The sequence below is a fragment of the Natronococcus sp. A-GB1 genome (assembly GCF_029688845.1).
Lineage (GTDB): Archaea > Halobacteriota > Halobacteria > Halobacteriales > Natrialbaceae > Natronococcus.
Map to the genome: position 1 here is coordinate 1 of NZ_JARUKW010000022.1, position 55,964 is coordinate 55,964.

Consider the following 55,964-nt stretch of genomic DNA (forward strand, 5'->3'; position numbering starts at 1 on the left):
TTTAGGGTCGCCGCCATCAGTCGTCACCTCGCTGTCGCTCGGCGGTCGCCTGCTCGTCCTCGGATTCGAGGACCTCGCGGGCGTCCTCGCCGGTGGTGTTGTAGGCGGTCGCCCAGCGGTAGGCCTTGTCGGTCGTCCCCCCGAAGGCGACGTCCTCGCTGTCGATCTCGCCGACCTCGTCCTTAGGGACGACCCAGAGGCTGTTGGTCGGCTTGCGTCGGCCGTGCTGGATGGCGGCGAACTGCTTTGCCATCTCGCGGTCGGGTGCGTGGACGTTCCCACAGTGGGTGTGGTACCCACCGGTTTTCTCCTGTCGGAACACTTCCCAGATCATGGTCAGTCGGCCGCCTGCGGCGCGTGGCCGCCGGCGGCTGTGGCGTCGTCCTCGATCGTGTCGCGAACCCACTGGACGGCCTCCTGGGCCTGCTTCCGGCCGTTGATCTGGCCGAGGCCGGGTTCGTAGTCGTTTTTCGCGATCGTGAAGAACTCCTCCCAGTCGAGGTCGCCCTCCTCGACCGCGTAGGTGCCGTCGTCGCGCTCGCGAATGCGGGGTTCGTCGGGGATCTCGAGGCCGTATCTCCGGGCCTTCGGAATATACTGGTCGAGGAAGGCGTCCCGAAGTTCGTCGTTGGACTTCTGTTTGAGCCCTACCGAGGCGGCGAAGTCGTGGTGGGTGCTCTTGTCGTCGGTCGGCCCGAAGAACTGGATGATGCGGGGCCACCACTCCTCGAAGGCCTCCTGGGTCCGTTGCTGTTCGGCGCGCGAGCCGCTCATGAGTTCGCGAAGGATGTCCTCGCCGTGTTTGACGTGAAAGCCCTCCTCGAAGCAAACCTTGTCCATCGCGTGGGCGTAGGGCTCCCAGCTGGTTCGGCGCAGCGTCGCCTGTCGGCGCATCGCCGCCCCGTCGACGAAGAAGGCGATCATCGGCGTCTCGACCCAGTCGTCCATCTCGTAGTGGAAGCAGTTGAGGAACTTGCCGTCCCCGTTCGCGAGGTCGTCTAGCATCTCCTCGCGGGTCTTGATCCCGAGCGACTCGGCAGCGCGGTACAGCAACTGGCCGTGGCCGATCTCGTCCTGGACCTTCGCCGAGAACGCCAGCTTCCGGTCGATACTGGGCGCCTGCCGGATGAACGGCCGCTCAAGGTAGGCGCCCATGATCTCGCTGTTGGCGTGGAACTCGATCATCCGCGTCGCGGCCTCCCGGTACTCCCGTGGCAGGTCGTCCGCGGAGCTGAACTCCCGGGGCCCCGCGCGTTGTTTGACTGTGTCCAGGTCCATGATTTCATTATAAACTACGACAGTTGCGTCCTTAGCAGTTGACCGCCACATAACGGGAGTTTAAATACTATCGCGTGCGAACTACGACTACACATCTCATGATCGACGAGTGTCTCGTCGTGGAGTTTACGGTCCGCAACGACGACTGCCCGCTCGCGGAAGCGACGCGAGACGTCGGGGTCGAAATCGACGCCCGACCGCCACAGCGACGCAGCGACGGGAACGACCTGCTGCAGTTCAGCGCGCCGACGAGTGACCGACTCACGCGGGTCCTCGAGGAGGACGACCGGATTTCCTATCTCCACGCCTCGCGAACCGACGGTCGCTCGCGGTACCGGTGTCTGTCGAAACACCCGTGTGTCGTCCACCGACTGATCGACAGCGGGCTCATCGTCGAGACGCTGCGGTACCGCGACGGCGCGGCCCGGATCGCCGGGGCGGTCGTGGGTCGCGACGTCCTCAAGGGCGTGATGGAGGCAGCCGGCGAGACCGTGGGCGTCAAACTCGAACGCGTCTATCCCCTCGAGTCGGAGGCCAGGGAATCTCCCAGCCGGCGCTGGAACCTCACGCCCGCCCAGGAGGAGTGTCTCCGGGCGGCCCTCGAGCTGGGGTACTTCGAGATCCCCCGCGGAGCCAGTTCCGAGGCGGTCGCCGACGAGCTCGGGATCAGCAAGTCGGCGTTTCTCGAGCGGCTCCGTCGCGCCGAGGCGGCGCTGTTCCAGCAGATGTTCCGCTAGATCCTTTTCGTTGCGAGTCGCTGTAGCACGATATGACGGAAGAGGTTCGACGACGCGTACTGTCAGGCGCTGGGTATCCGACTCCGCTCGCTGGAACCGGGGAACACACGAACAACCCTCGAGATCACCGAGGACCTCACGAACTTCCACGGGAGCCCCCACGGCGGAGCGATCTACTCTCTCGCCGACGCGGCCTTCGCCGCGGCGTACGAGGCCCTCGTCACCGACGGAGACGACGAGCGAGTCACGAGTTTTGCGGGCGCGTCTACGAGCGCTGACCCGAGCGAGCCCGGAACGGCCGCGATCAGGCCGTCACGCCCAGATACTTGTCGAGGATCTCCTCGTTGGCCTCGAGCTCCGCGGACGTCCCCTCGTAGACGATCTCCCCCTGGTCGATGAGGTAGTTTCGGTCGGCGAGTTCGAGACAGACGTGAACGTTCTGTTCGACCAGCAGGATCGTGATCCCCCGTTCGTTGAGCTCTTCGACGATATCCATCACGTCCTGGACGATGTAGGGTGCCAGTCCCTCTGTCGGCTCGTCGAGTAAGATGAGGTCAGCGCCGCCGACCAGCGCGCGCGCGATCGCGAGCATCTGCTGTTCGCCACCCGAGAGCGACGAACCGGGGTTCGACGCGCGCTCTTTCAGGTTCTCGAACATCTCGAGCACCTCGCCGATCGAAAACGAGTCGACGTCCGGCGCGCCACCGTAGTCGGCGAGCTCGAGGTTCTCCTTGACGGTGAGCTCCGGAAAGATCTGCCGTTCCTCCGGAACGAACGCCAGTCCCTGCTGGACCGTTTCCGTCGCGTCGAGGTCGGCGATATCGGTTCCGCGGTAGGTGATGGTTCCGCTCGTCGGGGAGATGATACCGACGATCGAGCGCAGGGTCGTTGTCTTGCCGGCGCCGTTGCGGCCGACCAGTGAGACGATCTCGCCTTCCTGGACCGACAGCGACAGCTCCCGAAGCACCTTCGTCTCCCCGTACCCCGCCTCGACGTTCTCGACGTCGAGTAATGGCTCGGCGCTCATTCTGTCATCCCTCCGAGGTAGGCGTCCTGTACGTCGCGGTTCTCGGCGATCTCCTCTGGTGTTCCTTCTGCGAGGATTTCGCCTCTGTTCAACACGGTGATGCGGTCTGAGAGTTCCATAACGAGTTCGATGTCGTGTTCGATCAGCAGCAGCGTCTGGTCGACCAGAACCTCCTCGATCAGGTCGATCGTCTCCCGGGTTTCCTCGACGCTCATCCCGGCTGTCGGCTCGTCGAACAGGACCAGGTCCGGATCCGTCGCGAGCACGACACCGATCTCGAGACGCCGTCGGTCGCCGTACGCGAGCGCGTCCGCCTCCTCCTCGGCGACGTGTGTGAGGTCGATGCGCTCGAGGATGCGCCCGGTCTCCGCGTTGATCTCCTCGTAGCGATTCGTCGGTTTGAAGAACGATTCGAGCAGGTTGTACTCGCTACGGCGGTCGGCCTGGGCCGCGAGTCTGATGTTCTCGCGGACGGAGAGTCCGCCGAAGACGTTGGAGATCTGGAACGACCGGCCGATCCCGCGGGCGACGCGCTCGGGTGGGGAACGGTCAGTAATCTCCTCGCCGTCGAAGTAAACGGTCCCTTCGGTAACGGACAACGCTCCGGAGATGAGGTTGAACAGCGTCGTTTTGCCGGCGCCGTTCGGCCCGATGACGCTGCGGAACTCGCCGCGTTCGACCGTCATCGAGACGTCGTCGATCGCCGCGAACGCACCGAACGTCTTGGTCAGCCCGTCGAGTTCCAGTATCGTTTCGCCGTCGGTCCGCCGATCGTGGGGTCGAGTTTCTGCGGCCATCAGTCATCACCCTCCGTGCCCGCGTCCTCGGGCAACTGTCCGGGATCCGCCGCAGGACCCGGCCCGCCGGGTAGGTACGGCGCGAGCAGCGTCGGCACCGAGACCAGCCCACGCGGGAGGAAGATCACGAACAGGACGAAGATCGTCCCCAGTACCAGCCGCCATCGACCAGTGTAGTGGGTTAACAATTGCTCCAGCCCGAAGAACGCGCCGGCACCGATAATCGGGCCGTAGAGCGTCCCCATCCCGCCGAGGATGACCATCACGATTACCTCCCCGGATTTCAGCCACTCCGCTGCCGAGGGAGAGACGAACGCGTTGTTGAGTGCGAAGAGTCCCCCCGCGAGGCCCGCGAACGCGCCGCTGACGACGAACGCGCGGCGCTTGTAGACGACCGTGTTGTAGCCGAGGAACGTCGCCCGTTCCTCGTTTTCCCGGATCGATTTCAGCACCGAGCCGAACGGCGACTGAAGCATCCGCCGGGTGACGAAGTACGAGGCGACGAGCGCGCCAAGCACGACGTAGTAGAACAGCGAGTGGCCGGTCAACACGACCGGACCGACGAAGAACGCGATGTCGTCGAGCGACGCGCCGAGCCCTGCGATGCCGTAGTAGTAGTCGTGGCCGATCAGCCCGATCCCCTCGGAGCCACCGGTGATCTCGAGGCGATAGAGCAAGTTGTAGTAGAGCTCGGCGAACGCCAGCGTGATCATCGCGAAGTAGACGCCGGCGACGCGGATCGAGAGGAAGCCGACGATCCACGCGATCGCCGCCGAGAGGGCGATCGCCATCGCGAGCGCGACGAACACGGAACTCGTCACGTGGATCAGCCCGAGCACGACCGCGTACGCGCCGAGGCCGAGGAACAGCGCGTGTCCGAGCGACACCAGCCCGGTGTAGCCCATTACGAAGTCAAGCGAGAGCGCGAACAGCGCCCACACGAGGACTCGGGAGCCGAACGTGACCCAGAACTGGTTGCCGAGCAACCCGGCGACGATCGGCACCAGCGCGAGGACGCCGACCATCACGAGCCCGAGTTTGAGCCGGGTGCCCCGCTCGAGCAGACCCCCGGCTCGACCGGCGAGCAGCCGTTCGCTGCCACCCTCTTCGGCGAGTTCGGTGCCGAACAGGCCGTGAGGTCGGATCAGGAGGATAGCGATCATCAGCACGAAGATCACCATCCCCTCGAGCCAGGGGACCCACGGCCGCAGGATCGACTCCTGGAGGATTCCCACGAGGAGCCCGCCGACGACCGCGCCCTTGAAGCTCCCGAGGCCGCCGAGGACAACGATGACGAACGCCGGGATGATGATCGACATCCCGAGTTCGGGGTTCGCCTGTCGGTTGCCGGCGAGGATGATTCCCGCGAACGCCGCGAGCCCGGCGCCGACACCGAAGACCAGCGAGTAGTAGCGATCGATCTCGATCCCGAGGTTCCGGACCATCTGGCGGTCCTGTGAGCCCGCCCGGATGATCAGCCCGTACTTGGTGTACTCGAGCAGCGCCCAGACGGCAAACGCCATCAGGGTGCCGCTGACGATCATGAAAACGTTGTAGGAACTGACGCCGAGCCCAAACGCACCGATCGTTCCGGTGAGAACCTCCGGTCGGGGAAGCCTGAACGATCCCGTCCCCCAGATGAGGTAGACGAGGTCGTTGATCACCAACACGAGACCGAACGTCAAGAGGATGTGATAGAGCGGGTTCCGACCGTACAGCGGCTGGACGGTGTAGCGCTCGAGCGCGACACCGATGATCCCGACCAGAAACGGCGCGATCACGAGCGCGGCGACGAACGCAGTGCTGCCGATACCGGTCTGAATGGTGATCGCGACCGCCAGGTACGCGCCCAGGACGGCCAGTTCGCCGTGGGCGAAGTTGATGACGTTCATCACGCCGAAGATGACCGACAGGCCGGCGGCAAGCAGCACGTACACGAGCCCGAGGGTGATCCCGTCTAACAGTTGTTGAATGGCTGTTCCTAGCATAACTTCGGTCGGCGAGTCGTTCCGTGCATTGTCGAAATACCTCTCCGCGATCCCTATCGTTCACAGCCGGTTTCTTCACAGGCCGGAATCGCCTCCTCACCGTCGATCTCCATCAGAATCTCGACGTCCGGCAGATCGTCACCCTCGACGAGTTCGCCCATCCAGACCGGGTTCACGGCCTGGCCGTCGCACTCGCGGAACTCGTTCGATCCGAAGATCGTCTCCTGTTCGAGCCCGCCGAGGGCGTCGGCGACCTCGGTCGGATCGTCCGATCCGGCTTCCTGGATTCCCCGTACCATCATCCGAATCGAGTCGTAGCCGACCCGCGAGAAGTTGTCCGGCAGTTCGTCGTACTCGGCCTCGTAGGCCTCGACGAACTCGTGGTTGTCTCCCATCTCGAGGTCGGGATAGTATCGCACGCCGCTGAACACGCCGGTCGCTGCGTCGCCCGCACCCGCTCGAACCGGAGTAAACGAAGCGGTGGTCGTGACGATGGGTATCTCGTCGGGGAGACCCCGGTCAGCGGCCTGCGAGAGGAAAGTCGTGAGATCCTCGCCGGTACTCCCGATGACGACCGCGTCGGCCTCGTCCGCCGCGCCCTCGATCTGGGTGATGTAGGCCTCGAAGTCGCCCGCACCGAATTCGGCTCGGGTTTCGCCGACCTCCTCGTAGTCGTCGCTCAACTCGGCCATTCGGCTCGAGAACTCCTCTTTGACGGACTCGCCGTAGGCGTAGTCCGCCAGGTGGTAGAAGATCTGGTCTCCCTGTTCCTCGTAGGTCCACTGGGCCATCGCCTCGGCGATCTGGGCGGTACTGGTCTCGAAGCGGAACACGTACTCGTTGCACCGTTCGCCCGTGATCGCGACGTCCGCCGCCCCCGGCGTGTACAGCACCTCGTTGTCGAGTGCGAAATCGTTCATCGATAGCGCCACGTCGCTCGAGATACAGCCGGTAAGGAACTGCGCCCCCTGTGACTGAACCGCCTCGCTGGCCTCCGAGAGCGCATCCTCGGGGTCGGACTGGGTGTCGTACGTCTCGTACTCGATCTCGAAATCGAACTCGTCACTCTCGTTTATCTCTTCGATCGCAAGCTCGGTCCCCTGCGTTCGTTCCTCTCCAAGATCCGCGAACGGACCGGTAAACGGTTCGAGTACGCCAAGTTCGATCGTGTCGAACTCTTCTTCACCGTTCGCTGCCTCTTCGGGATCCCCAACACAGCCCGCCAGACCGGTCACCCCAACGACGCTCCCCGCGGTGACGGCTCGGAGAACCTGCCGCCTACTCCCATGGTATCTGTCATCTCGACCCATACGATCAGTTGAATACAGTAGGTCATAAGTACCGACCACTATTTGTAGGGGTTTTATATTATAGATATCTCGGTCGGTGGGAGGGAAGGGACGAAATCGCCAGCTCTGAACGATATACCACTGTTTTATTGAAACAACTCTATTTGTTAAGAAACCAATCATCGCCGGGGAGGGGGAGACATTACCGATTAGGGGGTGCGTCGCGGCCCCTCGTCCGTGACCCGTAGAAATTATGATGATCGAATGCGATTCGTTCGAGTATGTATCGCGTACTGGTCGCGCTTGATACCGACGAGCACCGCGCACTCGCACAGGCATCTACGATCGAATCGCTCCCGGCAGCGACCGAGGAGGTGTCGGCAACCCTCGTTCACGTCTTTCAGGAGAACCCCGAGGGGGAATCGATTCCACAACTCAAGGGCGTTCGCAACGCTGCCGACACGTTCGACGAGAGTGGCGTCGACTACGAGTACTACGAGACGAGCGGCGACCCGGCGTCCGAGATTATCGCAGCTGCCGACGAACTGGACGTGGATCTGATCTGTCTGTCGGGCCGAAAACGAACGCCGACGGGGAAGGTCCTCTTCGGCAGTGTCACCCAGTCAGTCATCCTCGGTACCGACCGTCCGGTCGTCACCGTCAGCCCGGAGCAGTAACTACAGGCCAAAGCGGAATTTAAATGGTCCATATGTACGGGGGAGGAGTGAGGCGTCTGTGGCAACGGGTAACACATGAACGCCGATGACACCCGATACCTGCAGCGCGTGGGACCCCGGGAACTGCGAGGGAACCGCCGAGTGTCCGCCGCGGTGTCCGCGGTTCGTCGATAAGCGCGGAGAACCGGTTCTGGTCGAACCGTACACCCCGTCGCGCTTCGAGGACCTAGTGTCGATGTACGAGGGGTATCCCGACGCACATCGCTCGATGGGCCTGCCGCCGGTCGGCCGCGACCGGATCGAGGACTGGCTCGAGCGGCTGCTTGAGCGAGGATTCGCGATCGTCGCGGTCCACGACGGGAAGGTAGTCGGTCATGCGACCTACGCCCCACGCTCGAGCGTCGAGCCCCAGTTCATCGTCTTCGTCGATCCCGCCTACCACGACCGGGGGATCGGGAGCGAGTGTTGCCGACACGTGATCGCGTACGCCGCCGACGCCGGCCACGAGGCGCTCGTTTTGGATGTCGACGCGGAAAACGAGCGTGCGTGCCACGTCTACCGACGGATGGGGTTCGAGGCGGTTGCACAAGATGGGGGTGAGATCCGGATGCGCCTCCCGTTCGACGAACCGATCATCGAGACGGTTCGACTCCCGCCGGCGGAACGACCTGTGAGCGCGTAGTACTCGTCACCTGGTACCGAATCGGACTTGACGCTCATCCACGCTAGTAGGATTATTTCGATCAATGACACGCTCTCGCTCGAGATCGAGGTCACCGACGTCAAGGACGCCGGCAGCCGTGACGACGCCGGACTGGTCGCCCTCGACACCGAGACGACCAACCAGGAGGGTACCGTGGTCTTTCAGGGCGACATGAAGTTCCTCATCAAAACCAGGGGGTGAGGGCGGTCGACTCGGGCGGTCATCACGATGGAGTGACTGTCCTGGGGAACGTTTCCGACGATTCGTGAGTATAAAGTATGATAGTATACACCCATAGTGTGAGAAATCTTTTCCTTGGGTGCGGTAACCCGATTGACTCCGAACCGTTGCGCAGGTCGTCTCTACTGCCCGCTAGCTGTCTCAGCGACTATTCGTTCTAAGAACTCTGACCATGCCTCAGATGTGCTATAGAGCGTCGCCAGCCACTCAAACGCTAGGTCACCACTGAATCGATAATCTCTCCTTAAGTACTATATTTGATATAATTATAAATGTGATATTATGTGCGCTCATTCTCGAGTGTGTGTTCAATTCTGTATCGATTCGTTCCCGTGGACACCGGCCGCCGAACACCTTCGTTCGACATCGAGAGGACTGCTCGAGACCGAACATTTACCTCCACCGTCAGTGTGGGTAGGCGTAATGTCACTGCTCGTTCCGTTCGACGGTTCGGTGCTCGCGAGAAAGGCGCTCGAGCGCGCTTCGACGTTCGGAGACCTCCTCGAGGAAGACGTGGTCGCCCTGACGGTCGTTCCCGACGACGAGGAGTACGCCCGGGACCGGGGCTGGATCGGAGAGGGTGAGCCGTTCGATCCCGAGGCGATCGGTTCGGGAATGCAGCGACGCGTCGCGGACATCGCACCGGAGGCGACGTTCCGCGTCGAGCGCGTCAGCTCCGACGAACCGACCGCGACGGCGACGACGAACGTCGTCCGGGAGATCAAACGGATCGCCGCCGAAATCGGCGCCAGCGTCGTCTTCATCGGCTCGGAGAACGCAGGATCGGTGATCTCTCCGCAGTCGAGCGTCGGGAGTCCCGTCGCGAACGACCACCGGTACGACGTCTACGTCGTCCGCCACTCCGAGTCCGAGGTCGGCGACGTCGAGGACGTCGACTCCGTGCGGTCGTAGCGCTCGTGCCGACCGCCTCGAGCCGCGAGCGGGATCCGCTCGAGGACGCCGATCGGAGGAACGTTTATTCGACTGAGCGACCTCGGGTCAACTAAGACATGGTCGACCGTAACGGGTGGGACGCCGACGCGTCGGTGCCGGCGGGACCATCCCACGACCCGCCCGCGTCGTTCGTCGAGCAGGCGAACGTGACCGAGGAGGCCGTCTACGAGGCGTTCGAGACGGAGTGGCCCGACTGCTGGGAGCGAGCAGCCGATCTGCTCTCCTGGGAGCGGGAGTACGACACCGTCCTCGAGGCCGACGACGCCCCCTTCTACGAGTGGTTCTCGGGCGGGAAGCTCAACGCTTCCTACAACTGTCTGGATCGCCACCTCGAGGCCGGACGGAAGACCCACGCGGCGATCCGGTGGGAGGGAAAGCGCGGCGAGCGCGAGACCTACACTTACCAGGATCTGGCGACCGCGGTCAACGAGTTCGCAGCGGCGCTACTTGATCTCGGAGTCGAAGAGGACGACATCGTCACGCTGTACCTGCCGATGATCCCCGAGTTGCCGATCGCGATGCTTGCCTGCGCGCGGATCGGCGCACCCCACTCGGTGGTCTTTGCGGGATTGTCTGCCGACGCGCTCGCGACCCGGATGGACGCCGCCGACAGCGAGTTCCTGGTGACCTGTGACGGCTACTACCGCCGCGGGGACGCGTTCAATCAGAAGAGCAAGGCCGACAACGCCCTGATTACCCTCGAGCAAGACGTCGAGACCGTCGTCGTCGACCGCCTCGGTGACGACCTCCCCCACGTGCTCAGCGAGCGGGAGTACGACTACGAGGCGCTGGTCACCGACAACCGCGGCGAAACCGTCGAGCCGGTCAGGCGGGACGCCGAGGACATGCTGTTCCTGATGTACACCTCCGGCACGACGGGCGAACCCAAGGGCGTCGTCCACACGACGGGCGGCTACCTCGCCCACGTCGCCTGGACCTCGCGGGCGGTGCTCGACGTCAAACCCGAGGACACCTACTGGTGTGCGGCCGACATCGGCTGGATCACGGGCCACTCCTACATCGTCTACGGCCCCCTCGCGCTGGGAACGACGACGATCATGTACGAGGGCACCCCTGACTACCCCGACCGGGATCGCCTCTGGGAGATCGTCGATCGGAACGCGGTCGACATCTTCTACACCGCGCCGACCGCGATCCGGGCGTTCATGAAGTGGGGCGAGGAGTACCCTGCGAAACACGATCTGTCCTCGCTGCGCCTGCTGGGAACGGTCGGCGAGGCGATCAGCGCCCGTCCGTGGAACTGGTACCGGGACCACATCGGCGGCGGCGAGACGCCGATCGTCGACACCTGGTGGCAGACCGAGACCGGTGCGATCACCGTCTCGACGCTACCCGGCGTCGACGAGATGAAACCCGGCTCGGCCGGCCCCTCCCTACCGGGGATCGACGCGCGCGTCGTCGACGCCGAGGGCGACCGCGTCGATCCCGGCGAGACAGGCTACCTCATTATCGCCCGTCCGTGGCCCGGGATGGCCCGCACCCTGTACGACGGCGACGAGCGGTACCGCTCCGAGTACTGGAGCCAGTTCGCCGAGCCCGAGAACGATCGGTGGTGGTACTTCAGCGGCGACGCGGCAACGGTCGACGAGGACGGCTACATCACCGTCATGGGTCGAGTCGACGACGTCATCAACGTCGCCGGACGGCGGCTAAGCACGATGGAGATCGAGGGGGCGATCACCGGCGTCGACGGGGTCGTCGAGGCCGCGGTCGTCGGCCGCTCGAGCGAGGCCGACGGAACGGCGGTCTGTGCCTACGTCAGCACGGAGGCCGACTGCGATCCCGACGGCGACCTCCGCGGGCGGATCGTCGAGAGTATCGAGTCCTCGATCGGCCCGATCGCGAAACCCGAATCGGTCGTCTTCACGCCCGAACTCCCCAAGACCCGTTCGGGGAAGATTATGCGCCGCCTGCTCGAGGACGTCGCGAACGGCAACCAGCTGGGCGATACGAGCGCGCTCCGCAATCCCGAGATCGTCGGAGAGATCCAGACCGAGGTCCAGACCGAGTAGTGGGCTACGCGAACACAACGATTGCGAAACTGGTCTCATCTCCATCTACCTGCTATATCAGCGAGCAACCAGGTCTACTTGAACGATGCCGATACAGTTATTTTCGCGGAATCAAAATACCCGAAGCGTGAGTCTCGAGGAGCCCGGGCCCGCCGCCGTCTCTCGCGAGCAGTACGAGTCACTTCTCGCCGCCGCCGAGACCTACCGCGAGGCGTTGGTCGTCCGCTGTTGCGGGGAGGTGGGTCTCCGTCCGGCCGAACTGACGCGGGTGACGATCGACGCCATCGATCAGGTGCGGACCGATCCCCCCCGGTATCTGCTCCGCCTCCCCGAGTCACGAGTCGCATATCTGCCAACCGGGGTCGAGCGGGAGCTACGACGGTACGCGCGGAGCAACGGGCTTTCGAGCGACGACCCGGTGTTCTCGGTCTCGACGCGGCGGCTGCAGATGCTCGTAACCGAGGTCGCAGCGCGGGCGAGCGAGCGGTTCGACGAGTCTGCGCTCGAGGACGTTTCGACGGACGGTCTCCGGCGGTACTTCCTCGAGACCGCGCTGACCGACCACGGAATCAACCCGTTGGTGGTCAAACGGGTCGGTGGCTGGGGGAGCTTCGAGGCCCTCGAATCCTACCTGCCGAGCCCGACCGACGCGGAGATCGTCGACGAGTTCGCCGCGGTCGAAACGGGCTCGACCGACCGCACCGGGAACAGAGCTTCGGTAAGCGACGGCAGCGTCGTTCGATCGCTATTCGCGGCGAGCGAACGCTGCGCGCTGGTCCGCCTCGACGCCGACGGCTACGTCGATCGGTGGAACCGGAGCGCGGAGTCGGTCTTTGGCTACCGCGCGGGCGAGATCGTCGGCACCCACGTCTCGACGCTGTACGCCGAGGAGGCAGTCGAGCGGGGTCGGCCCGACCAGACGCTGACCCGGGCCCTCGAGGAGTCGGGCTACGAGGCCGAGGGCTGGCGCGTCCGCAGGGACGGAAGCCGGTTTCGTGCGACCGAGATCGTCACGCCGCTGCGCGACGATCGACACCGGCTTCAGGGGTTCGCGCTGCTGGTTTACGACGTCTCCGAGTACCACGACCGCCTCGAGGAGGTTCGCTCGGATCGCGAGACGCTCGAGCAGGTGTACGACGTCGCTACCCGCCACCGGGCGCTGACGGACGCGTTGCTCGAGGCGACGAGCCACGAGGCGGTCGAAACCGTCACCTGTCAGGCCCTTACCGAGGGACGCACCTACGACGTCGCCTGGATCGATCGGACGACCCACTCGGACCGCCACGGAAACTGGCGAACGGCCAGCGGTCTCGAGGCCGAGCGTGTCGATCGGCTCGTTCCCGAGGACTGGAGCGAGCCGCATCCCTCGGTCCCGGATCGAGAGCCCCGCCCCCGCGGTGACGGAGCGGATTCCGGAACCGGGCTCTCGGGGAGCGACGAGCCGGCCGTCGGCATCGCGGAGACGGCCGACGCGCGGTCGGTTTCGGTCGTGACGAACGTCGAGGCGACGCTCGGGGACGACGCCGGAGGCTTCGAGGGCCGCGTCGCGGCCGTTCCGCTGTGGTACGGTGACACGGTGTACGGACGACTATCGGTCGCGACCGAACGGCCGGAAGCGTTCGGCGAGGCCGAACGGGCGTGGCTCGAGACGATCGGCCGCCAGGTCGGGTACGCGATCGCCGCGATCCGCCGGCGAAACCTCCTGCTGTCGGATCGCGTAGTCGAACTCGAGTTCGTCTGCCGGGACGAGGGCTCGTTCTTCGTCGAGACGACGCGGCGGCTCGACTGTCGGTTCCAGCTGGACTCGCTGGTCCCGCTCTCGGACTCGACGCAGCTGTACTACGTCCGCCTCGAGGGCGCGTCGCCGACCGAGGTCTTCGAGCGCGCCGAGGCCGATCCGGGGATCAGCGACTGCCGACTTATCGAGACCTACGAGAATGCTTGCCGGCTCGAGTTCGTGGTCGAGGGCTCCTCGCCGACGCTGACGTTGACCGAGTACGGCGTCACCGTCTGTGAGGCGCGCTTCGAGGGGGGCGCCGCGACGATCACGGCCGAGTGTGCGGCCGACGCCGACATCCGGACGATCGTCGCCGGGCTGCGGTCTGCGTTTCCCGACTCCGAACTGGCCGGAAAACGCGAGACCGAACGGCCGGTTCAGACCGGCCGGGAGTTCCGGGAGGGGTTGGAGAAGCGACTCACCGACCGACAGGAGGCCGCGCTCCGGGCCGCCTACTCCGGGGGATACTACGACTGGCCCCGCGAGAGCACCGCCGAGGAGATCGCCGACGCGATGGGCGTCTCCTCGCCGACGCTGCACAGCCACCTCCGGAAGGGCCAACACGAACTGTTGCGGACGTTCTTCGACGACCCGTCGGGCGAGGAGTAGTCGGATCGACGAACGACGAACGGACTCACGGCATGAACCTAGGTCCTTAGCGTCGGCCGCCGTTCGTCGCCCACCCGTCGACGGCGCGCCTCGGTGTTCGTCGTCGCGCGACCGAACCGGATCGATGACGGTCACGATTTCCGGTCGATATCGGCCCGACTGGTTAGCCGGCTGTCACTGGTTTCCCCGGAATTCGGGGCTCGTTTTGTACAACTAGAGGCGGGCTTTACTATGGCTGTTGTGTACTGAGTGGTTGTACCATGTCACAGGACGACGTCAGTCTGGAGGCGCGGCTCGAGGAGCAGGATACCTTCGAGCCGCCCGAATCGTTCGTCGAACAGGCGAACGTAACGGACGAGGGGATCTACGAGGAGTTCGAGGAGAACTGGCCGGAGTGTTGGGAGGGGGCAGCAGACCTGCTCTCCTGGGAGCAGGAGTACGACACCGTTCTCGACGAGGGTGACGCACCGTTCTACGAGTGGTTCGGCGGCGGTAAACTCAACGCCTCCTACAACTGCATCGACCGGCACGTCGAGTCGGGTGACGGCGATCGAACCGCCGTCGAGTGGGAGGGCGAACTGGGCGAGACCCGTTCGTACAGCTACGAGGAACTCTTAGAGGAGGTTCAGGCTGTCGCCGCGACGTTCCGCGACCTCGGCGTCGAGGAGGACGATGTCGTCACGCTGTACATGCCGATGATTCCGGAGCTGACGGTCGCGATGCTTGCCTGTGCACGGATCGGCGCGCCCCACTCGGTCGTCTTCGCCGGCTTCTCCGCCGACGCGCTCGCGACGCGGATGAACTCCGCGGCCAGCGAGTACCTCGTCACGGCCGACGGCTACTACCGCCGGGGCGACGCACTCGATCACATCTCGAAGACGAATGAGGGCCTCGAGGACGTCGACCACGAGACGACGACCGTCGTCGTCGACCGTCTCGGCGACGACCTGGACCACTCGCTCGAGGACGACCAACACGACTACGAGGAACTCGTCGACGAGAACCGCGGCGAGACCGTCGAGCCCGTTACACGGGACGCCGAGGACATGCTGTTCCTGATGTACACCTCGGGGACGACGGGCCAGCCCAAGGGGGTCAAACACACGACCGCGGGCTACCTGGCGTACACGGCCTGGACCTCCCAGGCGGTGCTCGATCTGGAGCCCGGCGACACCTACTGGTGTTCGGCGGACATCGGCTGGATCACGGGTCACTCCTACATCGTCTACGGCCCCCTCGCGCTGGGGACGACGACGGTGATGTACGAGGGAACCCCAGATTACCCGGAGAAGGACCGGTTCTGGGAGATCGTCGAGAAGAACGAGGTCGACGTCTTCTACACGGCACCGACGGCCATTCGAGCGTTCATGAAGTGGGGCAAGGAGTACCCGGAGAAACACGATCTCTCCTCGCTGCGCCTGCTGGGAACGGTCGGCGAGCCGATCAACCCGCGGGCCTGGAAGTGGTACTACACGCACATCGGCAACGAGGAGTGTCCGATCGTCGACACCTGGTGGCAGACCGAAACCGGCGGCCACATGATCACCACGCTGCCGGGCGTCAACGACATGAAACCCGGTTCCGCCGGTCCGGGACTCCCCGGCGTCGACACGCGAATCGTCGACGCACAGGGTGACGAAGTCAGTGCCGGCGAGGCCGGCTATCTCACGGTTCAGAAGCCCTGGCCCGGTATGCTCCGGACACTGTACCGGAACGACGATCGGTTCATCGAGGAGTACTGGGAGGAGTACTCCGACCCCGATGCCGACGAGTGGGTCTACTTCCCCGAGGACGGGGCGAAGATCGACGAGGACGACTACATCACCGTTCTCGGTCGGGTCGACGACGTGATCAACGTCTCCGGCCACCGGCTGGGGACGATGGAGATCGAGAGCGCGATCGTCGGCGTTGAGGGCGTCGCCGAGGCCGCGGTCGTCGGCGGCGACCACGACGTGAAAGGCGAGGCCGTCTACGCCTACGTCATCACGGAAGACGGGTACGAGGGCGACGACGAACTCTCCGAGCAGATCGTCGAGGGCGTCGTCGACGCCATCGGCCCGATCGCGAAACCCGAATCGGTCGTCTTCACGCCCGAACTCCCGAAGACCCGCTCGGGCAAGATCATGCGCCGCCTGCTCGAGGACATCGCGAGCGGCAACGAACTCGGTAACACGTCGACGCTTCGCAACCCCGAGGTCGTCGACGAGATTGCGGAGCAGGTGCAGGACTAAGCGTCCTGTCTTCATTTCGAAACCACTCACCAACCACGACACAACACATGAACGCGTTAATATGACAGAGAATACCACCCAAGACACGGACGACGCCGTCGAAACCGACGGCGGGGTCAAGACCGAGGCGTACCTCGATAAGGAGATAAACATCTTCAAACCAGCGACACCGTTCATGCGGGATCACCTGAAGGTGATCTGGATCTCGTTTGCCGCGTGGGTCCTGGTCGTCTTCGGACCGACGACCGCCACCGTCCTCGCGCCAGATCTGATGACCGAAACGACGATCCTCAACGGGTTCCCGCTGCACTTCTTCCTGGCAGCGATCTTCACGCCGCTTGCCGCGCTGTTGCTGTCGGTCGGCTACGCGATGCAACGCGACCGGCTCGACACCAAGTACGGCATCTCCCACGAGACCGAAGAGGAGACCGACTCCGGCACCGTCGCTGCCGACGGAGGTAACGAATGATCGAGGCTATCGATCTGATCGTCCTCCAGGAGACGGCGCTGGACGTCGGTGAGTTCAAGCTGATTCCGGCACTGACAGTCGTCGTGATGCTGGCGTTGTTCCTCGGCGTCGGCTACTTCTTCCGCGTCGCAGCGGTCGACGAACTGTGGGTCGCCGGTCGTTCGATCGGTTCGATCGAGAACGGGATGGCGATCGGCGCGAACTGGATGAGCGCCGCCTCGTACCTGGGTGTCGCCGCGCTGATCGCGACGCTCGGGTACTTCGGGCTCGCGTACGTCGTCGGCTGGACGACGGGCTACTTCATCCTGCTCATCTTCATGGCCGCACAGTTCCGCCGGTTCGGAAAGTACACGGCGCCCGACTTCGTCGGCGACCGGTTCTACTCCGAGTGGGCCCGGGGCATCGCGGCGTTCACGACGCTGATGATCGCCTTCACCTACGCGATCGGACAGGCAAGCGGGATGGGGCTGATGGCCCAGTACATCTTCGGCGTCTCCTACGAGGTGGGCGTTATCCTGCTGATGGGTGTCACCATCGGCTACGTCGCCCTCTCGGGTATGCTGGGGACGACGAAGAACATGGCCATCCAGTACGTCATCCTCATCATCGCGTTTACGCTGGGACTGTACGCGACCGGCTGGACGGAAGGCTGGTCGCTGGCCATACCGTACCTGGAGGCCGGTCCGCAGGTCGCCGAGGCGGCGAGCCTCGAGGCACAGTTCGTCGAGCCGTTCGCGAACGTGGGCTACTACGGCTGGATCGCGCTCGCGTTCAGTCTGATTGTCGGTACCTGTGGGCTTCCCCACGTCCTCGTGCGGTTCTACACGGTCGACAACGAGCGGACCGCCCGCTGGTCGACCGTCTGGGGCCTGTTCTTCATCTGCCTGCTGTACTGGGGCACCGCGACCTACGCCGCGTTCGGCGGCCTGCTGTACGACCGTGAGGTGACCGAGGGCGGCGGCTTCACCGGTATGGCCGGTCAAGAGGCCGACGCGCTGGTCGTGTTGACGACACAGCTCGCAGGATTGCCGGAGTGGCTCGTCGGGCTCGTCGCTGCGGGTGCGGTCGCAGCCGCACTCGCGACGACCGCCGGACTGTTCATCTCGGCGTCGTCGGCGGCCGCACACGACATCTACACGAACCTCTACAAGGAGGGTGCGACCCAGCGCGAACAGCTGATCGTCGGCCGTTCGACGATCCTGGGGATCGGTATCCTCACGGTGATCATCGGTCTCAATCCGCCGGCGCTGATCGGCGAACTCGTCGCGATGTCGTTCGCGATCGCCGGCACCGTCTTCTTCCCGGTGTTCTTCCTCGGACTCTGGTGGGAGAACACGACCAGGGAGGGGGCGCTCGCCGGCATGCTCACGGGCATCGCCATCTCGTTCGGTGCAATCCTGAACGACACCGCGATTCCGATGTACACGGGCGTCGAGGACGCGGTGATCCCCGCACTCGCCGTCTGGCTGCCGGGGACCTCCTCGGCACTGATCGGCGTGCCTGTCGTTTTCACGATCATCATCCTGGTCTCGCTCGTCACCGACGAACCGCCACAGCACGTCAAGCGTCTCGTCAGGCAGTGCCACAGTCCCGAGCCGATGAGTCAGATGGAATCGGCCGAAGACGCCGCCGCTGACGGCGGCACCCCCGCAGACGACTAACCATGTACGACACGATACTCGTCCCAACCGACGGAAGCGACACCGCCGAATACGCAGTCGAACACGCGATCGACCTCGCCGAAACGTACGGCGCCGACGTTCACGCACTGTACGTCGTCGATACGAGCGCGATCGACGTCGGCCTCGGCACCGAGCAGGTCGATCGCATCCGGCAGGGCCAGTTCGGCGATATGCCGGAACTCGAGCAGCGAGCCAACGAGGCGACGGGCGTCGTCGCGGCGAAAGCCGATGCCCACGACATCGACATCACGGAAGCGGTCGTCGCCGGACAGCCACACAAACAGATCAGTAACTACGCGGCGAACAACGACGTCGACCTGATCGTCATGGGCTCGGCCGGTCGCAGCGGCGTCCGGCGAGCCCTGCTCGGTAGCGTCGCCGAACGGACGCTGCGCTCGACGAAGATTCCGGTGTTGGTCGTCGACAGGGAGAACTGACCCGCCGGCGGCTCCGCCACGTTCCGTTTTCCGCTCTCATACGGTTTACTGTAAGTCATTACCGGCGTAACCGCGACCCGTGCGGCGGTTGCGCCGGTACATCGTTACAGCAATCCGTATCACTGTTCGTTCGACGCCATCTCGAGACTCGTCACGAACCCGAAGTACGCGACGATCCCCGCGAGCATGAACATGTAGTAGGCCCAGGTCGGCCCCTCGAGGACCCGGAAGATGATCTCGACCATCGTCACCCAGCTGACGGCGAAGACCAGGTCGACGAAGATCCCCCACCGCTGTTCGCGCGCGTTCTCGAGCCACTCGCCGAAGTTCGTCATCGGGTAGACGGTTCCGTCGGCGCGTCGAAAAGCCTGCCGCTGTCCAACCGGCTCCCGCTGACGAAGCGAAACCCCCTAACCCCGGCCGGGACTGAACCCCGGTATGAACGAGACAGCCGAGGTCGCCGTCCTCCGGCTCGGCCATCGCCCCGGCCGGGACGAACGGATGACGACCCACGTCGGGCTGACGGCGCGCGCGCTCGGGGCCGACCGCATCTGGATCCCCGACAACGCCGGCCAGTCCCTCGAGACCGTCGACGATATCACCGACCGGTTCGGCGGACCCTTCGAGGCCGAACTGACCGATTCGCCACAGGCGCTGATCCGGAACTGGGAGGGTCGGGTCGTCCACCTCACGATGTACGGCGAGCGGATCCAGGACGTCGAGAGCGAGATCCGCTCGGCCCGAGAGGACGACCGGGAGCCGCTGCTGGTCGTCGTCGGCTCCGAGAAGGTCCCGTTCGACGTCTACGAGGCCGCCGACTGGAACGTCGGCGTCACCAACCAGCCCCACTCCGAGGTGGCGGGTCTGGCCGTCTTTCTCGACCGCCTGTTCGAGGGCCGCGAACTCGAGCGCGAGTGGGTCGATGCCGACCGCGAGGTGATCCCGATGGAGACGGGCAAGCGCGTCGAGTCGCTCGAGGACTAGAGCAGTCCCGATCCCCAGAGAATCGTCAGTACGGAGCCGACAATTCCGAGTAGTCCGGCGATACGTCCCTTCCGAGCGTCGTCCATACGACCGGCATCGCTACCGGAACGGCACATGTTTTCTCCGAGACGTACCGGAATATAATCCACTGTGGCACGGCCACGGAACAACACCGCCGCTCGAGGAGGTCGCCTGGACTCGCAGGGGAGCGGACGCAGTAATTCTGCGCTTAAAGCGCGCCGTACCACGCCTCCGAGCTGCGGATGATCTCAACGGGGGACGGCCGGCCGGAACAGGCGAAGGGGACGAAGCAGCCGAGCACCGACCAGCCGTACTACCGCACCGACACCGGTCTCGGACTCGTCGAGGGCGTACCCCGTGCCGACCCGCTCGATCGGCCCCGACTCGCCGACGGTCTCGAGGACGCGCTCGAAGTCATCGTCGGGTAACCCCGTTCGGTCCTGCAGTTCCGCGCGCGACAGCGGGCGGTCGGCCTCGCGAAGCTCCCGGAGAATCGCCCAGCCGTGGGCCGAGACGAGGTAGTATTCCGCTTCCGAAATATCCTCGTCGGGTTCGCTCGAGCGGTCAATCCCGAGACGGAGGTCGTACAGCGAGTCGAGACAGAGCCACGCGGCGACGGCGGCGAGGACGGCGAGGACGACGGAGCCGTCGTCGATGGCGAGAAACGCGAACACGACTCCGCCGACCGCGCCGAGGACGGCTCCGGCGGCGGCGTCGGGGTACCCGCGTACGGTGCAGACGGCCCTGAGCGCGGCGAGGGCGACGAGTCCCGCCGGGATCGCGACCACCGAACCGGTCGAGAGATCCCCCAGAACCGCGAAAACGGCGACCACGGCCGTCACTCCGGCGGTCCCCATCGGATCGAGTTCGTCGCCCAGCGCCGCTCGAAACGACGTCATCGTTCGGTCGAACGTCATATCAACCCATATACCTTTGTAATTCTCGAGCCGAGCCCGTCGGCTCGGCACGTCGTCGCTCAAAAGACTTAATGGCCACATCGCGCTACGTGTAGGCAATGGCTTTTGAGGACCTGCTCGAGGATCCGGTCATCCAGAAGTACTTGCACGAGCTGGTCGGTCCCACGGGGATGCCCGTCGCGGCGGCACCGCCGGACGGGGAAGTGACCGACGAGGAGCTCGCCGAGGAGCTGGATCTCGAGTTGAACGACGTGCGGCGCGCGCTGTTTATTCTCTACGAGAACGACCTCGCCAGCTATCGCCGGCTGCGCGACGAGGACTCGGGCTGGCTGACCTACCTCTGGACGTTCGAGTACGACAACATCCCCGAGAACTTGGAGGAGGAGATGTACCGGCTCCACGACGCCCTGGAGGATCGACGGGAGTACGAGCGCAATCACGAGTTCTACCTCTGTGAGATCTGCTCGATCCGCTTCGAGTTCGGCGAGGCGATGGATTTCGGCTTCGAGTGTCCCGAGTGTGGCTCGCCGGTGGAATCGATGGACAACAACCGCCTGGTCGACGCGATGGACGACCGCCTCGACGAGCTCGAGGACGAACTGAACATCGACGCGGACGCCTGATGGTCGTACTCGCAACCAAACTCTACGTGGAAGGCGACGCCCGCGAACGCTCGCTGGACTCGTTGCGGTCGCTGATCGGCAACGAGATCGGCGAACTCGACGTCGCGTTCGACCTCTCGATCCGAGAGGACGACTTTCCGGAGGTCACCGTCGAAGGCGAGGACGCCGTCGTCGCCGAGAACGTTCTCCGCGAGGAGTTCGGCGAGATCGCCCCCGAACTCGAGCCCGGTGAGACCTACGTCGGCACGCTCGACTCCTGGAGCGAGGAGGGGTTCGTCCTCGACGCCGGCCAACCGGTCGAGATCCCGGCCGACGAGCTCGGGCTCGGCCCCGGCTCGCCGACCCAGATTCGTGAGCGCTACGGCCTCGTCCAGCATCTGCCGATGCGGTTCGTCTACGGTGGCGACGAGGAACCGTCTCGACTCACGTCGGACGAACAGGACCGCCTCTACGACTGGACCCGCGGCGACGGCCGACTCAACGTCAACAGCGCCACGCGAGCCGAGGTCCGGGCGACGCTCAACCGCGCGGGCCACGCCCAGGACTACGTCACCGTCGAGCGCCTCGGCCTGCTCGAGCAGAGCGTGATCTGTACTGAGGGCACCGATCCCCCGGGCCTGCTCGCGAGCGTCGGCGAGTACCTCCCCGCGGAGCTGCGATGTGTCGTTCCCTAGCATGAATCGGCGGCTCGCTCTCGCGGTGATCGCGGTCGCGCTGCTGGCGACGACGGCCGGCTGTTCGGCGATCTTCGGCGGCATCTCCGACGAGGACCTCGACCGCGAGCAGGAGTACGACGACCTGCAGGACAGCGACGCCGACGTCGCCATCGACATCGAGGGCGGCACCGTCCTCACCAGCGGCGAGTTCCGCGCGGTGTACGACCTCAACGAGACCGAGGAGCTCTCGCTGTACCGCTCGAGCCTCTACACCGAGGACGCACTCGACATCCACAGCGTCCGCTACTGGTACCCCAACGGGACAGAGGTAACGGGCTCGGACCTCGAGATCGATCAGGGCCGCTCGAGCACCGAGGTCGAGGTGCCGGACGGGAACGGCACGCTTGCCTTCTCGGGTAGCGCCGGCAGCCGGACGTTCCAGCTCCCGGCCTACGTCCACGGCTCCTACGAGGTGACGCTCTCCGAGGGGTACCGAACCTCGAACTTCCTGTTCGGCGACGTGAGCCCGGGTGGCTACGAACGCGAGGTCGTTGACGACCGCGAGCGGCTGGTCTGGGACGAGGTCGACAGCACGATCTCGCTGCGGTACTACCTCACCCGAGACATTCCGCTGTTCGCCGGCCTCGTCGGGACCGTCGTCCTGCTGGGCGGTGGGGCGATGGCCTACTACTACCGGAAGGTCCAGAAGCTGAAAGAACAGCGCGAGGAGATGGGACTGGACGTCGAGATCGACGACGACTCGGACGACGGGCCGCCGCCCGGCATGAAATAACCCGCCCTGTCCCCCGCCGAGACCGCTTCTTTCGGCCGAACTCAGGTTTCGAGCGAGACGGTCGTGACGGTCAGTCGCACCTGATCGGGATCGCAGTCCGTCCACTCGTTCTCCAGTTGTTCCCAGGTCTCCTCGTGATCGGTCTCGGCGGCCGTTACGGTGACGCTGTCCTCGACGTCGACCGTCCGACTCGAGCGCTCGACGACCCGTGCGGTCACCGCGACCTGTCCGCCGGTGTGGACCGATCGCCCGTCCGTCTCGAGTTGGACGAGCGAGACGGTTGCCCGCTCCTCGCGACAGGTCGCCGTCGGTTGGCGACGAAGCTGACCCCCCGCCTCGTCGCTCCGAACCACGGCACCGCCATCGTACGCAACCGTCTCCGAACCCGACCGGTACGAGAGCGTTCCGAGTTCGATCGGTCCCTCGTCAGCAACCGGTTCGCCATCAACGGTGACCTCGAGTTCGGTTCCTCCCTCGTCGACGACGAGCGTCCCGCCGTCGACCGGCAACGCGGCTTTTCGACGCTCGAGCCCGTCGTAGCGGGCGAGTTCGTCGAGATCAGTTGCGAGGTAAGTCACCCCCCGTTCGGCCGTTCGAAGCTCCTCGGCCTCCCGCTGATCGTCGAGCAACCCGAACCCCGCGACCGAGAGGATCGCGACCGATCCGAGCACGATCCCGAAAACGAGCACGAACGAGAGCACTGCCGAAATCCCCCGCTCATCCGTGGGGTCGTTCCGCGCCGTTCGCTCCCGGCTCATTGGTCCTCCACCTCGAGCGTGACTCGCTCGTCCTCGACGACGATCTCGATCGGTCCGCCCGAAACGGTGTTCGACTCGAGGGTGGCTGTGGCCGAAACCGGGACGGTGGCGGTCGCGTCGACGGTGTGTGCGGAGAGCCGGAGACAGCCCGTGTCGCTCGCAGCTCCGGGACAGTTGCTTCGGGCTTCGACGGCGTAGCCGGTTCTCGCGACCGTTCGTGGCGCGTCGGCACGGGCGACCGCTTCGGCGCCTCCGCCAGCAGCGAGGCGATCTGTGGCTTCGATCTCACCGGCCAGCTCCTGTCCCACCGTCTCGAGGGAACGCTCGGCGGCCCGTTCTGTTTCGGTTTCGAGAACGGCCCCGGAGCCAGCCAGTAGGACCGCGAGCAGCGCAGCCGAGATTCCGAGCGCGAGGACGTGCGTGACGGCCATCGTAACGCCCCGGTCCGCGGTTCCGTCGTCGATCACGGCTCGTCCCCCGGACAGCCCGCTTCGATCGTCGATGTCCGCTCGGTGCGGTGGTCAGCGGAGTCGGCCGTCACGCGGACGGTCGCGTTCTCGAGTTCATCCGTGTCGTCGGCACGGTCAAGCCCGACGCCCTCGAGTTTGACGTCGACCACCGTCGCACTCGAGTGGGCGCGGGCGTCCCCGTACCGGTCGGCGAACCCCTCGAGGTCGTCGTCGACGGCGGATTCGAGCCCTTCCTCCTCCGCCTCTGCCCGTTCGCTCGCGTTCTCGAGCAGGCAGCCGACCCCTCGCTCGAGTTCCGCCTCGACGACGGCCTGTTCGCCGGCGTCGGCACTCGTCTCGGTCGTCGATCCGGCCTCGAGCGCCCCGGTTGTGGCGACGATCCCGAACACGACGACCGCCAGCGCGATCGCACCGAGGACGACCATCTGGCCTCGTTCCTGCGGGGCTCGCTCGCTCGGACGGTTGGACTCGTCTACCATACGGTCACGCGTACCTCCACGAGAGCGTAGACCGTCCCGGTGTCATCTGCCGGTGCGATCGGATACCCCTGGTCCTCGTAGGCTTGCTCGAGTCCGATCCGGTTCCCCGCCGTGGTGAGACGGTCATCCTCGTGGAGCGTCACGACGTAGCTCGCGGTGACGGCTTTGGCCGACGGCGACCCCTGATCGACCAGCATCGCCCCATCGTTCCCCTCGTCGGCGACGATCTCGACGTTGTAGCGACGGTCCTCGTCGCCGAACCGCGCCTCGAGGATCGCACCGAGCGTCGACCGCTCGGCGAAGGCGTCGGGGCCGTACGTTCGCTCGCCGTCCCCGTCGGCGGGCAGCCGATCCGTGCCGTAGAACGCGCTCTCGCCCGCGTTGGCGTCGTCGGCCCACGTCGACGCGTCGTCGTGCCAGCCCCGAACCATCGCGGAGAGATCGCCCTCGCCGGCGGCGACGACGAGCGCGTCCCGGGTTTCCTGCTGAAGCTGAGACTGGGTCGCTCGGTCCGGATCCTCCGTCGCCGGCGCGACGACCGCCGACTGCGCCGCAATGAGGAACGCGACCAGCAGGATCGTCGCCGCGATCGTTCCCTCGAGGGCGTACGCCTGTCCTCTGTGACCGTCGCTTCCGATCATTTCCACACCCTCACGACGAGGCGGGAGGCTGGTTCGTTCGCTCCCGACTCGAGTTCGAACGACCCCTCGAGCGCGACGAGCCGGGTCGAACTCGCCGCGGGCTGGCCCTCGTACGGCGCCGTTTCCGCCTCGAGAACGGGCGAACCGTCCGCGCGCTCGAGGGCCGTTCCGTCGAGTCGCTCGAGGCGCACGCCGACCTCGTCGGCCGGGCCGCCCTCGAGTTCGGATCGGTGTTCGATTCCGTCGGCTCCGAGTTCGTCGACGAGCCGATCGCCGTCGAGTTCGTTGTGGGTGGCGAACTCCGCGACGAGCCGATCCGCGATCCGGTCGGCCTGCCCGCGCTCGGCATCCCCGACGGGATCGGCCGGCGTCGCTATCGACGGAATCGCGGCGAAGACGAGCGCGACCGCCAGCAGAAAGACACCGATCCCGACGACGAAGTCCTGGGTCGTCTGGCCACGTACGTCCGGTCGAGCGTGGCCCACGCTATATCACCACCGCCCACCCGACGAGCGCGACAGTCGCCAGCGCGAGGGCGTACTTCAGTCCACTCGTGAGGTCGGCGTTCCGGATGTACCCACAGAGCATGCCAGAGATGACCGCCTGCAGGACCACCGCGTGAAACAGCAGGACGCTCAGCGCGTCGGGCGAGACTGCGCCGCCGGACGCCGAATCGGTGGGCGCTCCCGACGTCGCGATCCCGCCGCCCGCCATCGCGTCGAGGAACTGCGTCTCGAGGATCGTGATCACGGCGAACACCGTCAGGAACGTCATGATGACGATGACGACCTGCATCCGGGTCCGGGATCGTCGCTCGCGTTCGAGTTCGTCGTGGACCTCGCTCGTTCGGGCGGCGGTTCGGAGGACGGCCGAGATCCGGTTCGACGCCGCCTGACTCTCGGCGATCAGTCGCACCGTCCGGGCCAGACGCGGAATCCGGTAGGCGTTCGCGAACTCGACGAGCGCGCGCCGCAGGCTCGTTCCGTATCGGACCTTCGCTTGGATCCGTTCGAGTTCTCTACTCAGCTTCCCGGTACCCGTCTCCGCGACCGATTCGATCGACTCGAGCGGTGTCAGCCCTGTCTCGTTCGCACTCGAGAGCTTCCACAGCTCCTCCGAGAGGGTCTCAGTGATGGCCGCGCGGCGGCGTCGGTTCCACTCGGAGGCGACGGCGAGGGGACCGCCGACGACGTACAGCGGGACGTACGCGTAGACGACCGTCGTCCGAAGCGGGCGCTCGAGCACGCCAGCCCGGCCGGTCGGTACTGAACCGCTCGCCACCGTGACCGCAACGACGGCAAGCGCCGTCGGAACGGTAACCGCGAGCGTGTACGACGGGTTGTCCCGGAAGAAGCGGTGGGGACGTCGCAGTATCCTCAGCGCTCGGTGGGTCGCTTCTCGAGACCCGATCCGATCGAAGACGGCGTACGTTCCGGCGAGCTCTTCGTCGGGTCTACCGCCGGACGAGGCGCGTTCCTCGCCGTTCCGGAGGCGGTCGCCGTCGGTTCCGAGCGAGAGCGTGCCGCCGCCGGGGTCGTCGTGTTTGACCGTCGAGATCAGGACGAGAAAGGCGACTCCGATCAAGGGAAGCAACGCGTACACGGTCAGGTACAGCATCTCGGGCGGAACGGCCGCGTTCGGCAGCAGCTGCACGACGACGGTGACGATGAGCAACAACAGCGGGAACAACGAGAGCGTCATGTACAGTTCGCCGAACAGCTCGAGCGTCTCGAGGGTGCGCTCCTGTCCCTGTCTCGCGGTTCGCGCGTGTTTTCGCCGTTTCTCCTCGAGGAACCGCTCCGTGTCGCCCCCGCTGTCGACGACCGAAAGCAGGTCCGTCAGGAACTGGCTCAGCTCGTCGCTGGGCGTCTCTCGGGCTCGCCGTCCGATCGCCGTCCGGTAGTCGATATCGAGAGCCGTCGCCTCGGCGTGGACGGTTCGAAACTCCCGGGCGACCTCCCCATAGGCGTCGTCCGCTCGGGCCATCGCCTCGATGATCTCGAGGCGGTCGAGCCCGCCGATCGACAGGGCGTACATGAACGAGACGGCGTCGGGAAGCAGCGCGTCGATCTCGCGTTGCCGCGCCGAGGCGCGCGCGTGGGGGATCGCGACGAGCGAACCGAACCCGCCCAGAAACCCCAGCGTGCCGAACGCGAGACCGGTGGTCGCGACGAGTGCTGGGGTCCTGAGCGCCTCGAGCAGCGCGAGGACCATCGGGTTCGAAACGGGGGTACCGAGCGGTCCACCGACGTCGACGAACTCGGTCCCGAACAGCCCGTATCCGACGATCACACCCAGAATCGAGAGGCAGACGCCGGCGACGGCACCCGCTCCGATCGCCCGCGAGAGGTAGAGCTCGACGGTGTCGTCGATCCGGGCCTGCGCGAGCGTCCGCTCGAGGCGGGTGACGAACCGACCGCCCTCGTCGAAAACCCGAGCGTACACCGGATAGAAGCGGTCGCCGATCGAGGTCGCCGTCGGGTGGCGTTCGTCCCCAAAACTCATTCTGACGCTCCGGACCGACATCGTTCGAACAGCGACTCCTCGGCCCGTTCGAGTACGTCCGCTGCCGTCCGTTTCGTCCGAGCCGACGGCTTCGGCCGCGCGGTGCGTCCCTCCGTCTCCGGATCGACATCGATCGAGACGCTCTCGAGGTTCCGGAGCGCCGGCAAACGGGCTTCCAGCTCGCCGTTTGCGACGAGCGAGAGGACCGTCGACGGATCGTTCATAAACGCCTGGACCGTCGCGGCGACGTCGGCGTAGCCGTCGACCCCGTTCGCGACGAGGTACGCGAGCACGACCCGCCGTTCGAACAGCGCCCGCTCGAGGCGCTCCTCGCTCCAGCCCCGGTCGAACGCGATCTCCTCGAGCACGCTCGAGGCACCGACCCGGCGGAACGCGTCGGTTTCGGCCCGCCACCGGTAGACGTCGCTGATGTTGATCTCGTCGCGCTCGGCGTCGTAGCGGTTGATCTCGGTCAGCGTTCGGTTCCGGCGGACCGTCCGCCCGTCGACGCTGGTCTGGGTCTGGATCGCGACCAGATCAAGCGCCGTAAACATCGTCTTCGAGACGTCGATCGGCGCCGTCGTGAACCGCCGCAACACCTCGTCCACCGAGTCCGCGTGAAACGTCGTATGGGTGGTATGACCCGTCGACATCATCTGAAACAGCGTCCGTCCTTCCTGACCGCGAACTTCCCCCATCAGAAGGTGATCCGGTCGCTGGCGCAGCGTCGCCTCGAGCAGGTCGAACTCGTCGACTTCATTCCCCCCGTCGGCGAACGACGGCCGGGTGACGCTTGCGATCCAGTTGCGCTGTGGCAACTCGAGTTCGCGGGTGTCCTCGATCGAGACGACCTTCGTGCTCGAGGGGATGAACAGCGAGACGGCGTTGAGTGTCGTCGTCTTCCCCGAGGCCGTCCCGCCGGCAACCAGCAGGCTCTTGCGGTTCTCGATGGCGAGCCAGAGCAGTGCCATCTGCTCGAGCGAGAAGGTGTGCCAGTTGACGAGGTCGATCGGCGTGAACGGAACGTCCGTGAACTGCCGAATCGTGTAGTTGGTGCCGCGGTCGGTGACTTCCCGGCCGAGCGTAAGCTGGGCCCGCGAGCCGTCGGGCAGGGTCGCGTCGACCTGTGGACGCCGTTTGCTGATCCCGGCCCCGGACCGCTGGGCGAGCGTGACGACGAACTCGTCGAGTCCGTCCGTCCCGTGGCGGACGTTCGTGACGAGCTGTCCGTGATCGGCGTGATAGACGAACGCGGGCGACTCGTAACCGTTACAGGAAATGTCCTCGACGGCGCTGTCGCGTTTGATACCGTCGATGCGCTCGTAGCCGACGAAATCGCGCGTGAGGTAGTACCGTAGCCGTTCGACCTGCCGTTCGTTCAGGGTCTCCGGGTCCGACGCGAGGATCGCCCGCTCGGGACGGACGCCACCGATCTCGGCTCCATCGACACCGCTATCATCCCTGTCGTTCTTGCCTGCTCCAAACAGACTCGCGATCCTCCCGAGCAGTCCGTCGCTCTCGCAGGTCGGTTTCCGAACGAGGTCGTACCGTTCGAGCAGCGTCCGTAGCTGCGCCTCGACGGCCGCACGTCGGTCGGTCTCGTCGTCGGCGGGACGGCCCTCGTCGGCGTAGCTGATCGTGGTCCGGAGCTTGTCTGCGAGAAACCCCCGCAACTCGCGCTCGATCGGGGTCAGAAACGGCTCGACGAGGTAGTACTTCCGCTCGTTTTCCCGTTTCGACTGGAAGACGACGACAAAAGCGTAGGGTTCGTTCACCCAGTACCGCTCGAGTTCCTCGAGGTGGAGTTTCTCGCTCTCGGGGACGGCCTGCTCGAGGTCGTAGCGGGTCGTGACCGTCGACGTTCCGTCCGGCCTCGTGAAGAACGCGTCCTCCTCGAGGCCCGTTCTGACGGTCAGGGTCTGGCCGTCGACGAGGGCCTCGAGTTCGGCTCCGGCCCGAGAGCCGCTCGAGAGCCGTCGCTCGAGGACGGCATCGTCCTCGGGCTCGTCGTTCGGACGCCGACGTCGACCGGCGGCCCCGATGTCGTCGGTGTACATTGTCCGGGCCTGGCCGCCCGATGGTATAAAAACTCGAGTTCGGGCGGCCGGGAAAGAACTACCGGGCCTGGCATCTCTACTACGTGACGATGCAGGATATCTTCGATCTCTCGGACCGAGTCGCACTGATCACCGGCGGCGGCCGTGGTATCGGCCGCGCGATCGCCGTGGAACTCGCGAACGCCGGCGCCGCGGTTGTTCCGTCGGCTCGATCGACCGACGAGATCGAGGCGGTCGCCGAGGAGATTCGCGCGTCCGGCGGCGACGCGGTCGGGGCTCCAGCCGACGTGACCGACCCCGACGCCGTCGCCGACGCGATCGATCGAACCGAGGAGGAGTTCGGGCCCGTCGACGTCGTCGTCAACAACGCGGGGCTCAACCCCGACGACGCGCTCGGCCGTCCGGAGGACGTCTCGAGCGAGAGCTTCGACCGGGTGCTCGAGGTCAACCTCAACGGCGCCTACGAGGTGACGCGAGCGGCGGCCCGGTCGCTGCGGGAGACCGGCGGCACGGTCGTCAACGTCGCCAGCGTCGGCGGGCTCGTCGGGCTCCCTCGACAGCATCCCTACGTCGCCTCGAAACACGGGCTGGTCGGACTCACAAAGAGCCTCTCGCTCGACTGGGCGCCCGACGTCCGCGTCAACGCGGTCGCACCCGGCTACGTCTCGACCGACCTGACCGAGGAAATCGAGGCCAACCCGGAGCTTCGACGATCGATCCTCGAGCGGACGCCCCTCGAGCGGTTCGCCGAACCAGCCGAGATCGCCGGACCGGTGGTCTTTCTCGCGAGCGATGCCGCGAGCTACGTCACCGGTGAGGTTCTCGCGGCCGACGGCGGGTGGACGGCCCGGTAGCGGTCACGTGGTCGATCGTCACGGGATTCTGGTACGGTCGTCAAACTTCAGGCTCCGAGGACGAGGCCGACTGCGGTTCCGACGCCCGAGTTGAGGGTAACACTGTAAGCTAAAATCCTACAATAGAAACCATCGGAAACCAAGTGGCGCTAATCCTTACCGGCTGAGAATCGGCATCGCTCTCTACGGCGGGCGCGCCTCGAGTACCTCGAATGCGATACGACGATTCGGAACGCGCTCGGGAGCTCGCCAGGCGCGCCCGGACGCTGATGGACGAGGTCGTCCTGCCGCTTGAGCGGGTGCTGGCCGGCGGCGTGAGCGTCTCCGAGGGAACCGTCGCCGAGCTGCGCGCCGCAGCGCGCGACCGCGACGTGTACGCGCCACAGCTTCCGGCGAAGTACGGCGGAATGGGCGTCGACTTCCGGGAGGCGCTTCCGGTGTTCGAAGAGGCGGGCCGGAGCCCACTCGGTCCCGTCGCGATGCGGGTCGACGCGCCCGACGAGGGGAACATGCACCTCCTCGAGCTGGCGGGCAACGAACTGCAGAAGGAAACCTACCTCGAGCCGCTGATCGCCGGGGAGCTGCGCTCGGGGCTCTCGATGACCGAGCCGATGCAGGGTGCGGGATCGGATCCGACGCTGATCGAGACCACGGCCCGGAAAGAGGGCGACGAGTGGGTGATCGACGGCCACAGGTGGTGGACGACACAGGGGATCGAGGCCGACGTGCTGGTCGTCCTTGCTCGCACGGACGAGGACGCCCACCCCTACGAGGGGTGCTCGATCTTCGTTGTTCCGAGCGACGCGGACGGGGTCGAGATCATTCGTAACGTCCCTCACACTGGCGGACTTACGCGGGGCGTCTCCCACGCGGAGATCCTCTACGACGGCGTTCGCGTCCCCGAGGAGCACCTGCTCGGCGAGCGCGACCGCGGGTTCGTCCACGCCCAGGAGCGCCTCGGCCCCGCCCGGCTCACCCCCTGTATGCGCTACTCGGGGATGGCTCGACGCGCACTCGAGATCGCGAAGGTGTATCTGGACGCCCGAGACGGGTTCGGCTCGAGGCTGTCGGCCAAGCAGTCGCTGCGCCACCGGATCGCCGACGCCGAGACGCGGCTCCACGTCGCTCGAACCGTGATCCGGGACGCCGCGGATCGGATCAGCGCGGGTGAACGAGCCCGGATCCCGGTGTCGATGTGCAAGGTGTTCGTCGCCTCGGCCGTCCAAGAGGCGATCGATCTCGCGGTGCAGTGTTGCGGCGCCAACGGTATCGGCTGGGACCTGCCGTTGTCGGAGTTCTACGAGTCAGTCCGTCAGTTCCGGATCGTCGACGGCGCAGACGAGGTGCACCGACGCGTGATCGCTCGCCACGCGTTCGAGAACCTCGAGGAGGCCGAACTCGAGCCCCTCACCCGCTTTGGTGATCCGGTCGGAAGGCGGAGGTGAGAAGCGGTGATCCGAAGGAAGTGAACGAGGCGGAATTCGTGGCTGAGTGGAACGTTCCGGACTGGCGTGGCGGGAGTGAGCGAACGCCTCGCGTTCGCGAGCTACGTCACGCTCGCGAGACGAGCGAAGCGAGTCGAGCGGGCGTGGCGGGATTCGAACCCACGATCAGAAGGTTAGGAACCTCCTGCCCTCTCCGCTAGGCCACACGCCCCGTCAGAAAAGTGTTAGTTCGGTTCCGTGTCGGGTTCGGTCTCCTCCTCGGAGGTGACCGGTTCCGTGTCGACGAACTCGTCGTCGCCGTCGTCGAAGTCGTCGGTCTCGCCGAAGTCGTCGGCATCACCGAACTCCTCGTTGCCCTCCTCGAACCCGTCGCGCATCTCCTCGAGTTCCGTTTCGACCTTTTCACGCCCCTTCTGGAATTCGCCCATCGCCTCACCCGTCGACCGAGCCAGTTTCGGGATCTTGTTCGCCCCGAATAGTAAGATGGCGATGAAAAGGATGATCAGTAGTTCCGGACCCCCTGGAATAGGGGCAAACAGCGGTGCGATTTCTACCATCTCTATGCGTGGCTTACGGGCTGGCAATTATAACCTTTTTGGACCGGACGGTAAATCGGTGCTCCGGACAGTCAGCGCCCCGAAACTGCCCGCAGTGGTCAACGACTGTCCATCGTGTTCCCGCTTCCCCTCGGCCTCGACGACTCACCGATCGCGCGAATCCGCTAGCAGCGGTTCCGCTGATCCACAGTTCGTTCGACTCAGCGGGAACCACGAACCGTACCGCCCGAACGGTCGAGCCCTACTGTGAGGTCGTTCACCGAACGGGCGAACTCGGCCGCCTTCGGGTCGTCATGAAACGATCTCGAGAGATCCGAGTCGTCCCGGCACCGACGAGACAGACTGCTTGGAGTCACTGGACGATGCCGTCCGGTCCCCTTGCGCTGCCAGTAAGTATATTATGTAAGAAAAACTGTTACTCACATATGATTAGATGTGTTGCGTCGCTCGGCGGCGTTCAACGGTCGGGAAGATCGGCCGGACGCCGACGGTTGCGTCCGGGGCGACCGAGAGCGTCGGGTGGTCCGGGTGAGTGATCCAATCGTTCTCGAGTGGACTCCGCTGAACGCGTGTCGACGCCGGCTGACCTTCGAGCCCCGGGAGATCGGCGGGTGGGATCGGACCGAGGAGGAACGCCGGGATGAGGAGTGGCACGTCGTCGATCACGAGGTCGTTACCCACGTCGAACTCGAGCGCTCGGGTCCCGACGGGCCCTCCGGCGTAACGACGTACCGTGGACCGTGAACCCACTCCTTCGCACGGTACCGGAGTCGTTCGAAGCGGCAGTCGCCGTCCCGGCGAACCGGCGCGCTCGAGATCGGTCCGGGAGCGAAACTGTCTTTCCTGTCTACCCGTAACTCGAGAGCGATGGTAGATACCGGAGACGCCGCACCCGACTTTACCGTACCGCTCGCGAACGGCGACGTCGATTCCTTCACGCTCTCGGAGCGCCTCGAGGCGGAGGCCCCGATCGTCCTCGCCTTCTTCCCGGGCGCGTTCACGGGCGTCTGTACCGACGAGATGTGTACGTTCCAGGACCGACTCTCGGCGTTCGACGACGTCGATGCGACGGTGTACGGCATCAGCCGCGACACGCCGTTTACCCAGAACGAGTTCCGCGACCAGAACGACCTCGAGTTCGGGCTGCTCAGCGACCTGAACAAGGAGGTCATCGCCGACTACGGCGTCGAGATGGACTTCGACGACATGGGCGTCTACGGCGTCGCCAAGCGCTCGGTGTTCGTCGTCGACGCGGACGGCGAGGTCACCTACGCGTGGGTCAGCGACGACCCCGGCGTCGAGCCGGAGTACGCCGAGGTCGAGGACGCCGCCGCCGACGCGGCGTAACTACCCGCAGCCCTTTTTTAGCCAGGCGGCCTCGTGCGGATATGAGCGACTCTACGACCGACGAGCAGGCGGGCCGCGTCTACGTCCCTTCTGCAGATCATCACTTTCCCGACGGGAAGCTAAACGAGGTCCTCGAGTTCATCGACGAGGACGAGGAGATCCAGACCTACCTCGAGGCCCAGAACATCAACGCCGTCGACCGGATGCGGTACAACGATCACGGCGCAAAACACATCGAGATCGTTCGCAACCGCGCGCTCTGTCTGTACGACCTGCTGAAAGCGGGCGACGTCGAGTTCAACGGCGCCGCAGAACAGGGGCTAGCGGAGGCCGACGAGGCGGTCATCGTCGCACTCGCGGCGGTGCTGCACGACGTCGGTCACGTCGTTCACCGCGACCAGCACGCCTACTACTCGATTCCACTCGCCGCGGACATCTTAGAGCGAGTGCTGCCGGAGTTCTACGACGTCGCCGACACCGTCCGAATGAAAGGCGAGGTGCTCCACGCGATCCTCTGTCACCACACCGCCGAAACACCGCTGACGACCGAGGCAGGGGTCATCCGCGTCGCCGACGCGCTGGACATGGAACGCGGTCGCTCCCGGATTCCCTACGAGCAGGGCGGCCGTGGCATCAACACGCTCTCGAGCCAGGCGATCAGCCACGTCACCTTGCATGAGGGCAAGTCCCGGCCCGTGATGGTCGAGATTGCGATGACCAACGCCGCCGGCGTCTACCAGGTCGACAACCTGTTGAAGGCGAAGCTGCGGGATTCGGGACTCGAAAACGAGATCCGGATCGTCGCCGTCAACACCAACGAGAACCACGAACAGTTGGTCGAGCGAATCGAGCTGTAGCCCTCCGGATTACTGCCGTCGCTTTCGTGTCCGCGATCCGTCCCACAGTCGTTCCGGGACCCCGTTCCGACGAGGGTCTCAGGCGAGTCGGTACCGCCCGTCGTCCCGTTCGACGTACCCTCGTTCTCGCAGCGTTCGCGCGATCGAGAGTATCGCTCCCTTCTCGACGCCCAGCGCCGCACAGAGTTCGTCGGCGCTTGCGTCCGGCCACTGCTGGAGGGAGAGGTAGACCAGCTTCGCCTGTGCCGATTCGATGCCGTCGGGGACCGAAACGTTCGGATTCGTGTCCAGTTGCATACTCGTCCCTCCGTTGTTCGACGATAGTAAAACTGGCTATCGTCAGCTGTCGAAACACGGACGAACCCGCGCTCCTCGAAGGTCACGAGCGAGTCAGGACGCTTTTGTCGCCGCTGGCCCTCCGGGCGGGTATGAATATCCAGCTTATCGTCGTCGGTCTACTAACGGGTGCACTCACCGGTGCGTTCTTCGCGCTCGTTGACGTGCCGATCCCGGCGCCGCCGGAGCTGCCGGGACTGATGGGAATCGTCGGCATCTATCTCGGGTACAAGCTCGTCGAAGCTTCGGGCGTCACGCTCGACGTCCTCGAGTCGATCGGCCTCTGATACGGATTGCTGTACCGATGTCCCGGCGCAACCCCCCACGGGTCGCGGTTACGCCGGTACTGACGGACAGTAAACCGTATGAGGCAGCCACCCACCTCAGGGAGCGACGTCCAGCCCCGTGGCGAACTCGCGGGCTCGCTCCCGGATCGCCGCGGCGTCGGCGACGACGACCTCGTCGTCGCGCTGAAGGACCTCGCCGTCGACCATCGTGAACCGGACGTCGTCGCCGTGGGCGGCGAAAACCAGGTGTGAGAGCACGTCGTGGATCGGCGTCCCGCGCGTGACGTCGGTCTCGAGACCGATGATGTCGGCCTTCCATCCCTTACGGAGCTTCCCGACGCGTTCGAAGCCGGCGGCCTCGGCGCCGTTCGTCGTCGCCATCTCGAACACCGTTCTCGCCGGGAGTGCCTGGGGCTCGAGCCGATCGACCTTCTGAAGCAGCGAGGCCTGGCGCATCTCGGTGAACGGGTCGAGCGTGTTGTTACAGGGCGGGCCATCGTTGCCGAGGGCGACGGTAATTCCCCGGTCGAGGTAGTCGAGTACCGGGGCGACGCCGCTGGCCAGTTTCATGTTCGAGGACGGGCAGTAAGTGACGTTGGTGCCGGTCTCGGCGAGCACCTCCCGCTCGCTCTCGTCGGTCCAGACGCAGTGGGCTAACACGACGTCCTCGCCCGTGAGCCCGACCTCGTCGAGCCAGTGGATGTTCCGCATTCCCGTCTCTTTCTCGACGGTCTCGATCTCGCCGCGGTTCTCGCTCGCGTGGGTGTGGATCCGCACCCCGTCGTAGGCGTCGGCGAGCTCCCTCGAGCCGCGGAGACACGCCTCCGTACAGCTCACGGCAAAGCGCGGCGTGACGGCGTAGCGGATGCGCCCGTTCGCAGCTCCGTGGTACCGCTCGATGAGTCGCTTGCTCTCGGCTAAGGCCTCGTCGGTGTCCTCGAGCAAGCCTTCCGGCGCCTCCTGGTCCATCATGACCTTGCCGAGGCGCCCTCGAACTCCCAGCTCCCGGGCGGCCTCGAACGCCTCCTCGGCGTGGGCGACCGAGAGGTGATCGATGCAGGTCGTCGTCCCGCTCTCGATCAGCTCGAGGTAGCCCAACTCGGCAGCGACGCGCATCCCCTCGGCCGAGAGTTCGGCCTCCATTGGAAGGACGTACTCGAAGAGCCAGTCGAGCAACTCGGTGTCGTCGGCGATGCCCCGACCGAGGCTCTGGACGGAGTGGACGTGGGCGCCGACCGTCCCTGGGGCGAGCACGTCGTAAGTGAGTCGTTCGTGATCCGGATGCGTCTCGAGACAGTCTGACCGTTTCCCGACGGCGACGATTTCGTCGTCCTCGACGACGACCGCGCCGTCCTCGATCACGGTATCGGCGTCGGCGACGACGGTTCCCGACAGCAACATACCCTCTTCCGGTAGCCGACGAAGCGGTTTAGCTCTGTGGATTCCGTGCGTTCGCCGGGCGTCAGGGCCGGATCTTCAGCGACGCCACCGAGAGCCCCCACAGGAGACAGATGAAGGCTGCGAACGTCACGTAGGCGACGCCGAAAAACCAGATGAGCAACGGGATGTAATCGAGTAGCAGATAGCCGGCGACGACGAGTATCGGAACGAGAACGGCGTTCACTCGGACGAATCGTTCGAGTCCCATCTATCCGGCAGAAACGCGAGCGGACACATAGCGCTGCTGGTCTCGGTCGGCGCTCGTGTCGGCGAGTGAAAATTTCGGCCGCAAGTCAGTAGCTGCGCACCTTCGGCTCGTAGGTCTTCTCGCCCTCGAGGATGACGGGCCGGTAGAAGATGTTCGGATCGCCGTCCTCCCAGGAGATCAGCGTGTGCTTGAGCCAGTTCTCGTCGTCGCGCTCCTGGTTCTCCTGGCGCCAGTGAGCGCCTCGGAACTCGTTTCGCACGAGCGCACCCAGCGCGATTGTCTCGGCGACGTCGATCAGGTTGCGCGTCTCGTAGGTCTGCTGGAGGTCGGTGTTGAAGGTGCGGGAGGGGTCGTCGACGTAGACGTCCTGGTACTCCTCGCGACACTCCCGGATGACCCGCAGCGCCTTCCGGATACCCTCGTCAGTGCGGAAGACGTTGACGTAGTCGGTCATCGCTTTCTGGAGTTTCGCACGGATCTGGGCGTGCTGGACGCCGTCGTCCTTGTCCATTAGGTGATCGACACGGGTGCGCTCGGCCTCGACAGCGCGCTCGATGAGTCCGTCCGTTTCGGTCGCGACGCCGCTTCCGTCGGCGGCGACGCCGCCGGCAGTGTCGAGCCCGGCCGAACCGGGCTGGACGGGCAGTTCGGTCTCGGTCTCGTCCTCGACATCGGGGCCGTAGCCGGTTTCGATCTCGGCCGTTCCGAGGTCGTCGCCGGCGGCGTGGCGACCCGCGCGCTTGCCGAAGACGATCAGTTCGGGCAGTGCGTTCCCGCCGAGTCGGTTCCCGCCGTGAACGGAGACGCAGGCGGACTCGCCGGCCGCGTAGAGTCCGTTGATGCAGGTCTGTCCGTTCTCGTCGACGTCGATACCGCCCATCGCGTAGTGCTGGCCGGGTTTGACCGGCATCGGCTCGACGAGGCCGTCGACACCCTCGAAGTCCTCCGCAAGGTGCAGGATGTTCTCGAGGCGGTCGAGGATGCGCTCCTCGCCGAGGTGGCGCATGTCGAGGTGGACGTACTCGTCGTTGACGCCCCGCCCCTCGTTGACCTCGGTGAGTTCGGCGCGGGCGACGACGTCCCGCGAGGCGAGCTCGCCGGAGTTGTTCGCGTACCCGTACTCGAACATGAACCGTTCGCCCTTCGCGTTGTAGAGGATTCCACCCTCCCCGCGGACACCCTCACTGATGAGGACGCCCGTCGAGGGCAGCGACGTTGGATGGAACTGGATGAACTCCATGTCCTCGAGCGGCGCGCCCGCGCGGTAGGCCATTGCGTGGCCGTCCCCGGTACAGGAGACGGCGTTGGTCGTGTGGTCGAACGCCTGTCCCGGACCGCCGGTCGCGAGGATGACCCCGCCGTTGGCCTTGAACCCCTCGACGTTGCCGGACTGGACGTCGTAGGCGACGACGCCGTGACACTCCCGGTCGTTCGGGTCGGCCGCGTCGTCGGTGACGAGGTTCATCACGTACCACTCGTCGTACACCTGAATGCCGCGTTTGACGACCTGCTCGTACATGACGTGCAGCAGGTGGTGGCCGGTCTCCGCGCCGGCGTAGGTCGTCCGCGGGAACGAGAGGCCGCCGAACGGCCGCTGGGAAACCCGACCGTCGTCCTCGCGCGAGAAGGGCATCCCCCAGTGCTCGAGCTGGATCGTCTCCTCGGGAGCGTCCTGAGCCAGCGTCTCGGCCGCGGGGGCGTCGGCCAGGTAGTCCGACCCCTTCATCGTGTCGTAGGCGTGGAGCTCCCAGTCGTCGCCCTCGCGGAGGGCGGCGTTGATCCCGCCCTCGGCCGCGCCGGTGTGGCTGCGGACCGGGTGGAGTTTCGAGACGATCGCCGTGTCGGCGCCCGCCTCGTGCGCTGCGATTGCCGCCCGGAGGCCGGCGCCGCCGGCGCCGACCACGATAACGTCGTGTTCGTACATATTACCAGAACTTCAGGTTTTTCTTCACCGCTTCCCGTTTGAGCTCCTGAATGTGCTCGGTCAGGGGGATATCTTTCGGACACACCTCGGTACAGGAGAACTGGGTCTGGCAGCGCCAGACGCCGTGTTCCTGTTCGACGATACGGAGGCGGTGCTCCTTGATCTCCTCGTCCTCGCGTTCGTCCATCGCGAACCGGTAGGCCTTGTTGATCGCCGCGGGGCCCAGATACTCGTTGTCGCCGGCCGCGATGTTACACGAGGACATACACGCCGCACACCAGATACACCGCGTCGACATCTTCACTTTCTCGCGGTTCTCGCGGGACTGGCGTTGCTCCTCTAGGTCGCCGTCCGGGAGCTCTTCCTGCTGGAAGTAGGGCTCGACGGCGTGCATCTGGTCGTAAAAGTGGTCCATGTCGACGACCAGGTCCTTGACGACCTCCTGGTGGGGGAGGGGTTCGATCCGAACCGGCTGCTTGAGCTCCGAGATCTGGGTCTTGCAGCCCAGCTGCTGTTTCCCGTTGACGAAGAAGGCGTCGGAGCCACAGACGGCCTGGCGACAGGAGTGACGGAACGTAAGCGAGGAGTCGAACTCGTCGCGGGCGTACATCACCGCGTCGAGGACGGTCATCCCCTTCTCGAAGGGGACGTAGAAGTCATCGAAGCGGGGCTCCTGCTTGCCCTCGACCTCGGGGTCGTATCGGAACACCTTGAGGTGGACCGTCTCCCCCTCAAGGTCGGACTCGTCGACGGCTTCCTCCTGAGCGAGTCCCTGCTCTTTCTCCTTGAGTCGCTCCTGCTGTGGCGACTCGGTGCCCCGCATCTCGGGGTCTTCCGGTGCTTCCTGGGATTCGGGTTCTTGCGGTTGTTCTTGTTGTGTACTCATGTTAGGTCCACCCCGCCATGGCGACTGCGACCCAGATACCCTGGGCGATGAGTGCGATCCCGGCGAGCGACAACACGGCGAGCACGACCTTCTTTTGCGTGCCTTCGAGCCCCTGGTTGACCAGGGCGTTGTAGACGCCGTTGAGGCCGTGGAACGCCCCTGCGATCAGGAACAACACCATCGTCAGGAAGTACCCGACGTTCTCCATTCGGGCCTGCGTCCCTGCAAATGTTACGTCTGCAGCGTGGTTGACGAAGTGGAGCTGAAAGAAGTGAAACGCCAGCACGACGATTAGAAACGCCGCGGTGATGCGCTGGAGGAGCCACCCGGTGCCGCCACGACTGAACGAGGAGTACTGTTCCGCCATCAGATCGTCACCCCGTCCATGAACGTCGGCACGCTCGCGATAGTGATGATACCGGTTAGCACCAGCGAGGCGTAGAAACTCTTGTCCTGGGCCGAGAGGCCGATGCCGAGGTCGACCATCAGCAGCCGAAGCCCGTTCAGGATGTGAAAGACGGCGACCGCCAGCAGTCCGACCTCGAGTACGCGGATAATGAACAGCGACTCGAGACCCTGAATCGTCGTCGTGTACACGTCCGTTTCCTGTTGGATCGCCGCCGGGTCGCCGGCCGCTGCACCGATGGCCGTACTCAGCACGGCGATGTGGGTAAACAGGTAGCCGATCAGCATCCACCCGGTGAACTTGTGGAAGATCCACGCCCACATTCCGGCCGAGAACTCCTTCCAGCGACCGAAGTCCTCGATGAGACCGCGATTGTAAGACTGACTCATACGCTCGTGTGGACCGTTTGACCGTGTGCGTATAGAAGTTACCTTTATCGCCTGGTTTACCGGATTCCATACTCCGATCTCCGAACCGCGGTCAGCAACGACTCACATCGGGAGCTGGGACTGCGGGCCGGTTCTGGATCCCGTCCGGTCGTTCTCCAGGGCCGTTCGGGTATCGGACTCGAGGCCGACCAGATGACAGAGCGGGTTCCCCGGGTAGACGACGGGGTTCTCGAGGACGCCGACGATTAACCCCGTAAACGGGGCCTCGACGGTGACGATGTCCTCTTTTTCCTTGAACGGGTTCGTGATGGTACAGATCACGTCGCCCTCCTCGACGAGCGAGCCCCGGCCGTGTTTCATATCGACGATTCCGCCGGCGTCGGCCCGGAGCCAGGTCTTCTCGTCGTCGCTGTCGATGACGGTGCGCCAGCCCGGCCAGTGGACGGCCGCACCCGGATGGAGACCGAACTCCGCGAACACGCTGGCGACGCCGGTGAGCGCGCGGTCGATCAACCGTCGCTGGAACCGGTGGGCCTCGCCCATCTCGATCGTGACGGTCGGAACGCCGGCGTCGGTCGCCTCGCGGCGCAGGGTCCCGGACGGCCCCTGGCCCGCGATGATGACGTGGGAGCTGAACGCGCTCGCGACCCGGGCGGCGCCGGAGTCGTCCATGTTCGCCCGGGCATGGAGCATGTTCGTCCGCCCCCGCGTCGAGGTGTGAAAGTCGATCCCCAGGTCACAGGGTTCGATGAAGTTCGTGAAGATCCGGTGGGCCATCCGCCTCGCGCTGGTCGACCCCTCCCGACCGGGGAACGACCGGTTGAGGTCTCGATCGTAGATCGGCAGGTACCGCTCCTGGGCCAGGAATCCGGGCACGTTCATCACGGGCAGACAGACCAGCGTGCCGTGGAGGTCGGTATGATCCCAGTCGTGGGCTACCTCGCGGACGACCTCGATCCCGTTGAGTTCGTCCCCGTGTGCGGCCGCCGAGAGAAACACCGTCGGCCCCGGCTGCTCCCCGTTGATGATCGTGACGGGGATCCGAACGGGATCGCCGAGGTACGTCTCGCTGATACCGTACCGGATGTTCGCCGACTCGCCGGGATCGACCCGACCGCCGTCGTAGGTGAAGACGTCGTCGTCGATCGGCGGCGAGTCGGACGACCCGCTCGAGTCGTCGGCCGCGTCGTTACCGCTCATAGTTGCCCCTGGGCCGGAACCCACCTGAATCTTTGTTTGCCGTCCCGGGACCACACCACGACGTGCCCGCAGTCATTCGTCCGGCCCGGTCGTCCAGGTAGCGTAAGACAGTTGAAATTCAGGGCATAGATTTTGTATCCCCGACTTGTACGGTACGCGCATGGAGATTCGCGAAGCGACCGACGCCGACGCCGACACGATCCGTTCGATCGCCCACGACTCGCTCTCGTCGACCTACACGGACTTTCTCGGAGCGGAGACGATCGACAGCGCCGTCGATCAGTGGTATGGCGAGGAGTTCGCCGACGATATCGCCGACGATCACTCGCTGATCCTGGTTATCGAACGCGACGGCGAGGTCATCGGCTTCTCTCACAGCGAACTGGTCGGCCAGCAGTACAGCAACGGCCAGCTACTGTGGCTCCACATCGACCCCGACGCCCGCGGCGACGGGATCGGCGTTCGGCTGCTCGTTCGCACCCGCGAGAAGCTCCTCGATGACGGCGCCGACCAGGTCCAGTGTTTCGTTCTCGAGGACAACGAGGGCGGCAACACGTTCTACGCGGACCACGGCTTCGAACAGGCCGACCAGCGCGAGGTCGAGATCGGCGAGGAGACGTTCACCGAGAACATCTACGTCGAAAGCGAGATGGAAAGCGGCGACGAGTGGACCGCAATCGACGAACTCGAGGTCGACGACAAGACGGTGTACGTCAGCTACGGCGACGCCGACCGAGGTTCGAAGGCGCCGTTCTACGGCGCCTACGAAAGCGAGGACCAGTCCGACCGCTACGGCTGGCTCTGTGGCAACTGCGATTCGATCGACAACGCGATGGACACGATGGGCCGCATCGAGTGTAACGCCTGTGGCAACCGTCGCAAGCCGACCCGCTGGGACTCCTCGTACCTGTAGCGAACCGCCACAGTTTCTTCGACCCGTCGATCCGGCTCGTTTCGATCCGTTCGAACACCGTGAGAGAGCCGCGTGCTCGAGTAGGCCGTCCCTACCCGCCGGAGCCGCGGTCGTGGATTGTCGGCGTCGATTCCGCTCACGCAGTTGTCGTCACCTTACAGAAGTTGTCCCTGCATTACAATCCCCTCCTCGCTGGAGGTATCCGACGAGTCGCGGTTTCGCTCCCGACGCCGTAGCCCGGCGTTCGGCGATCGCGACGGGGACGACGCATGAACAGGCAGGACCACATCGTTCGCGGATTCAAGGCGACGCTGGTCGCGCGGGCGATATACATGATCTCGAGCGCGCTGTTGATGCTCGTGCTGGCGCGGTTTCTCCTCGATCCGGACGGTTACGGCGCGCTGTACTGGGCGATCGGCGTGCTGGCGGTGATCCAGCTGGTCGCGGATCTCGGCCTCGGGAAGTCGGCCGCGCGGTACTTCTCGGAGTACAGCGAGCGCGATCCGGGGCAGATCCCGCACCTGATCCGGACGACGCTGGCGCTGAAGCTCGGCCTGCTCGCGGTCGTCACGACCGCCCTGTTGGTCGGCCACGAGTGGCTCGCGGCCGCGCTCGGCGACCCCGGTGCCGCCCCCTTCCTCGCCGCAGGAGCGCTGTACATCGTCGCCTTCTCGTTCAGTACCAGCTCCCAGATCGCCTTGCAGGGGTTCAATCACCTCGGCTACAGCGCCGCGATCCAGGCGATCAGCGGCGCCGCGCGGCTGCTCTTCGCGGTCGCGTTCGTGGTACTTGGAATGGGCGCGCTCGGGGCACTGTTCGGCTACATCGTCGGCTACGCGCTCTCAGCCGCAGTCGGGCTGACGATCCTGTACCTCGAGTACTACACCCGGTACGAGCCCGCCGAGGAGTACGAGCCCGGGCTCGCCCGTCGCCTCGCCGAGTACAGCGTTCCGCTGACCGCGACCCGGAGCGCAAACGTGATCGACAAGCGCATCGACGTCGTCCTCGTCGGGATCTTCCTGACGCCCGCCGCCGTCGCGTTCTACCAGCTGGGCAAGCAGATCGCCGATTTCCTGCTCGCGCCGGCCGAATCGCTCGGATTCACGATCTCGCCGAACTTCGGCGAACAGAAGGCGACCGGCCAGCTCGAGAGCGCGCGTCGGATCTACGAGACGTCGCTGACGAACGTCCTCCTGCTGTACGTTCCCGCGACGGTCGGGCTCGTCATCGTCGCGGACCCGTTCGTGACGATGGTGTTCGGCGCCGACTACGCGGGCGCGGTTCCAGTCCTGCAGATCCTCGCGGGCTTCGTTATCCTGCAGGCGATCACGAACCTGACCAGTGACAGCCTGGATTACCTCGGCCGGGCCCGCTCGCGCGCGATCGCAAAGGGAACGACGTCGGTGGCGAACTTCGGGCTCAACCTCGTTCTCATCCCCACCTTCGGGGTCGTCGGTGCCGCCGCGGCGACCGTCGTGACCCACACCGTCTACGTCTCGGTCAACCTCTACATCGTCCACAGCGAGCTCTCCTTGCGGCTTGAGTCCCTCGCACGGACCCTCGGTCGGATCTGTGCGATCACGGGCGTGATGGCCGTTGCCGTATTGCTCGTGACGCCGCTGATTTCGAACCTTATTATGCTGTTCGTCGCGATCGGACTCGGCGTCGCTATCTGGTGGGTGCTCGCGGTGACGGTGGGGATGATCGACGTCCAGAAAGTCCGGTCGGTCATCACGTAGCGGAACGAGCGTCGTTCGGTGGCTTGCCATCGCTCATGAACGCTTATCAATACCGTTCGTCTCTATACTGTATGACCGTTTCCGATTCCGTCACTGTCGGCGTACTGAGCCTGCACACCAGCAAGGAGACCAAAGCGATACTCAACGCGACCGAGGAGCTGGGCCACGACACCGAGTGGCTCCGCACGGAGAACACCGCGGTCAGCGTCGCCGACGGGAGCGCCACGCTCGAGCCGTCGGTCGACGTGATCGCCAACCGGATGCTGCTGTCGAACACCGAACAGCCCTGCGAGGAACTCGGGCTGGCGAGCGCGCTCTCGGGACTGGTTCCGATGCTCAACGGTCCCCAGTCGGTGCTGACGGCGATCCACAAGATGTCGACCGCGACGACGCTCGCGGCCGACGACGTCCGGGTTCCTGACGTAACTCTCGCGCTGGGCAACGCGAAACTCAACGAGTCCCGCTCGCGCTACGGCGAGGAGGCCGTCTACAAGACGGCGATCGGTACCCACGGCGGCGGGACCTGGAAGGTCGGCCGCGACGACCCGATCAACGCGAAGGTCGGCAACCGCTACGCCTTCCTGCAGGAACTCATCGATCGCGAGGACGAACGCCACCGCGACGTCCGAGTCTACGTCGTCGGTGGCGAGATCATCGGCGCGATGTACCGCTACGCTCCCGACAACGACTGGCGTACGAACGTCGCCCTCGGCGGCGCCGTCGAGAACGCGACCGACGACCTTCCCGAGGAGGCTCGCGACATGGCCAGACGCGCCAGCGACGCTATCGGCCTCGACTACGCCGGCGTCGACCTCGTCGAGGGCGACGAGGGCTGGTTCGTCCTCGAGGTCAATCCGACGGCCGGGTTCAAGGGGCTGTACGAGGCGACCCAGGTCAGCCCCGCACCCTACATCGCCAAGCTCGCGATCGAACGCGCTGGCGGCGAGGTCGACGACGAACGGGTCAGGGAGCTCTCGGCGGTGCTCGACGACTCCCAGCCCTCGGCCAAGCCGCCCGAGGCGTCGACGTTCGGCGGGGAGTCCGCGGTGATCGGCTACACCGAGGAGGTCGTCCTGTCGGGAACCAGCGGCTCGAAGACGGTGCTCGCGAAGTCCGACACGGGCGCAACCCGAACCAGTATCGACACCTCGCTCGCGGCCGACATCGGCGCCGGGCCGATCAAGTCGATCACACGGGTCAAGTCGGGTAGCAGCAAGACGTCCAAGAGCCGACCCGTCGTCGACGTCGTCGTCGGCGTCGGCGGTAATCAGCACACCGTCACCGCGAGCGTCGAGGACCGCAGCCACATGGATTACCCCGTCCTGCTGGGCCGGGATATCCTCGAGAACTACCAGGTCGACGTCAGCCGGCGGATCGACCGCGACGCGGCCGACAAGCCGGAAGAAGAGGAGTAGGCTGTCCCGGGAGCGACGATTCGAACGGTCCGATCGCACCACAACGCGTCGATCGACGGCTTCCCCGTGACTGGTATGCGAGACCGAAACCCCACGCGGAGCCCCGCCGCGAGTCATCGCCGCCGACGGCAACCGCGGTCCGGTCGTTCTCGAGAAACCGACCCCGATGAGCCCGTCGAACGCCCCCGTTAGCGGCAGGTACAACGACTGTGGGATTGGTACACAGGGCCCCTGCCGACGAGAAAAGTTCGCAAATCCGAAAGATCGGTTGGGTGGGAGCGAAGAGTTCCTTATCAGATTAGGTAATCTTAATACGCGAAAGCCACAAACACACAACGATGACAAGGTCCAACCAGGAGTGGTGGCCGAACCGGTTGAACGTGGAACTCCTCGACCAGAACGCCTGTGAAGTAGGTCCAGTGGACGAGGACTTCGACTACGCAGAGGCGTTCGAGGAGCTCGACTACGAGGAGCTGAAGTCAGACATCGAGGCCGTCATGACCGACTCCCAGGAGTGGTGGCCGGCCGACTACGGCCACTACGGGCCGCTGTTCATTCGAATGGCCTGGCACAGCGCTGGCACGTACCGTATCAAGGACGGCCGCGGCGGTGCATCCGGTGGTCGACAGCGCTTCGCCCCGCTCAACAGCTGGCCTGACAACGCGAACCTCGACAAGGCTCGTCGCGTGCTCTGGCCGGTCAAACAGAAGTACGGCCGGAAGCTCTCGTGGGGCGACCTGATCGTCCTGGCCGGAAACGTCGCCCTCGAGTCGATGGGGTTCGAGACGTACGGCTTCGGCGCCGGACGCGAGGACGAGTACCGACCCGACGAGGCCGTCGACTGGGGCCCCGAGGACGAGTGGGAAGCCTCCGAGCGCTTCGACGAGGACGGCGAGCTCCAGGGTAACCTCGCCGCCACCGTGATGGGGCTGATCTACGTGAACCCCGAGGGTCCCGACGGCGAGCCCGATCCGGAGAAGTCGGCGGAGCGGATCCGGGAGTCGTTCGGCCAGATGGCGATGGACGACGAGGAGACGGCCGCGCTCATCGCCGGCGGCCACACCTTCGGGAAGGTCCACGGTGCCGACGACCCTGACGAACACGTCGGTCCCGAGCCCGAGGCGGCTCCGATCGACCAGCAGGGGCTGGGCTGGGAGAGCAGCCACGGCTCCGGCAAGGGCGCCGATACGATCACCAGCGGGATCGAGGGTCCGTGGAACACCACGCCGACCCAGTGGGACACGAGCTACATCGACAACCTCCTCGAGTACCAGTGGTGGCCCGAGCGAGGTCCCGGCGGCGCCTGGCAGTGGACCACGCAGGACGGCGAACTCGACGACGCCGCACCGGGCGCCGAGGATCCCGAAGAGAAAGAAGACGTGATGATGCTAACGACCGACATCGCGCTCAAACGGGATCCCGACTACCGTGAGATAATCGAGCGCTTCCAGGACAACCCCGACGAGTTCCAGGACGCGTTCGCGCGGGCCTGGTTCAAACTGATCCATCGCGACATGGGGCCCAAAGAGCGGTACCTCGGTCCGGAAGTTCCGGACGAGGAGCTGATGTGGCAGGATCCGATCCCGGACGCTGACTACGAGCTGATCGACGAAGACGACGCCGACGAACTCAAAGCGGAGCTCCTCGACACGGAGCTGTCGATCTCCCAACTGGCCAAGACCGCCTGGGCGTCGGCCTCGACGTACCGCTACGGCGACAAGCGCGGCGGCGCGAACGGTGCCCGAATCCGCCTCGAGCCCCAGCGGAGCTGGGAGGCCAACGAGCCCGACCAGCTCGAGACCGTGCTCTCGACGCTCGAGGAGGTCCAGGAGGAGTTCAACGGCTCGCGATCCGACGACGTTCGGGTCTCGCTGGCCGACCTTATCGTCCTGGGCGGCAACGCGGCCGTCGAGCAGGCGGCAGCTGACGCCGGCTACGACGTCGACGTGCCGTTCGAGCCGGGCCGTACCGACGCCTCCCAGGAACAGACTGACGTCGACTCCTTCGAGGCGCTCAAACCCTCCGCGGACGGGTTCCGGAACTACTACAGCGACGAGGCCTCCCAGTCCCAGGAGGAGCTGCTGGTCGACAGGGCCGACCTGCTGAACCTGACGGCACCCGAGATGACGGTGCTCGTCGGCGGCCTGCGCGCGCTGGGCGCCACCTACCAGGACTCCGACCTCGGCGTCCTCACCGACCAGCCGGAGACGCTGACCAACGACTTCTTCGTGAACCTGCTCGACATGGACTACGAGTGGGAAGCGTCCGACGGCTCCCAGGACATCATGGGCTGGGAGGCGACCGCGGACTCCGACGGCGACCAGATCGACCAGGTGTTCGATCTCCGCGACCGCGAGACGGGCGAGGTCGAGTGGACGGCAACCCGTGCGGACCTCGTCTTCGGTTCGAACGCCCGGCTTCGAGCCGTCGCGGACGTCTACGCGTCCGAGGACAGCGAGGAAAAGTTCGTACAGGACTTCGTCGAGGCCTGGAGCAAGGTCATGAAGCTCGACCGCTTCGACCTCGAGTAACCGCCCGCTGCTTCGATTCGCCGCCGCTTTTTGCGCCGTTCCGCCGATCGTCCCGACTACTCGTTCTCGAGCCCGTGGCGAACGACCAGTTCGTCGTCGGTGATTTCGTCGAGCTGTCCCCGCTCGAGCGGGCGGTCGTCGTCGTCGCGCTCGAGCCAGTTCAGTTTCGCCTTGAGCCGATCGGTCAGTCCTGGCTCGGGATCGACGTACGCGACCCCACCTTCGACGTCGGTGACGATCCCGACTTGCTCGCCGCGTTCGTCGACGACGTCCTTCCCCCGGTCGTCCTCGGAGAGTTCGGCCATGCCGTCGGCAGCCGTCGCCTCGTACTCCGTGGCGTCGACGAACTCCCCCTCGAGGACGTCCCTGTCGACGACTGCGGAGTCGAGTAGCTCTGTGTCCTCGAGCGAAAATCGCCGTCGGATCCGCTCGTCGACCCGTTCCTCGGCGGTTCGGTGCTCGAACAGCTCGCTCCGAACGAGGGGACCCGCCGTGTGCTCGCTTCGGAGAAGCTTTCGGTCGACGATCTCGTCGACGCTTGCGTCCGAACTCAGGACGTCGCCGTCGAGGATCGCCCGACGGACGGAGTCGAGTAGGGCGTTCCCGTCAATCCGTGCGTCGTCGTCGCGCTCGCCGTCACCGTCGGCCACGCGGCTCTCGACGGTGTACCGTTCGACCTCCTCGATCGTCTCGAGCCGGGATTCGTCCGCCGTCACCTCGACGACGTCGTCGCCGACGAACTCGGTGTCGACGACCGTTCGATCCAGCAGCTCGGAGCCGACAAGCTCCCGGTCGACGATCTCGGTGTCGACGACCTCGCTCTCGAGCGCGTCGCGCTCGACGGTCCGCGTCTCGGCACCCTCGCGAGCGCGGACTTCGGTCGTCACCGTCCCGCCTCGCCGAAGTTCGTCCTCGAGGTCGCTCCGATCGCGGGCGGCCCGCTCGAGCGCCGTCTCGCGGTCGACGAGATCGAACTCGCCCAGCCCCTCGCCCGTCGGCTCGTCGCCGCGGTAGACGAAGACCAGATCCTCGTCTCCGAACCGCTCGAGGAACTCCTCCCAGGTGTAGGTTTCGCGGTCCGCGCCGAGGTCGTCTCGACGGGCGAACGAGTAGCCGCTCCCTTCGTCGGCGTGAACCGTTACGGGAACGGCGTTGCGGGTCTCGGCCCACTCCCGGATCCGCTCGGGGTCGGTCGTTATTCGGCGTCGATCCGGCTCACTGGGGGGCGTATCGTCTCTCATACCGACGTTCGCGACCGGCTACCGCTTCAGACCGTTGCCGGCGCCTGCTACTCCGCCTCGTACTCCGCCCAGATGTACCGCGTCGCGACGCTACGGTGTGGACGCCACGTCTCGGCGATCTCGCGCATCTCCGCGCGGGTGAGCTCCTCGCCGTCGTCGGCGTACAGGTTCTCGATACCACGTCGGACCGCAAGATCGCCGAGTGGGAGGATGTCGGGGCGATCGAGGACGAACAGGAGGTACATCCGGGCAGTCCAGTCGCCGATGCCCTTGATCTCGGTGAGCACGTCGACCACCTCCTCGTTGGTGTGGTCAGCCAGGCCGGATCGCGTGTAGTCGTTCGCCCGAAAGGCCTCGGCCGCGTTGCGGACGTACTCGATCTTGCTCCGGGAGAGCCCGGCCTCGTACAGCGCGTCCTCGTCGGCGGCCAGGACGGTTTCGGGCGTCACCTCGCCGTCGAGTACGTCGAACACGCGCTCGCGGATCGCCGCCGCGCTGGCGGTCGACACCTGCTGGTTGATGATCGAAATACAGAGTCGCTCGTACTCGGTCCAGTCCGGCTCCTCGTAGGGATCGTGTCGCTCGACGAGCTCCGCCATCACGGGATCCTGACGGAGGACGGATTCAGCCTCTTCTCTCATGTGGTGTGTCCAGCGAAGGTACAGGACCCTGAACCCATATGTATCGCGCTTGCGCGGGGCCGACACGGGCCTCACAGCAACGGAGGCTCACTCGAGGTGGTGGTAGTCGAGTTCGTACCCTTCCTCGAGTGCCTCCCGGACCGACTCGCTCGGCTCACCGACGCCACGTCGCCGGATCGAGAACCCGCCGTCGTCGACCGAGACGACGAGGTTCGCCTGCCAGTCCGACGCCGCCTCCGGGTAGTCGGTTCGGTAGTGAGCGCCGCGGGACTCGGTCCGCTCGAGCGCTGTCCGGAGCAACACCTCGGCGGCGGTGAGGCTGACGGAGAGGTCGACGGCGTACTCGAACGACCGCGAGGTCCGGTCGCCGTCGACCCGGAGGTCGGCCGTTCGCGCACGCAGTTCGTCGAGCCGTTCGAGTCCCTCTCGGAGCCCTGCCTCGTCGCGGAGGATTCCGGCGTGTTCCCACAGGAGTTCGCCGAGTTCCTCGAGCAGCGCCTCCGGCGTGTGCTCGCCGTCGGCGGCCGAGAGCGTTTCGAGCGCGCGGAATTCGCGCTCGGCGAGCGCGCGCTGTCCGTCCTCGACGGCCGGATCGCGGTCGTCTGGAGCCACCGCGTTCGCGACGTGTTCGCCGACGAGCTTTCCGATCGCGACGGTCTCGGCCAGCGAGTTCCCGCCGAGGCGGTTCGCACCGTGGACCCCCGCGACGGCCTCGCCGACGGCGTACAGCCCCCCGACGCCGGTTTCGCCGGTCTGGAAGTCGATGTCGACGCCACCCATCGTGTAGTGGGCCGTCGGCGCGACCTCCATCGGCTCCTCGGTGATGTCGACGCCGAGCGACTCGAAGCGCTCGACCATCGACGGGAGTCGGTCGCGAACGTAGTCGTCGTCCCGATGGGAGATATCGAGGTAGACGCCGCCGTTCTCGGTTCCCCGTCCCTCACGGACCTCCCGGGCGATCGCCCTGGCGACGACGTCGCGGGCGTCGAGTTCCATCTGATCGGGCGAGTACCGTTCCATGAACCGCCCGCCCTCCGCGTTGTAGAGCCGACCTCCCTCGCCGCGAACCGCCTCGGTCACCAGGCGGCCGTCCCACTCCTCGCCGTAGCGCTCGCCGACCATCCCGGTCGGATGGAACTGGACGAACTCCGCGTCGAGCAGCCGGGCGCCGGCCTCGAGCGCAAGCGCCTGGGCGTCGCCGTTGTTCTCGTCGTCTCGCGAGGAGTGACGGTTGTACAGGGCCGAAAAGCCGCCCGCGGCGAGGACGACGTGCTCGCTCCGGAAGAGCAGGCCGCGACCGGTCTCCATATCGAAGCCGACGGCTCCTGAGACCCGCCGGCCGTCCGAGAGCAGCCGCGTGATCATTACGTTCTCCCGGTAGGGGATCTCGAGTTCCTGTGCTCGGTCGATCAGTGTCCCAAGCATCGCCTCGCCCGTGCGGTCGCCGACGAAACAGGTGCGCCGGTACGACTGGGCGCCGAAGTAGCGCTGGTTGATCTTCCCGTCGTCGGTGCGGTCGAACGGCATCCCCCACTCCTCGAGTTCGTGGATCCGATCGGGCATCTCTCGAGCGGTGAGTTCGACGGCCTCGGGATCGTTCAGGTGATGGCCCTCGTTCAGCGTGTCCGCCGCGTGGATCGCCCAGTCGTCCTCGGGATCGAGCGAGCCAAGCGCGGCGTTGACGCCGCCGGCCGCCCACGTCGTGTGTGCGTCGCCGTGGTCGCGCTTGCCGATCACCAGCGGCTCAACGCCCGCTTCGGCGAGCGAGATCGCGACGCGCGCCCCCGCCGCTCCGGCGCCGACGACAAGCACCGGCGTCGTGACGACGTCGTACTCGAGCCCGCTGGCTGCGGCGTCGGTGCCGCCATCGATACGGTTCTCGACGCCCGCGACGTCGGTCGCGACCGTCGACTCGCCGTCGTCACCGCTGGGTGTTCGTCCCATATGTAACTCTGAGTGCCGAGCGGATTTAGGGACCGCCCCAAACGATGCAATGGCTGTTTTCGCGACCCTGAGGTGGTTTTACGGCGGTATTTGGTCGCCACCTAGTTCAGTCGACGGCCGGACGTTTACGGGGGGCGTTCCCGTACCCGGTATTGAATGCAACCGGTCGTTCATCTCGCCGTCGGCTACCTCTGTTATGCGGCGTACACGCGCTGGAGCCGCGACGAAGCGCCTGCAGAGCTTCCCGCGCTCGTCGCCATCTTCGGCGCGGCGCTACCTGATCTGGTCGATCACCCGCTCCACGCCGCAGGCGTGACCCCGGTGGGCCGGACGTTCATGCACTCGTTAGTTTTCGCCCTCCCCGTCATCGCCGCCGTCTGGCTCGTGATGCGACGTCGCGAGCGCGAGATTCTCGGCGTTGCCTTCGCGATCGGCTACCTTTCCCACATCGCGACCGACGTCCCGTGGCACCTGTTCTGGGGCGACTTCCACGAACTCGGCTTTCTCCTCTGGCCGATCACGTACATGCCCGCATACTCCGGGGTCAAACCGCTCGGGACGGTCCCCGTCCTCGGCGTCGAGGCGACGACGCTGTGGCTCGAGGCCGTCATCCTCGTCGCGGGAATCGCGCTCTGGCGGGCCGACGACTATCCGGGGACGGCACCGATTCGGCGGCTGTTCGGCCGATCGTGATAGAAGATGGGGTTCAGGGCTGGCGGCGCATAACACCCCGCTACTGTCGATAGTCCGTGACTCCCTCGAGAATCACTGCTCCACCGAACAGTCCGAGAGTAACCGCCAGCGCGAACAGGCGGGGGATCTCCTCGAGCACAGACGAGACGGCAATCCCGCCGACACTGACAACCACCACGATCACTAGGGCTCCAGGCAGGTGGTGTCGCCGGAAGGCCTGATCGGCTGATCGGCCGAGCGCCGTCCGCTCGACGGCGAGCCATAGTATACCGACAACGACGGCACTCCCAAGAAGACCCGCGACTAGCTGTGCCGAGAGCCATGTTGATGCGTCGAGTCCGATCTCCGCGACGATTACGGCGAGAAGAACGACGGATATCCCGTACTTGATAAGTGGGTGTTTCCGCAATGAAGTTCGAGCCCCGTCGCTGAGATCGTCGGCCATTACCACACGCTCAACCTGTAGGTACAAAAACACTGGAAGTCGATAGCGACACAGCCTCGGTAGTCAACGCTGCTGTCAGACACACGCGAGAGCCGAACTGGTGCAGTCGAGTCGTGGGAGCGACGTACTGCGTCCCCGTGAGGCGATAGCTTCCATAGTCGATTGTCACTGCTCCGATACAGCAGTGTGAGAGATGGCGTCACGGGAAACAGCCGTGTCTAGATTTCTCCGGTGAGTGCGGCTGCACTGCATGGAGATGGGGCGCTCCGGTGTGGTTCGAGTCCACGACTCGCCTTCGCCAGCGGTAAGCGGAGCCAATCCCCGACAAAGACGGGTAACTGGCATCACTCGCCGGCACTGAGTGTGAAGGCGACGACTGAATCCGGTAGAACGGTGCTAGTACGGACGCGGATCAGTCGTCCATTTCGACGACGTAGCCGTCTCGAGAGATGGAGATTGATGCCCGCGGGTCAGTCGATTGGTCGCCGAGGTACTGAGCGGACTCGATCCCGACCGCGTCAAACGGATAGAGGGATCCGTCCGCCGACGTCCGGATACAGTCGAAACGACTCTTGAAGATTTGGTCGATCCTCATTCGAACTTTCATAGCTATCTTGTATTTGGCTCCTACTTGTGAAGAGTATTACGAGAAGTGTGTGAACACGTGGTGAAAGACCTGAACCCACAGGTACCGACGATCGGCGGGTCGCTTCACGAAGCACGTTCAAGATGCTTGAACGCCGCCTGAAACCAGCCCTAACCGGCACTACCGTTCGAAAATCGGGCTCAACGAATCAGACCCGGCAGCAGAAGAACCGCGTCCCCAGCTACCCGTATTCTCGCCGAACCCCTCGAGGTCCTCACTGCTCCTCTGTTCGGGCAGCCGGATACGAGGACCAGTACGAGCTTCGGACAGTGACGAGCTGGAGCAATAGTTTTCTCTACCGAATCCGTCTCTGAGAACGGATGCAAAGCGACGACGACACGTATCTCGACTACTACCTGAGTCGACGGTGGCTCCGGGATCGGCTAGTCGTCCTCGCCCTCGTTTTCGTCAGCGTCTTCGTCGTCCAGTGGCTTGGCATCGGACTTCCGGATCTCGGTCCGTTCTCGGAGGCGCCGCGAGGACCCGCGGTCCTCCTCGTCACCGTGCTCGTCACAGCGATGTGGGTCGTCCTCGCCGTCGTCGGTGCGATCGGACTGCTTCGCTGGCTCCGAGACTGAACCTCACTCGCCGAGCTCGTCCGCATCGGGCGTTTCGGGTTCGACGCCCGCGAGCCGCATCGCGTTACCCGTCACGCCGAGGCTCATTCCCATGTCGCCGATGACGACCGCGTGGATCACGGTCACGATCCCGAACGGCGCACCTGCGGCGAGAACGGCCTTCACCGCGAGACTCGACCAGACGTTCTGGCGGATGACGCCGTTTGCCTTCCTCGAGAGCGTGTAGAGATAGGGCAGGCGGGTGAGGTCGTCGCCCATCAGCGCGACGTCGGCCGTCTCGAGGGCGGTGTCGGTTCCTGCGGCGCCCATCGCGATTCCGACCTCCGCGGTCGCCAGCGCGGGCGCGTCGTTGATGCCGTCGCCGACCATAGCGACGCGGTTTTCGCCGTGTCCGCTTTCGAGGGTTCGAATCAGCTCGAGTTTCTCGTCGGGTAGCAGTTCGGCGTGGTACTCCTCGATCCCGACCTCGCCGGCGATCGCTCGGGCGGTTCCCTCGTTGTCGCCGGTGAGCATCACGACGCGGATGCCCTGTTCTTGCAGCCGGGAGACGGTCCAGGCGGCGGTCGGACGCACGCGGTCGGCGACGCCGATCACGCCGATCGGTCCCTCGTCCGTGCCGACGACCACGACGGTCTTCCCTTCGGCCTGGAGGTCGGGAACGATGTCGCCGAGGACGTCCAGACAGCCCTCGCGGTCGCACTGCGAGTCCGCGTCGGCCTCGTACCCCATCGATTCGAGGACGACCCCGCCGTCGGTCGCGTGGGCGTGCTCGAGGTCGGTCAGCCCCTCGAAGAGGTCTGGCTTGCCGACGTAGTGAGTGGTGCCGTCGACGTCGGCGCGGACGCCCTTCCCGGTGAGCGCTTCGAAATCTGAGACGTCGGACGCGTCCGGCTCGAGCCCCCGCTCCTCGGCGTAGCCGACGATCGCCTGCCCGATCGGGTGTTCGCTTCGATGCTCCGCGGCACCGGCTCGGCGAAGGAGCTCGTCCTCGCTGGCGCCCTCGAGCGGAACGACGTCGGTCACCGAGAGCTCGCCCGTCGTCAGCGTTCCGGTCTTATCGACCGCGAGGACGTCGCTCTCGCCGACGGCCTCAAGGTGGCGCCCGCCCTTGATCAACACGCCGTTTTTCGCGGCGCTGGTGATCCCCGAGACGACGCTGACAGGGGTCGAGATCACCAGCGCGCAGGGACAGGAGATCACGAGCAGCGTC

Annotated in this window: 55 protein-coding genes, 1 tRNA gene and 2 pseudogenes (1 of these 58 running past the window's edge); 28 read left to right on the forward strand and 30 right to left on the reverse strand. The window is 65.4% G+C overall.

Features of this window, described 5'->3' with window-relative positions:
- Positions 1-16: 16 nt before the first annotated feature.
- A complete protein-coding gene (paaB, locus tag QA600_RS19815; protein WP_278293659.1) occupies positions 17-334 on the reverse strand; it encodes a 1,2-phenylacetyl-CoA epoxidase subunit PaaB in 318 nt (105 codons plus the stop codon).
- A 2-nt stretch (positions 335-336) separates the two neighbouring features.
- Complete coding sequence (gene paaA / locus QA600_RS19820; RefSeq protein WP_278293660.1) at positions 337-1,278, reverse strand: 1,2-phenylacetyl-CoA epoxidase subunit PaaA; 942 nt, start codon at positions 1,276-1,278, stop codon at positions 337-339.
- Positions 1,279-1,376: 98 nt separating this feature from the next.
- On the opposite strand from paaA, the gene QA600_RS19825 reads away from it, so the two are divergent.
- Positions 1,377-2,015: a helix-turn-helix domain-containing protein gene (locus QA600_RS19825; RefSeq protein WP_278293661.1), complete on the forward strand. Its 639-nt coding sequence runs from the start codon at positions 1,377-1,379 to the stop codon at positions 2,013-2,015.
- 69 nt (positions 2,016-2,084) lie between these two features.
- Positions 2,085-2,276: pseudogene (locus tag QA600_RS22840) on the forward strand (DUF4442 domain-containing protein); the annotation flags it as partial.
- A 43-nt stretch (positions 2,277-2,319) separates the two neighbouring features.
- On the opposite strand, the gene QA600_RS19835 reads toward QA600_RS22840, so the two are convergent.
- From QA600_RS19835 to QA600_RS19850, 4 genes are read right to left on the reverse strand one after another with little or no spacing between them, the layout of a single operon-like run.
- Positions 2,320-3,042, reverse strand: a complete 723-nt coding sequence (locus QA600_RS19835) for an ABC transporter ATP-binding protein (RefSeq protein WP_278293662.1) — start codon at positions 3,040-3,042, stop codon at positions 2,320-2,322.
- A complete protein-coding gene (locus QA600_RS19840; protein ID WP_278293663.1) occupies positions 3,039-3,839 on the reverse strand; it encodes an ABC transporter ATP-binding protein in 801 nt (266 codons plus the stop codon). Before QA600_RS19840 ends, QA600_RS19835 begins: the two co-directional genes overlap by 4 nt.
- Positions 3,839-5,827, reverse strand: coding sequence for an ABC transporter permease (locus tag QA600_RS19845; protein WP_278293664.1), 1,989 nt, complete (start codon positions 5,825-5,827; stop codon positions 3,839-3,841). The genes QA600_RS19840 and QA600_RS19845 overlap by 1 nt, the downstream gene beginning before the upstream one ends.
- A gap of 53 nt (positions 5,828-5,880) precedes the next feature.
- On the reverse strand, positions 5,881-7,137 hold the full coding sequence (locus QA600_RS19850; protein WP_278293665.1) for an ABC transporter substrate-binding protein: 1,257 nt from the start codon (positions 7,135-7,137) through the stop codon (positions 5,881-5,883).
- 260 nt (positions 7,138-7,397) lie between these two features.
- On the opposite strand from QA600_RS19850, the gene QA600_RS19855 reads away from it, so the two are divergent.
- From QA600_RS19855 to QA600_RS19900, 10 genes and pseudogenes are all read left to right on the forward strand, one after another.
- Positions 7,398-7,793 (forward strand): universal stress protein, encoded by a 396-nt coding sequence (locus tag QA600_RS19855; RefSeq protein ID WP_278293666.1) that lies wholly within the window; start codon positions 7,398-7,400, stop codon positions 7,791-7,793.
- A gap of 85 nt (positions 7,794-7,878) precedes the next feature.
- Complete coding sequence (locus QA600_RS19860) at positions 7,879-8,475, forward strand: GNAT family N-acetyltransferase (RefSeq protein ID WP_278293667.1); 597 nt, start codon at positions 7,879-7,881, stop codon at positions 8,473-8,475.
- 54 nt (positions 8,476-8,529) lie between these two features.
- Positions 8,530-8,697: pseudogene (locus QA600_RS19865) on the forward strand (monoamine oxidase); the annotation flags it as partial.
- A gap of 462 nt (positions 8,698-9,159) precedes the next feature.
- Positions 9,160-9,648 (forward strand): universal stress protein, encoded by a 489-nt coding sequence (locus QA600_RS19870; protein ID WP_278293668.1) that lies wholly within the window; start codon positions 9,160-9,162, stop codon positions 9,646-9,648.
- A 98-nt stretch (positions 9,649-9,746) separates the two neighbouring features.
- Positions 9,747-11,723: an acetate--CoA ligase gene (acs, locus tag QA600_RS19875; RefSeq protein ID WP_278293669.1), complete on the forward strand. Its 1,977-nt coding sequence runs from the start codon at positions 9,747-9,749 to the stop codon at positions 11,721-11,723.
- Between the two features lie 127 nt (positions 11,724-11,850).
- A complete protein-coding gene (locus QA600_RS19880) occupies positions 11,851-14,109 on the forward strand; it encodes a bacterio-opsin activator domain-containing protein (protein ID WP_278293670.1) in 2,259 nt (752 codons plus the stop codon).
- A gap of 260 nt (positions 14,110-14,369) precedes the next feature.
- Entirely contained in the window at positions 14,370-16,340 is a 1,971-nt protein-coding gene (acs, locus tag QA600_RS19885) for an acetate--CoA ligase (protein ID WP_278293671.1), read from the forward strand.
- A gap of 61 nt (positions 16,341-16,401) precedes the next feature.
- Positions 16,402-16,809, forward strand: a complete 408-nt coding sequence (locus QA600_RS19890; protein WP_278293672.1) for a DUF4212 domain-containing protein — start codon at positions 16,402-16,404, stop codon at positions 16,807-16,809.
- Positions 16,806-18,470 carry a cation acetate symporter gene (locus QA600_RS19895; RefSeq protein WP_278293673.1) on the forward strand — a complete coding sequence of 555 codons (1,665 nt, stop codon included), beginning with the start codon at positions 16,806-16,808 and terminating at the stop codon, positions 18,468-18,470. The genes QA600_RS19890 and QA600_RS19895 overlap by 4 nt, the downstream gene beginning before the upstream one ends.
- Before the next feature lie 2 nt (positions 18,471-18,472).
- The gene (locus tag QA600_RS19900) at positions 18,473-18,928 is read left to right on the forward strand and encodes a universal stress protein (RefSeq protein ID WP_278293674.1); all 456 of its coding nucleotides are present in this window, start codon (positions 18,473-18,475) and stop codon (positions 18,926-18,928) included.
- A 119-nt stretch (positions 18,929-19,047) separates the two neighbouring features.
- Here QA600_RS19900 and QA600_RS19905 read toward each other — a convergent pair whose 3' ends face one another.
- On the reverse strand, positions 19,048-19,263 hold the full coding sequence (locus QA600_RS19905; RefSeq protein ID WP_278293675.1) for a hypothetical protein: 216 nt from the start codon (positions 19,261-19,263) through the stop codon (positions 19,048-19,050).
- A gap of 103 nt (positions 19,264-19,366) precedes the next feature.
- On the opposite strand from QA600_RS19905, the gene QA600_RS19910 reads away from it, so the two are divergent.
- Positions 19,367-19,912 (forward strand): tRNA (cytidine(56)-2'-O)-methyltransferase, encoded by a 546-nt coding sequence (locus tag QA600_RS19910; protein WP_278293676.1) that lies wholly within the window; start codon positions 19,367-19,369, stop codon positions 19,910-19,912.
- A gap of 269 nt (positions 19,913-20,181) precedes the next feature.
- Here the strand turns inward: QA600_RS19910 and QA600_RS19915 are convergent, their stop codons facing one another.
- Positions 20,182-20,832 carry a hypothetical protein gene (locus tag QA600_RS19915; protein WP_278293677.1) on the reverse strand — a complete coding sequence of 217 codons (651 nt, stop codon included), beginning with the start codon at positions 20,830-20,832 and terminating at the stop codon, positions 20,182-20,184.
- 116 nt (positions 20,833-20,948) lie between these two features.
- Here QA600_RS19915 and QA600_RS19920 point away from each other — a divergent pair, with 116 nt between their 5' ends.
- From QA600_RS19920 to QA600_RS19930, 3 genes are read left to right on the forward strand one after another with little or no spacing between them, the layout of a single operon-like run.
- Entirely contained in the window at positions 20,949-21,473 is a 525-nt protein-coding gene (locus tag QA600_RS19920; RefSeq protein WP_278293678.1) for a transcription factor, read from the forward strand.
- The gene (locus tag QA600_RS19925) at positions 21,473-22,147 is read left to right on the forward strand and encodes a DUF2110 family protein (protein ID WP_278293679.1); all 675 of its coding nucleotides are present in this window, start codon (positions 21,473-21,475) and stop codon (positions 22,145-22,147) included. The genes QA600_RS19920 and QA600_RS19925 overlap by 1 nt, the downstream gene beginning before the upstream one ends.
- 1 nt (position 22,148) lies before the next feature.
- Positions 22,149-22,922, forward strand: a complete 774-nt coding sequence (locus tag QA600_RS19930; RefSeq protein ID WP_278293680.1) for a DUF5803 family protein — start codon at positions 22,149-22,151, stop codon at positions 22,920-22,922.
- A gap of 41 nt (positions 22,923-22,963) precedes the next feature.
- Here QA600_RS19930 and QA600_RS19935 read toward each other — a convergent pair whose 3' ends face one another.
- From QA600_RS19935 to QA600_RS19965, 7 genes are read right to left on the reverse strand one after another with little or no spacing between them, the layout of a single operon-like run.
- Positions 22,964-23,680 (reverse strand): hypothetical protein, encoded by a 717-nt coding sequence (locus QA600_RS19935; RefSeq protein WP_278293681.1) that lies wholly within the window; start codon positions 23,678-23,680, stop codon positions 22,964-22,966.
- A complete protein-coding gene (locus QA600_RS19940; protein ID WP_278293682.1) occupies positions 23,677-24,147 on the reverse strand; it encodes a hypothetical protein in 471 nt (156 codons plus the stop codon). Before QA600_RS19940 ends, QA600_RS19935 begins: the two co-directional genes overlap by 4 nt.
- Positions 24,144-24,629: a hypothetical protein gene (locus QA600_RS19945; protein ID WP_278293683.1), complete on the reverse strand. Its 486-nt coding sequence runs from the start codon at positions 24,627-24,629 to the stop codon at positions 24,144-24,146. Before QA600_RS19945 ends, QA600_RS19940 begins: the two co-directional genes overlap by 4 nt.
- Positions 24,623-25,270 (reverse strand): hypothetical protein, encoded by a 648-nt coding sequence (locus QA600_RS19950; RefSeq protein WP_278293684.1) that lies wholly within the window; start codon positions 25,268-25,270, stop codon positions 24,623-24,625. Before QA600_RS19950 ends, QA600_RS19945 begins: the two co-directional genes overlap by 7 nt.
- A complete protein-coding gene (locus QA600_RS19955) occupies positions 25,267-25,755 on the reverse strand; it encodes a hypothetical protein (protein WP_278293685.1) in 489 nt (162 codons plus the stop codon). Before QA600_RS19955 ends, QA600_RS19950 begins: the two co-directional genes overlap by 4 nt.
- Before the next feature lies 1 nt (position 25,756).
- Entirely contained in the window at positions 25,757-27,775 is a 2,019-nt protein-coding gene (locus QA600_RS19960; RefSeq protein WP_278293686.1) for a type II secretion system F family protein, read from the reverse strand.
- Positions 27,772-29,832 carry a type II/IV secretion system ATPase subunit gene (locus tag QA600_RS19965; protein WP_345782041.1) on the reverse strand — a complete coding sequence of 687 codons (2,061 nt, stop codon included), beginning with the start codon at positions 29,830-29,832 and terminating at the stop codon, positions 27,772-27,774. Before QA600_RS19965 ends, QA600_RS19960 begins: the two co-directional genes overlap by 4 nt.
- Positions 29,833-29,921: 89 nt before the next feature.
- Here QA600_RS19965 and QA600_RS19970 point away from each other — a divergent pair, with 89 nt between their 5' ends.
- Positions 29,922-30,686, forward strand: coding sequence for a glucose 1-dehydrogenase (locus QA600_RS19970; protein WP_278293687.1), 765 nt, complete (start codon positions 29,922-29,924; stop codon positions 30,684-30,686).
- A gap of 212 nt (positions 30,687-30,898) precedes the next feature.
- Positions 30,899-32,131: an acyl-CoA dehydrogenase family protein gene (locus QA600_RS19975; RefSeq protein ID WP_278293688.1), complete on the forward strand. Its 1,233-nt coding sequence runs from the start codon at positions 30,899-30,901 to the stop codon at positions 32,129-32,131.
- Positions 32,132-32,269: 138 nt separating this feature from the next.
- On the opposite strand, the gene QA600_RS19980 is transcribed toward QA600_RS19975, so the two are convergent.
- Positions 32,270-32,342, reverse strand: a tRNA-Arg gene (locus tag QA600_RS19980).
- Positions 32,343-32,355: 13 nt separating this feature from the next.
- Positions 32,356-32,688, reverse strand: coding sequence for a twin-arginine translocase TatA/TatE family subunit (locus tag QA600_RS19985; RefSeq protein WP_278293689.1), 333 nt, complete (start codon positions 32,686-32,688; stop codon positions 32,356-32,358).
- A 528-nt stretch (positions 32,689-33,216) separates the two neighbouring features.
- Here QA600_RS19985 and QA600_RS19990 point away from each other — a divergent pair.
- From QA600_RS19990 to QA600_RS20000, 3 genes are all read left to right on the forward strand, one after another.
- Complete coding sequence (locus QA600_RS19990) at positions 33,217-33,432, forward strand: hypothetical protein (protein WP_278293690.1); 216 nt, start codon at positions 33,217-33,219, stop codon at positions 33,430-33,432.
- A gap of 123 nt (positions 33,433-33,555) precedes the next feature.
- Positions 33,556-34,035 carry a redoxin domain-containing protein gene (locus QA600_RS19995; protein ID WP_005556038.1) on the forward strand — a complete coding sequence of 160 codons (480 nt, stop codon included), beginning with the start codon at positions 33,556-33,558 and terminating at the stop codon, positions 34,033-34,035.
- A 41-nt stretch (positions 34,036-34,076) separates the two neighbouring features.
- Complete coding sequence (locus QA600_RS20000) at positions 34,077-34,892, forward strand: HD domain-containing protein (RefSeq protein ID WP_278293691.1); 816 nt, start codon at positions 34,077-34,079, stop codon at positions 34,890-34,892.
- 78 nt (positions 34,893-34,970) lie between these two features.
- On the opposite strand, the gene QA600_RS20005 is transcribed toward QA600_RS20000, so the two are convergent.
- Positions 34,971-35,189, reverse strand: coding sequence for a MarR family transcriptional regulator (locus QA600_RS20005; protein WP_278293692.1), 219 nt, complete (start codon positions 35,187-35,189; stop codon positions 34,971-34,973).
- Positions 35,190-35,320: 131 nt separating this feature from the next.
- Between QA600_RS20005 and QA600_RS20010 the strand changes: the two genes are divergently transcribed.
- Positions 35,321-35,515, forward strand: a complete 195-nt coding sequence (locus QA600_RS20010; RefSeq protein ID WP_278293693.1) for a DUF1427 family protein — start codon at positions 35,321-35,323, stop codon at positions 35,513-35,515.
- A gap of 96 nt (positions 35,516-35,611) precedes the next feature.
- Here the strand turns inward: QA600_RS20010 and QA600_RS20015 are convergent, their stop codons facing one another.
- The 7 genes from QA600_RS20015 to QA600_RS20045 form a co-directional block, all read right to left on the reverse strand.
- A complete protein-coding gene (locus QA600_RS20015; RefSeq protein WP_278293694.1) occupies positions 35,612-36,916 on the reverse strand; it encodes a 5'-deoxyadenosine deaminase in 1,305 nt (434 codons plus the stop codon).
- A 61-nt stretch (positions 36,917-36,977) separates the two neighbouring features.
- Complete coding sequence (locus tag QA600_RS20020) at positions 36,978-37,163, reverse strand: hypothetical protein (protein ID WP_005556033.1); 186 nt, start codon at positions 37,161-37,163, stop codon at positions 36,978-36,980.
- Between the two features lie 85 nt (positions 37,164-37,248).
- A complete protein-coding gene (locus QA600_RS20025) occupies positions 37,249-39,087 on the reverse strand; it encodes an FAD-binding protein (RefSeq protein WP_278293695.1) in 1,839 nt (612 codons plus the stop codon).
- 1 nt (position 39,088) lies between these two features.
- On the reverse strand, positions 39,089-39,973 hold the full coding sequence (locus tag QA600_RS20030; protein ID WP_278293696.1) for a succinate dehydrogenase/fumarate reductase iron-sulfur subunit: 885 nt from the start codon (positions 39,971-39,973) through the stop codon (positions 39,089-39,091).
- 1 nt (position 39,974) lies between these two features.
- Positions 39,975-40,340, reverse strand: a complete 366-nt coding sequence (locus QA600_RS20035; RefSeq protein ID WP_278293697.1) for a succinate dehydrogenase — start codon at positions 40,338-40,340, stop codon at positions 39,975-39,977.
- On the reverse strand, positions 40,340-40,768 hold the full coding sequence (sdhC, locus tag QA600_RS20040) for a succinate dehydrogenase, cytochrome b556 subunit (RefSeq protein WP_278293698.1): 429 nt from the start codon (positions 40,766-40,768) through the stop codon (positions 40,340-40,342). Before sdhC ends, QA600_RS20035 begins: the two co-directional genes overlap by 1 nt.
- Positions 40,769-40,870: 102 nt before the next feature.
- Positions 40,871-41,968: a succinylglutamate desuccinylase/aspartoacylase family protein gene (locus tag QA600_RS20045; RefSeq protein WP_278293699.1), complete on the reverse strand. Its 1,098-nt coding sequence runs from the start codon at positions 41,966-41,968 to the stop codon at positions 40,871-40,873.
- A gap of 160 nt (positions 41,969-42,128) precedes the next feature.
- On the opposite strand from QA600_RS20045, the gene QA600_RS20050 reads away from it, so the two are divergent.
- The 4 genes from QA600_RS20050 to katG all read left to right on the forward strand — a co-directional run bounded on the left by QA600_RS20050 (position 42,129) and on the right by katG (position 48,566).
- The gene (locus QA600_RS20050; protein ID WP_278293700.1) at positions 42,129-42,881 is read left to right on the forward strand and encodes a GNAT family N-acetyltransferase; all 753 of its coding nucleotides are present in this window, start codon (positions 42,129-42,131) and stop codon (positions 42,879-42,881) included.
- A 269-nt stretch (positions 42,882-43,150) separates the two neighbouring features.
- Positions 43,151-44,620 carry a polysaccharide biosynthesis C-terminal domain-containing protein gene (locus tag QA600_RS20055; RefSeq protein WP_278293701.1) on the forward strand — a complete coding sequence of 490 codons (1,470 nt, stop codon included), beginning with the start codon at positions 43,151-43,153 and terminating at the stop codon, positions 44,618-44,620.
- 71 nt (positions 44,621-44,691) lie between these two features.
- Entirely contained in the window at positions 44,692-46,035 is a 1,344-nt protein-coding gene (locus QA600_RS20060; RefSeq protein ID WP_278293702.1) for a RimK family alpha-L-glutamate ligase, read from the forward strand.
- Positions 46,036-46,373: 338 nt separating this feature from the next.
- Positions 46,374-48,566, forward strand: a complete 2,193-nt coding sequence (katG, locus tag QA600_RS20065; protein ID WP_278293703.1) for a catalase/peroxidase HPI — start codon at positions 46,374-46,376, stop codon at positions 48,564-48,566.
- 56 nt (positions 48,567-48,622) lie between these two features.
- On the opposite strand, the gene QA600_RS20070 is transcribed toward katG, so the two are convergent.
- The 3 genes from QA600_RS20070 to QA600_RS20080 all read right to left on the reverse strand — a co-directional run bounded on the left by QA600_RS20070 (position 48,623) and on the right by QA600_RS20080 (position 52,392).
- The gene (locus QA600_RS20070; protein WP_278293704.1) at positions 48,623-49,807 is read right to left on the reverse strand and encodes a hypothetical protein; all 1,185 of its coding nucleotides are present in this window, start codon (positions 49,805-49,807) and stop codon (positions 48,623-48,625) included.
- 47 nt (positions 49,808-49,854) lie between these two features.
- A complete protein-coding gene (locus tag QA600_RS20075; protein WP_278293705.1) occupies positions 49,855-50,448 on the reverse strand; it encodes a DNA-3-methyladenine glycosylase 2 family protein in 594 nt (197 codons plus the stop codon).
- 87 nt (positions 50,449-50,535) lie between these two features.
- Complete coding sequence (locus tag QA600_RS20080) at positions 50,536-52,392, reverse strand: FAD-dependent oxidoreductase (protein WP_278293706.1); 1,857 nt, start codon at positions 52,390-52,392, stop codon at positions 50,536-50,538.
- A 156-nt stretch (positions 52,393-52,548) separates the two neighbouring features.
- Between QA600_RS20080 and QA600_RS20085 the strand changes: the two genes are divergently transcribed.
- Positions 52,549-53,085 (forward strand): metal-dependent hydrolase, encoded by a 537-nt coding sequence (locus QA600_RS20085; RefSeq protein WP_278293707.1) that lies wholly within the window; start codon positions 52,549-52,551, stop codon positions 53,083-53,085.
- Positions 53,086-53,125: 40 nt separating this feature from the next.
- Here the strand turns inward: QA600_RS20085 and QA600_RS20090 are convergent, their stop codons facing one another.
- Complete coding sequence (locus QA600_RS20090) at positions 53,126-53,530, reverse strand: hypothetical protein (RefSeq protein ID WP_278293708.1); 405 nt, start codon at positions 53,528-53,530, stop codon at positions 53,126-53,128.
- Positions 53,531-54,496: 966 nt separating this feature from the next.
- On the opposite strand from QA600_RS20090, the gene QA600_RS20095 reads away from it, so the two are divergent.
- Positions 54,497-54,754, forward strand: a complete 258-nt coding sequence (locus QA600_RS20095; protein WP_278293709.1) for a hypothetical protein — start codon at positions 54,497-54,499, stop codon at positions 54,752-54,754.
- 3 nt (positions 54,755-54,757) lie between these two features.
- Here the strand turns inward: QA600_RS20095 and QA600_RS20100 are convergent, their stop codons facing one another.
- Positions 54,758-55,964: the 3' portion of a heavy metal translocating P-type ATPase gene (locus QA600_RS20100; protein ID WP_278293710.1), read on the reverse strand. Its footprint extends 1,316 nt past the window's final position; 1,207 of the gene's 2,523 nt are visible here — the last part of the coding sequence; its start codon lies off the right edge, out of view; it ends in the stop codon at positions 54,758-54,760.

Bases quoted from the DNA above. Each gene is read 5' to 3' on its own strand.
- QA600_RS20060 (WP_278293702.1), top strand. From the start codon at position 44,692: ATGACCGTTTCCGATTCCGTCACTGTCGGCGTACTGAGCCTGCACACC.
- QA600_RS20020 (WP_005556033.1), bottom strand. From the start codon at position 37,163: ATGGGACTCGAACGATTCGTCCGAGTGAACGCCGTTCTCGTTCCGATA.
- QA600_RS20055 (WP_278293701.1), top strand. From the start codon at position 43,151: ATGAACAGGCAGGACCACATCGTTCGCGGATTCAAGGCGACGCTGGTC.
- QA600_RS20075 (WP_278293705.1), bottom strand. From the start codon at position 50,448: ATGAGAGAAGAGGCTGAATCCGTCCTCCGTCAGGATCCCGTGATGGCG.
- sdhC (WP_278293698.1), bottom strand. From the start codon at position 40,768: ATGAGTCAGTCTTACAATCGCGGTCTCATCGAGGACTTCGGTCGCTGG.
- QA600_RS20045 (WP_278293699.1), bottom strand. From the start codon at position 41,968: ATGAGCGGTAACGACGCGGCCGACGACTCGAGCGGGTCGTCCGACTCG.
- QA600_RS19910 (WP_278293676.1), top strand. From the start codon at position 19,367: ATGAACGAGACAGCCGAGGTCGCCGTCCTCCGGCTCGGCCATCGCCCC.
- acs (WP_278293671.1), top strand. From the start codon at position 14,370: ATGTCACAGGACGACGTCAGTCTGGAGGCGCGGCTCGAGGAGCAGGAT.
- QA600_RS19850 (WP_278293665.1), bottom strand. From the start codon at position 7,137: ATGGGTCGAGATGACAGATACCATGGGAGTAGGCGGCAGGTTCTCCGA.
- QA600_RS20085 (WP_278293707.1), top strand. From the start codon at position 52,549: ATGCAACCGGTCGTTCATCTCGCCGTCGGCTACCTCTGTTATGCGGCG.
- QA600_RS19935 (WP_278293681.1), bottom strand. From the start codon at position 23,680: ATGAGCCGGGAGCGAACGGCGCGGAACGACCCCACGGATGAGCGGGGG.
- QA600_RS19985 (WP_278293689.1), bottom strand. From the start codon at position 32,688: ATGGTAGAAATCGCACCGCTGTTTGCCCCTATTCCAGGGGGTCCGGAA.
- QA600_RS19995 (WP_005556038.1), top strand. From the start codon at position 33,556: ATGGTAGATACCGGAGACGCCGCACCCGACTTTACCGTACCGCTCGCG.
- QA600_RS19905 (WP_278293675.1), bottom strand. From the start codon at position 19,263: ATGACGAACTTCGGCGAGTGGCTCGAGAACGCGCGCGAACAGCGGTGG.
- QA600_RS20005 (WP_278293692.1), bottom strand. From the start codon at position 35,189: ATGCAACTGGACACGAATCCGAACGTTTCGGTCCCCGACGGCATCGAA.
- QA600_RS20035 (WP_278293697.1), bottom strand. From the start codon at position 40,340: ATGGCGGAACAGTACTCCTCGTTCAGTCGTGGCGGCACCGGGTGGCTC.
- QA600_RS19975 (WP_278293688.1), top strand. From the start codon at position 30,899: ATGCGATACGACGATTCGGAACGCGCTCGGGAGCTCGCCAGGCGCGCC.
- QA600_RS20070 (WP_278293704.1), bottom strand. From the start codon at position 49,807: ATGAGAGACGATACGCCCCCCAGTGAGCCGGATCGACGCCGAATAACG.
- QA600_RS19825 (WP_278293661.1), top strand. From the start codon at position 1,377: ATGATCGACGAGTGTCTCGTCGTGGAGTTTACGGTCCGCAACGACGAC.
- QA600_RS19895 (WP_278293673.1), top strand. From the start codon at position 16,806: ATGATCGAGGCTATCGATCTGATCGTCCTCCAGGAGACGGCGCTGGAC.
- QA600_RS19835 (WP_278293662.1), bottom strand. From the start codon at position 3,042: ATGAGCGCCGAGCCATTACTCGACGTCGAGAACGTCGAGGCGGGGTAC.
- paaA (WP_278293660.1), bottom strand. From the start codon at position 1,278: ATGGACCTGGACACAGTCAAACAACGCGCGGGGCCCCGGGAGTTCAGC.
- acs (WP_278293669.1), top strand. From the start codon at position 9,747: ATGGTCGACCGTAACGGGTGGGACGCCGACGCGTCGGTGCCGGCGGGA.
- QA600_RS20095 (WP_278293709.1), top strand. From the start codon at position 54,497: ATGCAAAGCGACGACGACACGTATCTCGACTACTACCTGAGTCGACGG.
- QA600_RS19890 (WP_278293672.1), top strand. From the start codon at position 16,402: ATGACAGAGAATACCACCCAAGACACGGACGACGCCGTCGAAACCGAC.
- QA600_RS19900 (WP_278293674.1), top strand. From the start codon at position 18,473: ATGTACGACACGATACTCGTCCCAACCGACGGAAGCGACACCGCCGAA.
- QA600_RS19870 (WP_278293668.1), top strand. From the start codon at position 9,160: ATGTCACTGCTCGTTCCGTTCGACGGTTCGGTGCTCGCGAGAAAGGCG.
- QA600_RS19920 (WP_278293678.1), top strand. From the start codon at position 20,949: ATGGCTTTTGAGGACCTGCTCGAGGATCCGGTCATCCAGAAGTACTTG.
- QA600_RS19860 (WP_278293667.1), top strand. From the start codon at position 7,879: ATGACACCCGATACCTGCAGCGCGTGGGACCCCGGGAACTGCGAGGGA.
- katG (WP_278293703.1), top strand. From the start codon at position 46,374: ATGACAAGGTCCAACCAGGAGTGGTGGCCGAACCGGTTGAACGTGGAA.
- QA600_RS20025 (WP_278293695.1), bottom strand. From the start codon at position 39,087: ATGTACGAACACGACGTTATCGTGGTCGGCGCCGGCGGCGCCGGCCTC.
- QA600_RS19925 (WP_278293679.1), top strand. From the start codon at position 21,473: ATGGTCGTACTCGCAACCAAACTCTACGTGGAAGGCGACGCCCGCGAA.
- QA600_RS20015 (WP_278293694.1), bottom strand. From the start codon at position 36,916: ATGTTGCTGTCGGGAACCGTCGTCGCCGACGCCGATACCGTGATCGAG.
- QA600_RS20080 (WP_278293706.1), bottom strand. From the start codon at position 52,392: ATGGGACGAACACCCAGCGGTGACGACGGCGAGTCGACGGTCGCGACC.
- QA600_RS20030 (WP_278293696.1), bottom strand. From the start codon at position 39,973: ATGAGTACACAACAAGAACAACCGCAAGAACCCGAATCCCAGGAAGCA.
- QA600_RS19965 (WP_345782041.1), bottom strand. From the start codon at position 29,832: ATGTACACCGACGACATCGGGGCCGCCGGTCGACGTCGGCGTCCGAAC.
- QA600_RS19915 (WP_278293677.1), bottom strand. From the start codon at position 20,832: ATGACGTCGTTTCGAGCGGCGCTGGGCGACGAACTCGATCCGATGGGG.
- QA600_RS20050 (WP_278293700.1), top strand. From the start codon at position 42,129: ATGGAGATTCGCGAAGCGACCGACGCCGACGCCGACACGATCCGTTCG.
- QA600_RS19855 (WP_278293666.1), top strand. From the start codon at position 7,398: ATGTATCGCGTACTGGTCGCGCTTGATACCGACGAGCACCGCGCACTC.
- QA600_RS19960 (WP_278293686.1), bottom strand. From the start codon at position 27,775: ATGAGTTTTGGGGACGAACGCCACCCGACGGCGACCTCGATCGGCGAC.
- QA600_RS19970 (WP_278293687.1), top strand. From the start codon at position 29,922: ATGCAGGATATCTTCGATCTCTCGGACCGAGTCGCACTGATCACCGGC.
- paaB (WP_278293659.1), bottom strand. From the start codon at position 334: ATGATCTGGGAAGTGTTCCGACAGGAGAAAACCGGTGGGTACCACACC.
- QA600_RS19845 (WP_278293664.1), bottom strand. From the start codon at position 5,827: ATGCTAGGAACAGCCATTCAACAACTGTTAGACGGGATCACCCTCGGG.
- QA600_RS20010 (WP_278293693.1), top strand. From the start codon at position 35,321: ATGAATATCCAGCTTATCGTCGTCGGTCTACTAACGGGTGCACTCACC.
- QA600_RS20000 (WP_278293691.1), top strand. From the start codon at position 34,077: ATGAGCGACTCTACGACCGACGAGCAGGCGGGCCGCGTCTACGTCCCT.
- QA600_RS19930 (WP_278293680.1), top strand. From the start codon at position 22,149: ATGAATCGGCGGCTCGCTCTCGCGGTGATCGCGGTCGCGCTGCTGGCG.
- QA600_RS19945 (WP_278293683.1), bottom strand. From the start codon at position 24,629: ATGGTAGACGAGTCCAACCGTCCGAGCGAGCGAGCCCCGCAGGAACGA.
- QA600_RS19950 (WP_278293684.1), bottom strand. From the start codon at position 25,270: ATGATCGGAAGCGACGGTCACAGAGGACAGGCGTACGCCCTCGAGGGA.
- QA600_RS19840 (WP_278293663.1), bottom strand. From the start codon at position 3,839: ATGGCCGCAGAAACTCGACCCCACGATCGGCGGACCGACGGCGAAACG.
- QA600_RS20090 (WP_278293708.1), bottom strand. From the start codon at position 53,530: ATGGCCGACGATCTCAGCGACGGGGCTCGAACTTCATTGCGGAAACAC.